General features: G+C 41.2%; 45 protein-coding genes and 1 pseudogene (1 of these 46 running past the window's edge). 41 read left to right on the top strand and 5 right to left on the bottom strand.

Translation table 11 applies throughout. The features are described 5' to 3' along the window. Positions 1 to 204 precede the first annotated feature (204 nt). The 9 genes from HZA08_01145 (at position 205) to HZA08_01185 (ending at position 15,700) form a co-directional block, all read left to right on the top strand. Positions 205 to 1,332: an SPASM domain-containing protein gene (locus HZA08_01145; GenBank protein MBI5192028.1), complete on the top strand. Its 1,128-nt coding sequence runs from the start codon at positions 205 to 207 to the stop codon at positions 1,330 to 1,332. 22 nt (positions 1,333 to 1,354) lie between these two features. Then, positions 1,355 to 3,079: an alkaline phosphatase family protein gene (locus HZA08_01150; GenBank protein MBI5192029.1), complete on the top strand. Its 1,725-nt coding sequence runs from the start codon at positions 1,355 to 1,357 to the stop codon at positions 3,077 to 3,079. Between the two features lie 66 nt (positions 3,080 to 3,145). Continuing rightward, positions 3,146 to 4,873, top strand: a complete 1,728-nt coding sequence (locus HZA08_01155) for an alkaline phosphatase family protein (protein MBI5192030.1) — start codon at positions 3,146 to 3,148, stop codon at positions 4,871 to 4,873. Between the two features lie 105 nt (positions 4,874 to 4,978). Further along, positions 4,979 to 6,331, top strand: coding sequence for a glycosyltransferase family 4 protein (locus HZA08_01160; GenBank protein MBI5192031.1), 1,353 nt, complete (start codon positions 4,979 to 4,981; stop codon positions 6,329 to 6,331). 14 nt (positions 6,332 to 6,345) lie between these two features. Next, positions 6,346 to 7,482 carry an efflux RND transporter periplasmic adaptor subunit gene (locus tag HZA08_01165; GenBank protein MBI5192032.1) on the top strand — a complete coding sequence of 379 codons (1,137 nt, stop codon included), beginning with the start codon at positions 6,346 to 6,348 and terminating at the stop codon, positions 7,480 to 7,482. Then, positions 7,479 to 8,813 carry a TolC family protein gene (locus HZA08_01170; protein ID MBI5192033.1) on the top strand — a complete coding sequence of 445 codons (1,335 nt, stop codon included), beginning with the start codon at positions 7,479 to 7,481 and terminating at the stop codon, positions 8,811 to 8,813. Before HZA08_01165 ends, HZA08_01170 begins: the two co-directional genes overlap by 4 nt. A 123-nt stretch (positions 8,814 to 8,936) precedes the next feature. Then, positions 8,937 to 11,366, top strand: a complete 2,430-nt coding sequence (locus HZA08_01175) for an oligosaccharide flippase family protein (GenBank protein ID MBI5192034.1) — start codon at positions 8,937 to 8,939, stop codon at positions 11,364 to 11,366. A 3-nt stretch (positions 11,367 to 11,369) separates the two neighbouring features. Next, the gene (locus tag HZA08_01180) at positions 11,370 to 12,650 is read left to right on the top strand and encodes a tetratricopeptide repeat protein (GenBank protein ID MBI5192035.1); all 1,281 of its coding nucleotides are present in this window, start codon (positions 11,370 to 11,372) and stop codon (positions 12,648 to 12,650) included. 11 nt (positions 12,651 to 12,661) lie between these two features. Further along, positions 12,662 to 15,700, top strand: coding sequence for a glycosyltransferase family 39 protein (locus HZA08_01185; protein ID MBI5192036.1), 3,039 nt, complete (start codon positions 12,662 to 12,664; stop codon positions 15,698 to 15,700). A gap of 33 nt (positions 15,701 to 15,733) precedes the next feature. Here the strand turns inward: HZA08_01185 and HZA08_01190 are convergent, their stop codons facing one another. Then, positions 15,734 to 17,056, bottom strand: a complete 1,323-nt coding sequence (locus tag HZA08_01190) for an ATP-binding protein (protein ID MBI5192037.1) — start codon at positions 17,054 to 17,056, stop codon at positions 15,734 to 15,736. Positions 17,057 to 17,283: 227 nt separating this feature from the next. Between HZA08_01190 and HZA08_01195 the strand changes: the two genes are divergently transcribed. Further along, positions 17,284 to 18,390, top strand: coding sequence for a beta-galactosidase (locus tag HZA08_01195; protein MBI5192038.1), 1,107 nt, complete (start codon positions 17,284 to 17,286; stop codon positions 18,388 to 18,390). Here HZA08_01195 and HZA08_01200 read toward each other — a convergent pair. Genes HZA08_01200 through HZA08_01210 form a run of 3 tightly spaced genes read right to left on the bottom strand, consistent with a single transcriptional unit; the run spans position 18,374 to position 24,467 of the window. Continuing rightward, positions 18,374 to 20,311 carry a CRTAC1 family protein gene (locus tag HZA08_01200; protein ID MBI5192039.1) on the bottom strand — a complete coding sequence of 646 codons (1,938 nt, stop codon included), beginning with the start codon at positions 20,309 to 20,311 and terminating at the stop codon, positions 18,374 to 18,376. The two genes, HZA08_01195 and HZA08_01200, sit on opposite strands and share 17 nt — an antisense overlap. Before the next feature lie 40 nt (positions 20,312 to 20,351). Then, complete coding sequence (locus HZA08_01205; protein ID MBI5192040.1) at positions 20,352 to 22,259, bottom strand: CRTAC1 family protein; 1,908 nt, start codon at positions 22,257 to 22,259, stop codon at positions 20,352 to 20,354. Between the two features lie 57 nt (positions 22,260 to 22,316). Continuing rightward, positions 22,317 to 24,467 (bottom strand): Ig-like domain-containing protein, encoded by a 2,151-nt coding sequence (locus tag HZA08_01210; protein MBI5192041.1) that lies wholly within the window; start codon positions 24,465 to 24,467, stop codon positions 22,317 to 22,319. A gap of 81 nt (positions 24,468 to 24,548) precedes the next feature. On the opposite strand from HZA08_01210, the gene HZA08_01215 reads away from it, so the two are divergent. Beyond that, positions 24,549 to 24,722: a hypothetical protein gene (locus HZA08_01215; protein MBI5192042.1), complete on the top strand. Its 174-nt coding sequence runs from the start codon at positions 24,549 to 24,551 to the stop codon at positions 24,720 to 24,722. On the opposite strand, the gene HZA08_01220 is transcribed toward HZA08_01215, so the two are convergent. Next, on the bottom strand, positions 24,716 to 25,318 hold the full coding sequence (locus tag HZA08_01220) for a hypothetical protein (GenBank protein MBI5192043.1): 603 nt from the start codon (positions 25,316 to 25,318) through the stop codon (positions 24,716 to 24,718). The genes HZA08_01215 and HZA08_01220 overlap by 7 nt on opposite strands. A gap of 675 nt (positions 25,319 to 25,993) precedes the next feature. Here HZA08_01220 and HZA08_01225 point away from each other — a divergent pair. The 30 genes and pseudogenes from HZA08_01225 to HZA08_01370 all read left to right on the top strand — a co-directional run. Continuing rightward, positions 25,994 to 26,791, top strand: coding sequence for a PEP-CTERM sorting domain-containing protein (locus tag HZA08_01225; GenBank protein ID MBI5192044.1), 798 nt, complete (start codon positions 25,994 to 25,996; stop codon positions 26,789 to 26,791). A gap of 32 nt (positions 26,792 to 26,823) precedes the next feature. Then, complete coding sequence (locus HZA08_01230) at positions 26,824 to 27,612, top strand: glycosyltransferase family 2 protein (GenBank protein ID MBI5192045.1); 789 nt, start codon at positions 26,824 to 26,826, stop codon at positions 27,610 to 27,612. Positions 27,613 to 27,706: 94 nt separating this feature from the next. Next, the gene (locus tag HZA08_01235; protein MBI5192046.1) at positions 27,707 to 28,153 is read left to right on the top strand and encodes a hypothetical protein; all 447 of its coding nucleotides are present in this window, start codon (positions 27,707 to 27,709) and stop codon (positions 28,151 to 28,153) included. 124 nt (positions 28,154 to 28,277) lie between these two features. Then, complete coding sequence (locus HZA08_01240; protein MBI5192047.1) at positions 28,278 to 29,228, top strand: HEAT repeat domain-containing protein; 951 nt, start codon at positions 28,278 to 28,280, stop codon at positions 29,226 to 29,228. A 347-nt stretch (positions 29,229 to 29,575) separates the two neighbouring features. Then, a complete protein-coding gene (locus HZA08_01245; protein MBI5192048.1) occupies positions 29,576 to 33,109 on the top strand; it encodes a PAS domain-containing protein in 3,534 nt (1,177 codons plus the stop codon). 179 nt (positions 33,110 to 33,288) lie between these two features. Further along, entirely contained in the window at positions 33,289 to 35,055 is a 1,767-nt protein-coding gene (gene ilvB / locus HZA08_01250; protein ID MBI5192049.1) for a biosynthetic-type acetolactate synthase large subunit, read from the top strand. Positions 35,056 to 35,169: 114 nt separating this feature from the next. Further along, positions 35,170 to 35,691, top strand: a complete 522-nt coding sequence (gene ilvN / locus HZA08_01255; protein ID MBI5192050.1) for an acetolactate synthase small subunit — start codon at positions 35,170 to 35,172, stop codon at positions 35,689 to 35,691. Positions 35,692 to 35,775: 84 nt separating this feature from the next. After that, a complete protein-coding gene (ilvC, locus tag HZA08_01260; GenBank protein MBI5192051.1) occupies positions 35,776 to 36,789 on the top strand; it encodes a ketol-acid reductoisomerase in 1,014 nt (337 codons plus the stop codon). A gap of 328 nt (positions 36,790 to 37,117) precedes the next feature. Next, entirely contained in the window at positions 37,118 to 37,294 is a 177-nt protein-coding gene (locus HZA08_01265) for a hypothetical protein (protein MBI5192052.1), read from the top strand. Then, positions 37,270 to 37,914, top strand: coding sequence for a phosphatidylserine decarboxylase family protein (locus HZA08_01270; protein ID MBI5192053.1), 645 nt, complete (start codon positions 37,270 to 37,272; stop codon positions 37,912 to 37,914). Before HZA08_01265 ends, HZA08_01270 begins: the two co-directional genes overlap by 25 nt. Further along, positions 37,914 to 38,693 carry a CDP-diacylglycerol--serine O-phosphatidyltransferase gene (gene pssA / locus HZA08_01275; GenBank protein MBI5192054.1) on the top strand — a complete coding sequence of 260 codons (780 nt, stop codon included), beginning with the start codon at positions 37,914 to 37,916 and terminating at the stop codon, positions 38,691 to 38,693. The genes HZA08_01270 and pssA overlap by 1 nt, the downstream gene beginning before the upstream one ends. Beyond that, complete coding sequence (locus HZA08_01280; GenBank protein ID MBI5192055.1) at positions 38,686 to 40,197, top strand: 2-isopropylmalate synthase; 1,512 nt, start codon at positions 38,686 to 38,688, stop codon at positions 40,195 to 40,197. The genes pssA and HZA08_01280 overlap by 8 nt, the downstream gene beginning before the upstream one ends. A gap of 427 nt (positions 40,198 to 40,624) precedes the next feature. Beyond that, a complete protein-coding gene (locus HZA08_01285) occupies positions 40,625 to 41,923 on the top strand; it encodes a 3-isopropylmalate dehydratase large subunit (GenBank protein MBI5192056.1) in 1,299 nt (432 codons plus the stop codon). Positions 41,924 to 42,122: 199 nt separating this feature from the next. After that, positions 42,123 to 42,683, top strand: coding sequence for a 3-isopropylmalate dehydratase (locus HZA08_01290; protein MBI5192057.1), 561 nt, complete (start codon positions 42,123 to 42,125; stop codon positions 42,681 to 42,683). A 187-nt stretch (positions 42,684 to 42,870) separates the two neighbouring features. After that, positions 42,871 to 43,956 carry a 3-isopropylmalate dehydrogenase gene (gene leuB, locus HZA08_01295; GenBank protein ID MBI5192058.1) on the top strand — a complete coding sequence of 362 codons (1,086 nt, stop codon included), beginning with the start codon at positions 42,871 to 42,873 and terminating at the stop codon, positions 43,954 to 43,956. Further along, positions 43,943 to 44,383: an Ig-like domain-containing protein gene (locus HZA08_01300; GenBank protein ID MBI5192059.1), complete on the top strand. Its 441-nt coding sequence runs from the start codon at positions 43,943 to 43,945 to the stop codon at positions 44,381 to 44,383. The genes leuB and HZA08_01300 overlap by 14 nt, the downstream gene beginning before the upstream one ends. Before the next feature lie 185 nt (positions 44,384 to 44,568). After that, on the top strand, positions 44,569 to 45,582 hold the full coding sequence (locus HZA08_01305; protein MBI5192060.1) for an aspartate-semialdehyde dehydrogenase: 1,014 nt from the start codon (positions 44,569 to 44,571) through the stop codon (positions 45,580 to 45,582). 212 nt (positions 45,583 to 45,794) lie between these two features. Next, the gene (locus tag HZA08_01310) at positions 45,795 to 46,955 is read left to right on the top strand and encodes a cysteine desulfurase (protein MBI5192061.1); all 1,161 of its coding nucleotides are present in this window, start codon (positions 45,795 to 45,797) and stop codon (positions 46,953 to 46,955) included. Between the two features lie 194 nt (positions 46,956 to 47,149). After that, complete coding sequence (gene queA, locus HZA08_01315; GenBank protein MBI5192062.1) at positions 47,150 to 48,184, top strand: tRNA preQ1(34) S-adenosylmethionine ribosyltransferase-isomerase QueA; 1,035 nt, start codon at positions 47,150 to 47,152, stop codon at positions 48,182 to 48,184. A gap of 14 nt (positions 48,185 to 48,198) precedes the next feature. Continuing rightward, on the top strand, positions 48,199 to 48,915 hold the full coding sequence (locus HZA08_01320; GenBank protein MBI5192063.1) for an SPOR domain-containing protein: 717 nt from the start codon (positions 48,199 to 48,201) through the stop codon (positions 48,913 to 48,915). A gap of 220 nt (positions 48,916 to 49,135) precedes the next feature. After that, the gene (locus tag HZA08_01325; protein MBI5192064.1) at positions 49,136 to 50,674 is read left to right on the top strand and encodes a YifB family Mg chelatase-like AAA ATPase; all 1,539 of its coding nucleotides are present in this window, start codon (positions 49,136 to 49,138) and stop codon (positions 50,672 to 50,674) included. Between the two features lie 114 nt (positions 50,675 to 50,788). Continuing rightward, positions 50,789 to 51,343: a hypothetical protein gene (locus HZA08_01330; protein ID MBI5192065.1), complete on the top strand. Its 555-nt coding sequence runs from the start codon at positions 50,789 to 50,791 to the stop codon at positions 51,341 to 51,343. A 156-nt stretch (positions 51,344 to 51,499) separates the two neighbouring features. Further along, on the top strand, positions 51,500 to 51,742 hold the full coding sequence (locus tag HZA08_01335; protein MBI5192066.1) for a hypothetical protein: 243 nt from the start codon (positions 51,500 to 51,502) through the stop codon (positions 51,740 to 51,742). A gap of 405 nt (positions 51,743 to 52,147) precedes the next feature. After that, the gene (locus HZA08_01340) at positions 52,148 to 53,116 is read left to right on the top strand and encodes a thiamine pyrophosphate-dependent dehydrogenase E1 component subunit alpha (GenBank protein MBI5192067.1); all 969 of its coding nucleotides are present in this window, start codon (positions 52,148 to 52,150) and stop codon (positions 53,114 to 53,116) included. A 235-nt stretch (positions 53,117 to 53,351) separates the two neighbouring features. After that, positions 53,352 to 54,323 (top strand): annotated as a pseudogene (locus HZA08_01345) (alpha-ketoacid dehydrogenase subunit beta). Between the two features lie 121 nt (positions 54,324 to 54,444). After that, entirely contained in the window at positions 54,445 to 55,785 is a 1,341-nt protein-coding gene (locus HZA08_01350; GenBank protein MBI5192068.1) for a 2-oxo acid dehydrogenase subunit E2, read from the top strand. Then, complete coding sequence (gene lipB, locus HZA08_01355; GenBank protein MBI5192069.1) at positions 55,703 to 56,404, top strand: lipoyl(octanoyl) transferase LipB; 702 nt, start codon at positions 55,703 to 55,705, stop codon at positions 56,402 to 56,404. Before HZA08_01350 ends, lipB begins: the two co-directional genes overlap by 83 nt. 215 nt (positions 56,405 to 56,619) lie before the next feature. Continuing rightward, positions 56,620 to 57,081, top strand: a complete 462-nt coding sequence (locus tag HZA08_01360) for a hypothetical protein (protein MBI5192070.1) — start codon at positions 56,620 to 56,622, stop codon at positions 57,079 to 57,081. A 7-nt stretch (positions 57,082 to 57,088) separates the two neighbouring features. Beyond that, positions 57,089 to 57,382 carry a hypothetical protein gene (locus HZA08_01365; protein ID MBI5192071.1) on the top strand — a complete coding sequence of 98 codons (294 nt, stop codon included), beginning with the start codon at positions 57,089 to 57,091 and terminating at the stop codon, positions 57,380 to 57,382. A 110-nt stretch (positions 57,383 to 57,492) separates the two neighbouring features. Next, on the top strand, positions 57,493 to 57,671 hold the start of the coding sequence (locus tag HZA08_01370; GenBank protein MBI5192072.1) for an ABC transporter substrate-binding protein. The gene runs 808 nt beyond the window's last position; only the first 179 of its 987 coding nucleotides appear in the window; the start codon lies at positions 57,493 to 57,495; its stop codon lies beyond the right edge, outside the window.

Consider the following 57,671-nt stretch of genomic DNA (forward strand, 5'->3'; position numbering starts at 1 on the left):
CATAAATATCCGCAGTAGATTATTGATAGATTATACATGTAACATCCGTATTAATTTTTTTGCACAAGTCTCAAGAGTATAACCTGATAATAATATGTGTAATATGAGTTACAAAATGCGTAATATTAAGAACTAACATCTTCAAAATTGCGTAATTAAGCTAAGCTAAAGGTGGTATGATAATTGCAGTTAAACATTAAAGGCATGCCAATACAACAGGTAAAACAGAGATTATTACAGGTTGCTTTTCTGGCAAAGATGGGGTTTCGCCTTATTATCAGAAGACAGCTTACTGTAAAAAAGCTAATAAACCTATTCCAAAACATGTTTTACGGTGCACTGCGAATCCCGCGCACTACCGGATACCCATCCCTGATACAGGTGGACATTAATAATATCTGTAATCTGAAATGTACAGCCTGCCCGACAGGTTTAAGGGAACAGGCTACGCAAACAGGTCAGATGAACATATCTTCATTTAAAAATATGATTGATGAGGTAAAGGACCATGTTTTTTTGATTATTCTTTATAATTCCGGTGAACCATTTCTTCATCCGGATGCCTTTGAGCTTATTCAATATGCAGTATCCAACGGAGTAGCTGTAATGACAAGTTCAAACGGGCATCTGATAAATTCTGATGAAAAGGCAGAACGGCTTGTTAAGGCCGGACTTGATACTTTGATTATCTCTGTTTCAGGAACGACTCAGGATATTTATTCAAAGTATCATGTTGGAGGAGAGTGTGACACTGTATTTTCAAATATTAAACGGATTGTTAATGCTAAAAATAGGCTTCACAGCGGAACTCCGAGGATAATTTTAAGGTATCTTGTTTTCGACCACAATTTGAAAGATACGAGTAAAGTTAAGGGGTTGGCTAAGGAGCTGGGCGTTGATCAATACCATTTAAGGTTAGCTTGCAAAGAGCTTAAATTTGCTAACGATTCAGAAACCTCAGCCGAAACAGGTTACACTGTTAATCATGATGATAATGGAAATACAAAAAATAAGAATCACTGTTACTGGCTCTGGATGCTTCCGGTTGTAAACTATGATGGGAATGTGATCCCATGCTGTCACATTAATCTTTCCCCGCCTGTACTTGGGAATGTCTTTAATGGGAGCTCCCTATCCGAAGTTTGGTCAGGTAAAAAATATTCAGATTTCAGAAGGAAGATACTGCATGCGAAGAATGATATTAATGCCTGCAGAAATTGTGTATCTTTCCCGGGCTTTCAGGATAAATTTAATGAACAACAGGAATTTGTTATACAACTTTCCAGATCACGAAAAAGGGAAAAGAAGAATATTGAGACCGCCAAATATTGAATATGGAGGTAGTTAATTGAAGATGATGTACAGTGGAAAACCTAAGATATTTATAATAGGGATTGATGGAGGTACTTTTGATCTTATTGAGCCGTGGGTAAATGAAGGACTTCTTCCTAATTTTGCAAGATTGATGAAAGAAGGCTATTGGGGAAATCTTGAATCCACAATGCCCCCGATAACTGCCCCTGCATGGACATCCTTTATGACAGGTAAAAATCCGGGCAAGCATGGACTGTTCCATTTTATAGAACCCGAGCCTGGACGTTATGAGATGCGGTACACAAATGCACTTTCAAGAAGGGCAAAAACATTATGGGCGATTCTCAATGAAGCGGGTTTGAGTACAGGTGTGTTTAATGTACCTATGACATATCCGCCTGAGAAGTTGAATGGTTACTGTATTTCCGGATTGGATGCACCGGAAGAAAGCAGCAGGATATTTTATCCGGAATCATTGTATAAAGAGTTACAAAAAACATTTAACCGCAAAAAACTCGGTTTTCTTGGTGTTCAGTTTTTGGGTGAAACAAGGTCCGACAACAAGCGTGATCAGTTTATCAAACGTTCTATGGAGGTTGAGGACTTTAAGACAGATATGATACTCCACTTAATGGAGACACACCCTACGGATGTTGTTATGATGGTATTTCGTGCAACTGATCATTTTCAGCATCTGTTTTGGCATTTTATGGATCCTGCTCACCCGCGTTTTGACGCTGTTGGAGCAATAAAATATAACAATGCAATACTTAAAATTTATCAGAATGTGGATATGAATATACAACGAATATTATCTTCTCTTTCAGATGATACATCTGTTGTCATGCTGTCAGATCATGGGGCAGGTGCAACGCCGCAGCGTGTTTTTTATGTTAATAGATTCCTGCAGGAAATAGGAATGCTTCATCTCAAGGGCGGCAATAATAGAGATGCCGGTTTAATTAATTATGGTGTTAAAAAAATGGATAAGGTTCTTCGAACTTTTCTACCTTCAGATACAAAGGCAACGCTTGTGAATAATTTCCCTACTCTGAGGAGGAAATGGGAAGAACGTTCTACTCTTTTTTCTTCTATAGACTGGTCAAAGACAAGGGCATATTGTCATGAAGTGTTAACCAACCCTTCGAATATTTGTATAAATGTAAAAGGAAAGATGCCTGAGGGTATTGTAAATCCTGGGAAAGAATACAAAGAAATAATTGAAAATATACGTGAACAACTCTACTCTCTGAAAGAGCCAAGGAGCAATGAACAGGTTATAAAAAAGGTTTATACAAAAGAAGAACTCTACAATGGCCCTTATTTAGAAGAAGCTCCTGATCTTACTCTTGCATGGTGGGAGGAAAATTCCTTTGTAGGGAGACCAAGTTTCGGAGTAACTTGCAAAGGTTCAGTGGATTATGTGGAGGATAAAATATCCACTGGAACTGAGTGGAGCGGCACCCACAAGATGAATGGGGTATTTCTTCTAAAAGGACCTGGATTTAAAAAAGATACAGGCAAATATAACGCAAGTATTATGGACCTGACTCCAACACTTTTATATAGAATGGGTGTTCCGGTACCGAGAGATATGGACGGCAGGGTCTTAAAAGAGGCTTTCACAGATGATTTTATATCGTCCAATCCGGTTAAATACTCAGATAACAGCGGTTCTCAGTTTGAACAACAGGAAGTGACTTATGAAGATGATGAGGCTGAGATGGTGAAAGCCAGGCTCAGAGACCTTGGATATGTGCAGTAAAATTGTGTAGAGACAGGGTACATGGTTTTATTCCCCCTCCCTTGACTGGAGGGGGTTAGGGGGAGGGTGAGCTATGGAGATTTTCGGATGAATAAGTTACTAATCATTGGCCTTGATGGCGGTACATTCGATTTAATAAAGCCCTGGGCAGGGAATGGGAAACTTCCCAATCTTTCGAGATTATTAAATGAAGGCGTACATGCAAGGTTGAACAGCACTATCCCTCCGATGACATTTCCTGCATGGAATACATTTATGACAGGAAAGAATCCCGGGAAACATGGTGTTTATGATTTTACAGAGCGTAAACAGGGGAGCTATGAGGTACAGTTTGTAAATGGAGGGATGAGAAGAAGCAAGACCATCTGGCAGATTATGAATGAAGCAGGTAAGAATGTCGGTATAATGGCAGTACCTGCAACTTATCCGCCGGAAGAGGTCAAACATTTTATGATCAGCGGGTTTGATACTCCTGGTATGACATCCCCTAAAGGCAAAGCCACATCAATGTATCCTCAGGAACTATTTGAGGAGTTAAACAAAGAGGTTGGGGAATATGTTGTTACATCAAATGTTCACGGAGATATTGCAAAGGGTAACCTGGATATTGCAGAACAAAAAATCCTTGCAACAATTGAGAGAAAGGCGGCAAATGCCAAATATCTTTATAAGAAATATCAGCCCAACTGTTTCATGATTGTTTTTGGTGAGACAGATTTAGTGAGCCACAGTTTCTGGCATTTCTATGACCCTCGTTCTCCTCTTCATAATAAAGGTGAAGGTAGAAAATACAAGGATACTATACTTCATATTTATGAGAAGGTGGATGAAAAGATCGGCGAACTCTTATCCATGTCTTCAAAAGATACCGTGGTTATGATTATGTCGGACCATGGATTTGGAGGGAGCGGGAATAAGGCAGTTTATCTTAACAATTGGCTGGCAGAAAATGGATTACTTGCTTTCAGGGATACGTCTTATTCATCAATGAAAAATGACCTGCTTCAGGGGGTTAAACGTGCAGGGATAAAGTTCGTTCCGGCCAAATTAAAGGGGATATTGATGCGCAGTAACTCAGTAAAATTTGTCAACAAGCTCGAATCCTCTTTAAGATTTTCACAAATAGAATGGTCCGGGACAATGGCATTTTCAGAAGAGACCCCTCATTTTCCTTCAATATGGGTAAATGTGAGAGGAAGGGACCCTGAAGGGATAGTAGCGCCGGGTGCAGAATATGAGAAAGTAAGAGATGAGATTATTCAGAAACTTTATAGTTTTAAAGATCCGTATACATGTCAGCCTGTAGTCAATAAGGCATATCGCAGGGAAGAGGTTTATAAAGGGAATTATACTCAAAAGTCCCCGGATATTGTGATTGATTGGGCACTGACTGAAGGCTATACCTATCTCAGTGAACAGAGTAAGCCGAACAAGTTCAATGAATCTATAAGAAAACTAAGCCCATCGGAAGTTCATACTGCGAGGTTCGGGAGCCACCGTCAGCATGGCATCTTTATACTGCACGGAGGTCCGATTAAAAGAAACTTAGAGATTACAAATGCTAATATTGCAGACCTTGCCCCCACTGCCCTCTATTTACTTGACATCCCTGTGCCTGATGATATGGATGGGGTTGTCCTGAAGGATGCCATCAAAAAGGATTATATAACAGATCATCCATTGAAAATTGTAAACAACACCGGCGATTCTAACATTGAAAAAGATCCTGCAGGATATTCACAGGATGAAGAAGATGCAGTCAGGGATCGTCTTGCTGATATGGGTTACATATAAAAATGAGGTCTGCTGAGTGCATGGTGAAGTGGAAAAAGTCATAAAGGCCGTCCGATTAAACCCTCAAATCCTTGTTCACTTGAATATTATTAAAGAGGTGCTCTAATGAAGAATGGTCTCTCAGTTGCTATGGTTGTTGCATCCCCTTTTCCTGCCAATCATGGTACCCCCGGCAGTATAAAAGAGATGGTGGATGCCCTAATGAAACTTGGACATAATATCCATCTTGTCACATATCATCAGGGTGAAAAGGATATTAATATTGATGGAGTGAATATCCACCGGATACCATTTCCAGGATTCAGCAGAAATATAAAGGTAGGGCCTACTTTTGATAAACCATTCCTTGATATTTTACTTGCCCATAAACTTTTACAGGTGGTCAGGAGCGAGAATATAGACCTGGTACATGCACATAATTATGAAGGACTTCTTTCTGCTGTTGTTGCAAGACCGTTTATTAAGAAACCGGTAATTTACCATGCTATTAATACAATGAGCGATGAATTGCCGTCCTACAATTTTATCCGCCCTAAGGTACTGGCTGTGGCACTTGCAAGGATGCTTGATAAAAGTGTTCCGGTCAGGGCAGATCATCTGATTGCTATCTCTTCAGAGTTAAAGGATTTCCTGGTTAACGAAGGTGTGCGTAAAGAGAAGATTAGCAGAATACCGCTCGGTGTTAACGGCGGAATATTCCTTAGGGGTAACAGACAGCAGATCAGAGATATGTACGGCATCGGCAGCAGGCCTCTCGTACTCTATACAGGACTGCTTAACTCATTTCAACGGCTTGATTACCTTGTGATTGCTATGAAACGTGTTGTTTCTCAGATTCCTGACGCTCTCCTGATGATTGTCCCGAATCTTCTTAATGGAAAGGAGTTGCAGGTACTAAACGATTTAATAGACCGGAACGGACTGGGAAAAAATGTTATAATTACTGACCGTGTCTCTTTCACAGAAATACCTGATTATCTTGCAGCAGCAGATGTTACAGCATTGCCGAGGCCTAATACACCCGGTTTTCCTGTAAAATTGCTGAATTATATGGCCGCAGGAAAAGCCATTGTATGTTTTACCGGTTCAGCAAAAGGATTAATAAACAGGGAGAGCGCCATAGTAGTAGATGACCACGATAGTAATGCTTTTGGAGAAGGGATTACTATCCTGCTGAAGGATAATGAACTTCGCGAGTATGTAGCACGGGGGGCGAGAGCACTCTTTTTCCGTGAATTTGACTGGAAAAATGTGGCAAAAAAGATTGACGGATTATATAATTATGTACTCACAAAGAAGGTTCCTGTAGACTTAAAAGATGCTATAAGCTATTATGACAGGAGAGATAATGGGCATAATGGTGAATCCAACATTACCCAAAATAGAAACGGCGACAGGAGAAAGTATCTTAAAAATATTGATTTTCCTGAACGGAGGAGGATAATACTTTTTGATTAATCTGAGGTGTATTAATGCGCAGTAAATGGTGGATTGCCGGAGGGATATTTGTTGCGGCAATACTTTTAATTTTATTTGTTATAATCCCTGTAGGTAAACGTAAGATTACAACTGATCCAAAGATGTCCAGAACGGTGCTTGGAAAGGTCCCTGTTGAGGTCGTTTCTGTTAAAGATTATAATATTGAGGATATAATCGGTGCAAGCGGTGAGATCAGGGAAATATCTACCATACATCTTTCTTCAAAGGTTTCTGCAAGGGTAAGAGGCGTATATGTAGACCTCGGAAGTATGGTAAAGACAGATCAGGTACTCCTTGATTTTGACACTACTCTTATAGAAGCAGGTCTTTTAAGCGCAAGAGATTTCGTAGGTAAGACTAAAATGGATCTTGATAACAAAAAGACCTTTCTTAGCAGAATCAGGGCATTATATGAAAAAGGTATTGTGGCGCTTGCGGAACTGGAGAGTGCAGAAAGTGATTATAAAGATGCTATTTACAATCATAGTGATGCACTATTTAAACTGCAGAAAGCTGAATCAGACCGCAGTAATGCAAAAGTAACTGCACCTGTGGCAGGTGTCATTATGGAACGTGCAATTAATCCTGGTGAAGTACCTGCTGCTAATCAAAGCCTTTTTACCATTGGACGTATTGACAATGTATTATTGGCTGCCAGGGTTTCACAGGACCGTGTAGGTGACATTTATAATGGACAGGAGGCAGAGGTCACATTTGATGCTTATCCTAATTTGATTTTAAAGGGGGTAATTGTAAAGATAGATCCTATGAGTGATTCCAAGACCAGGACATTTTCAGCCTTTGTAAAATTGAATAACCCGGGTCTTAAGTTAAAGCCGGGGCTGAGCGGTTTTGCAAGGATTAAGAAATCCATTAAAGGACTCGCTATACCGAGTATTGCTATTATTGCGCCTGTCGGTTCAGGAGAGGCAACAGTTTTTGTTGTAGATAAAGAATATGTTGTACATCTTAAAAGGGTAAGTCCCGGCGTTAGTTCCAATGGTATGACAGAGATACTCGGCGGTCTGCAAACAGGAGATACAGTTGTAACAGTTGGACAGCTTAATCTCAGAGATGGAGACAAGGTATCGCTGGATACAAAAAAAACACTTTCAATAAGTCGAAAATGAGATTCCTGAAGATAATAATTTTCTTCTTAATCCTCTTTCATTCCTCTTATGCCTTCCCGATTACATGTAATATTGAAGGTTATATAGAATTTGCACTTGAACATAATCCACAACTCAGGATAGAAAAGACAAGGGAGCATTATGCTGAGGGAGATTATGCTATACATGAGGCAGAGCAGAGACTTAGACTGAACTGGAAAGGAGAATTAGGGTATCTCAATGGTAAGCCTCCTTCCCCTTATTCACTGGTATCAGGCAGAACAGAAGATTCAATTAAAGTCAACGGTACGGATGGGTCATATTATAATACCGGTATTAGTTTAAACTTACCTCTTTATCAAAACGGGACATGGCTCGGTAAGGAATCTCCCTTAATCTCCGGCGCAAAATACAGGGTCGAAGAGTCTAAATATAAATACAATGTCATGGAAGAAGATATCCTCTATCGTGTAACAGGGCTTTACTATTCTGCCCTGAAGATTATGGAAGATATAAAAGTACAGGAGCTTCGCGATAAGGAATATGAAAGAGAATATAAGGCTAGGGAGGCAAGATTGCAGTTAGGCTTAATCACTCAAAGTGAGTTGTTTGATCTTGAGAGCAAATGGGTTGCAGCGGACCATGACCTCTTTCGTTCACGTCAGGCATTATCACTTCTGAAAAAAGAGCTTGCTTCTGTCATAGGTATTGATATGAATGAAGAAGTCATAATTGAACCGCCGTCAGATCTTATTCCTGACAGACCATCTCTGGAATCTCTGATAACTATTTCAGCAGAAAATCATCCGGCTATAAAATCTGTCCGGAGCTTTATTAAGCAAATAGAATCCGAGCTTGATCTTGTGAGAAAAGCAAAACAGCCGGTGCTTGATTTAAATATGTCTTACTCTCTTGGAGATGACTTTGGCCCGCCTATACATACCTACTGGACTACCTCGCTCAATGCAAGTGTGCCGCTCTTTGATTCCGGGTTAACAAGGGCAAAAGAGATGTCAGTGCAGTCAAAACTTAATGAAGCTCAGTTATTGTTACTACAACTCAGCAGGGAGACGATTCTTAATATCAACCGTCTGTATGGGAATATACTTGAAGTAGAAGACCGCATTTCCTATCTGGAAAAGGATATTGTTGTCGCAAGGCAGTCTCTTACACTTACTCAGGAAAGGGTTAAGGAACATCTTTCTCCTGAAAGCATAGTTCATGAGGCTGAACTCACTCTGGCAGAGAAAGAGAAACTCCTTGTTCAGGCACGATATGACTGGAGAATTGCCTTCAGTGAGTTAAGGAAAGAGGTTGGAGGTATGACAGCACCGGCCCGGTATAAGGAATAGTAATAATATATGGTTAGGAATTTATTAAACATTCTTGGGTTGATATTAATATACTATCCTTTCAGATGGATTTGTTCCTGCCTTTCATTTAGTAAAGCAATATATTTCGCTGAAGTTATTGCGATGATTCACTCAAAACTCAATGTTACCCCTGTACCGCAGATTAAAAAGGGTATTAATAGTATTATGGAGAACAGATGGTCTTCAAAACAGGTTAATGATGTTATTATTGCAAATCTGACTACAAGGTATATTCATCTTGTAGAGTTATTTCTTGCCGGCAGGGTTTCCGCAGATAATATAGATGTCAGGGTCAGTTCTATATGCGGACTTGAGCATCTTGATTCTGCCATAAAACTTAATAAGGGAGTAATTTTATTGAGTTTTCACTTAGGGTCCTACGGGATACCGCTTGCGGCCTTAGGATATAAAGGATATTCTTTATTTCAACATATAGTAGATTGGCAAGACACTCCATTAATAACACCGGATATACTCAAATATAAAGACAACACATTTTATCAACAGAATGCACCTTCTGATTTTTATCCGGGAAGATACATCGGGACTATTGAGAAGTCAATCCTTGGAATAAAAAAACGGTGTCATTCTTTTTTGCCTGTTAAGATGCTGTATCATAAAGAGAAACATTATGCAAGGAATCTATTGAGGTGTTTAGGAGAAAACAGCATACTTTCAATTATGGGTGATGGATCAAAGGGGTCGCGTTTTACTAATGTAGATTTTCTGGGAAAGAAGATTTCATTTTCAACAGGGCCTGCTTCTCTTGCGGCTATAACCGGCGCTGCAATACTGCCTGTATTTACAATCAGAGAGAATGATAGGAGACACAAGGTAATAATTCACTCACCTATATTTGTGAAAAGGAAGGATTCCGATTCAATAGAAGATGCTGTAGCCGCGTATACAGCACTACTTGAAAATTATGTAATGGAGTATCCAGGTCACTGGTATACATGGGATAGATTAACTGTAACGAGAGATTCAGCCGGCGAGGAGGTAATTCAGCCTGTTGTAAAGAAGAGTTTTTCTGATGAGACTATTTTGAGTCAGAATCCACCTATGAAACAGTCTCAACGTATAGCAAAGAATATTGTAACAGGAGTACTTGGTGAGGCATTAGGTGCAGTTCTACATCTCCTGACCATTGTGTCCATTGCCCGTTATCTTGGGACCTCCGGTTTTGGAGAATATGCATTTGTAATGGCATTTGTCGGTATTTTTGAGATTGCTGCCGACCTCGGCCTGCGCAATATTTTTATCAGAGAGATTGCTGTTGATAAGGAGAATGTATCCCGTCATCTCGGGATTATGAAATTGATGATATGGGCCTTTTCTATTTTATCTTTTTTATTGATTGTCATTATAATAAACATTGTATCTTCGTCACATGAAATTATTATATCCAGTTATATTGCAGGGCTTGCAGCCCTTTCTACATTTCATGCGGTGGGATACGGGGCTGTATGTCGAGCCTTTGAAGACATGGAATACAATGCCGTTGGTTTTACCTTACATAAAACCGTGCTCTTTGGATTGATCTCTCTTGCAATATGGTTTCATACCAATATGTCGCAGATGTTCTTCGCCTATCTAGGGGCAAATATATTTTTATGGATTTATTATTATTTGGTTGTAAGGTTTAAGTATGTAAAACCACGGATGATCTGGGATCCGAGAGGCGCATGGTACATGTTCAGGGAGGCTGTCCCGCTTGGAATTGCCGAAATTATCCGTAAGGTAACATGGCAGGTAGATACTATCATTCTTTCGATGATTAGTACCTCGACAGCGGTGGGCCTATTCAATGCTGCTTACAAGGTAATACAGGCGATTAATCTGATCCCGATTACTCTTGCCCATCCTCTATTTCCAATGTTTGCACGTCTGGGAAAAGAATCTCCCAGGAAGCTATTTGAGGCACATGACAAGGCTATAAAGATGTTATTCTCAATAGGGTTACCTATGGCAGTCATACTCACTGTTTATGCTGATTTGACGATAGCCCTTCTGTTCGGCCCTAAGTTCCATGACGCAGTACCTGCACTTCAGCTTATGAGTTGGGCACTGTTCTTTCTATTCCCGACATCGTTGTATGTTTATCTTTTTACCTCGATTGGAAAACAGAAATTATTTACCGTTGCCTCTTTCTCATGCCTCGGCATTAACATTCTTATAGATTTCCTGCTGATTCCATATATGAGCTTCATCGGGGCCTGTTTCGGTACGCTATTGTCAGAGGCGACACTATGCGGTGTTGGTGTTTATTTTATTCATAAAATGGGTCATAAAGTATCATGGTCCGGTATTGCAGGAAAACCTTTTATTGCAGGATTGTTATTAGTTGTTTTACTGTATTTCACAAGACACCTTCCGTTAATATGGCAGGTCTCAGGTTTTGTATCCGGAATGGGTGTATATGTATACGCGCTGTTTATTATGAATGTATTTTCAAAGAATGAGATAGATATGATTATCGAGGGTGCCTCTTTCGGTCTAAAGAAGGTCAGGACGTCTTCCATAATAAAATAAATAATGAAAAAAGCGGTTTTGATATTTGCAGTAATTTGCTTAATGGGGGCAAGCATACTCTCATGGTTCACCCCCCCGCTGATAAGTCCTGTTAATGGCTTTGATATTTCTCTTAGTCCGGTAGTATCTTTAAATACACATTCCTCCGTAATATCATCCTTTAGTATCCTGTTAATTATAATGGCTATAGGTGTTATCCTGAGTTTATGGTCATCATACTCGTATATAGTTTTTCATATTTCCATGGGGTGTATTTTCACAACACTGTATTTTATACTCAAGGCGGCCTTCCTTGACCATGTTTTTCTTGAGGATGTATTGTATTTACATCAACAGCATCTCAATATGATAAAATTTTCATCTATTCTTCCCGTTAATGTAGGGTTTGAACCCACGCTTGCCCCGCGTCTTTTGATTGATGGTCTTTTTACAAGAATATATGTTTTATTTTATTTCCTTTCTTATGGATGGTATCTGACCTTCATTACAGGGATTATGCTCTTATTTTATTGTTTCCGGAGTGTTAAAAATCCTGATAAAGGTAAAAGGGGTTTAAGGGCAGTTACACGTACAGTAATAATCTGGGGCTTTGCATTTATAGGAATAGTTGCTTATAGTGTAGCTCCTTATATTATCTCAGAGTATTATGTTATCAATGGTGATAAATATATGGAGGCAGGCAATCCTGTTATAGCAGAAAAGGCATATAGGAAGATACTTGATAGAAACGATATTTTTGATACGGACAGTGAATTCCAAAATCGTCTCGGTGTTATTGCCTTCTCCTTAGGCAAAAGAAATAATACTGAGTATCATTTCTACATGGGAAACCTGTATTCAGAACAGAGAAGGTATGATATGGCAGAATTTGAATATAAAAAGGCATTAGAATTGAGCAGCGGTGATATGCATAAACTTTTGATCCGGTCTCTGGAAGAACTATACAATGTAGCCGGTCTGATAGAGTACACCAGGGGAAACAGCAGTTATGGCGTACAAATGTGGGAGAAGGCCCAGCAGTTAAATCCTTCAGGGATTCAGACCTATTATTATTTATCAAAGGCGTACTATGATTCAGGAAATTATCAGAAGGCAATGAGCTATGGAGAAAAGTTTCTTTCACTTTCCGGAAACAATATCCTGAATTCCAATATTAATGCAACAATAGGTGATTGTTATTATAAACTGGGAGATCCTGTCAAGGGACGCACCTATTATGAGAAGGCAAAGGCTCTGGATTTATTCGGGAACTACAGGATATTGAAAAGTCTTGGGGGAACGTAAGTTATTTACGAATGAGACATCTTAGAACAGCATTATTTATAGTTATAATATTCGGAGTTGTTTCCGGTTATTTTGTTTGGAAGACTTTTTTTGCAATTCCTCCCAGGCTTTATCCACAGATATTTAATAAGGCAGTTTGGATTTCATCACCTTCACAACAGCCTGTGGCATATTTCAGAAAGGTATTATTTATACCTGAAAAAATTAAAGAGGGATGGATTAAGATAAGTGCCCCGGATAAATTTATTCTTTATATCAACGGCCGGGTAGTCGGTAAGGAGACTTTTCCTTCTGTTAATGCTGCAGGTATTTACGATATCGGCGGAAGTTTGCAGCACGGCAAAAATGTCATTGCAGTATTCGTATACAGGATGAGTTCCGGCAGTGCGACTGACATTGCAATGGAAGGAAATTACACAGATGTTTCAGGCCATCAGCATGCCTTTTCCTCTGATAAATCATGGCGCGTTTCAAATCAGGAATCTTATGCATCTTCCGGTACAAATATATCTGCCTGGTATGAACAGGATTTTGATGACACTAACTGGAAATATGCTTCAGAGATAAGCCCTGCCCAAGGTTATGATAATGGGTTTCTTACTACCAATCCGGCAGTTTTCACAAGACCATTCCGTGGTAATATTATATGGCACCCCGATGCCCCTTCCTCTACAATATTATTCAAAAAGGACATCATAATCTCAAGAGAGCCTCTCAGGGAGGTGTGGGTCCGCATCTACTCGGGTTTGTCTTATACGCTTACAGTAAACGGATTCCGTCTGGATGGAGTTGCATTTATTACTCCCATGGTAGATATGTTGAAGATTACTCCATTGATACATAATGGTAATAATGTTATTACGCTCGAAGTATCCGGAGAAGGCAATACTCAGGGCATAGCTGTTGATTGTATAGTGGAGATGGCAGATGGGAAGATTATAAGTCTTGCATCTGACCGTTCATGGATGGCAGGCAGTTATGCCTATATTTCAGGTGAAGGGAAAAGGGATATTATCTGGAAACCTGCTATCACAGTAGTTTCAGGAACAGCATCTATCTCAACTGCCCAGATACAGAAGCGGATACTCGGACCGATAAATCTGCCTCAGGGATATTATACATACAGATTTATGAGGATGACAGCGGTTATATTTCTTAACACCGTGTTGTTAATTCTTGCATGGCTTGTACTTTCTGTTATAAGAAAGAAGGTACTCATCATTGATACATCGCTGATTGAGCATTTACAGATAACTTCATATTTATTTCTCCCATCACTGCTCTTTTTCGGAATAATCTATCTCCTTTCTTTTGATATTAAGTATGAGCCTTCAGTTATATTTAATCCATGGGCGTTTTATGTATCCGGCGGCATATTTGTTTTTCTTTTTTTATTATCATTTTTGAGGCTAAAGCATTATGCCTTGAAAGATTCTACAGGTTTTTCTTCTTATTCAGAAATATTACAGAAGAAGTATGCTGTCTTCCTTATACTTCTCATAATACTCTGCCTCACAGGATTTCTTATAAGACTTCAATCACTCGGGTCAAGGTCTTTCAGTCATGATGAAGTAGCTATGGTGCGATTTGCACAGGGGATTCTTGAACATGGTTATTCATCTAAGATGCTGGGAGAACTTGAAAAGCCGCTCACTACCTACGAGGCCGTGCCGTTTCCAATAGCCTTTTCTATAAAGATGTTCGGAGACACTGAAACCGCTGCAAGAGTTCCTGCTGTTATCTTTGGTACAGTAACGATACTCCTTGTGGGTTTGTTTGCAGGGCGTTTATTCGGATATGCTGTAGGGCTGTATGCAGCTATTCTTTATACCTTCTCACCGCTTGCCATAGCGTGGGCACAGGATTGTTATTTTCCCCAGCAGGTACAGATGTTCACCCTCCTCACAGTTTATCTGTTTTACATCTATCTTGAGAGATATGATAAACAACCACGGTATGCCTATTATATTGCAATTTCATTCCTGCTGACATATCTTAGCTGGGAGGTTTCAGGCTTTCTCCTGCCTGCCCTCCTGATTGCAGGAATCCTATACAAAGGTAAGGATTTATCCTGGCTGAAAAACAGGCATATATGGCTTGCTGTGGGTATAGTGGTTGCCGGTGTGTTTCTACAGACAGCCAGAAGGACGTATTATCAAATCCCATATATCGTTGTTGGAATAGGCACCTCTGACGTAACCACCCCTTTACCGGTTTTTTTGTATCCTATGTATGACCCGTTTTTTTATGTAACAAACTTCCTCCTTCAGGAGAACCACGTTATTTTCACTTTATTGCTCGTTTGTGGAATAATATTTCTGAGAAAATATAAAGGACTACGCTACCTCTATGCAATTATTATAATTATACTTCTTGAGCTGGCAAATCTACTGCCTTATTATACTTCACGATACATCTACTTCAGCCAGCCTTTTTTGATAATCATTGCCGCTTGTGTTTCAATTTTAAGTTTTTCATGGATGGCAGAGAAGATTAAAGGACTGCGGCTGCCAATCCTGTCTCCGGTTATATGGGGTACATGCTCTGTATTTCTGGTTGTTGTCTTTATCTCTTCCAACAGCTTATTTCTGAAACTCTACCGTCTTTCTTATGACCCTACTCAGCCGGCTTTTCACACGCGGTCCGGTGTTATTGATTATGACTACAGGGATGTCGGTGCTTTCATAAAAAGTAATTTACAGAAAGGAGATATTGTTATTGCAGTTATGTCACATACCATTGAGTACTATTCAGACATTACACCTGATTATTATATACAGAGTTATACAGACAGGCAGGTCTTTTACGACATCGGAAGATCAGGAAATCCATCCCCTTATTATCTTGACAGGTATGTTGGACGTCCGGTAATAAGGAGTGTATCTGATCTTAAAAATGTTTTTAACAATAATCGTCGTGTATGGATTGCCGCTGTAAACTATCGCACATTTGTTGCTTTTGATGATAAGGAGATGTTAGATTATATTCAATTAAACAGTAAGCCGGTTTACCGGGGTTATAATGCAGCAGTATATCTTTGGGAAAGATAGAAAGGGAAATTAACAACCATAAATACGTCCACCTTACTTCAAATAATCTTTCATGTCTTCCAGACTCAATCCCAGCCATTTGACTTTGTAGCCTGAATATATATTGAGCAAACCTCCGGCCTTTGTCTTTAAGGCATTAAGGTTTATCTTTCCTCTGTCGAGCTTGATGTCGGCCATAGTGATTTCCTTTTTCAAATCGTTGATTGCAAGAAGATCAATTTCATTCTGATTTCCTTTTTCCCAGTACGAACCGATCACATTATAGTTTCCTGTTTCGGCAAAAATCTGATGAAAAAATCTTTCGAGAATACGTCCTGAATAACTCGAATAATCCCTGTTTATGATTTCCTTAATATAAGAATAATTTTCTGTTTCAGCAGCGGATAGGTTTCGGAAAATGAACCGGAACCAGAAGTTAAGGAAGTTGTCTGTTATTTTATATTTTTGAAGACGTGAACCCGGTTTGGCGCCTACCGGCTTATGCCTTGAGATTAGTGCATAGTCATTCTCAAGTCTTGCTAAATAGGCGCCTGCATGTATCTCTAAAACAGATTCAATCTCTGTCCTTGCTGTCTTGCCGATAGATATAAGCTCGAGGATAGAAAAATACGTTCCATATTCTTTCCCGAACTCTTCTATAAGCAGGTTTTTCCCCTCGTTTATAAAGGGAGAATTCGGTGTGAGCATAAAATTAAGTATATCTTTGTAAGATAAAGCATCATTCGATGTCAATATATCCAGATACTTAGGCATTCCGCCGGTAAGTACGTAACAATCAAAAAGCGACCGCATATCAGATGCCCTGTGATCTGATAATACTCTATAGGTATCTTTTATGGTAAATGGTTTAAGGAAAAGTATCCTGTCCGCCCTCCCGAATAAAGGCTCTTTTGATTCTTCAAAAATCTTATGCATTAACGAATAAACAGAGCCTATACAGATGAGATTCATTTTACATTTTGATTTATTCAAATCCCATAGACGCTGAATCTCTGAATATGCTGCTGAATTTACATTGTAGAATTCCTGAAATTCGTCAATAATCAGGATGAACCGCTCTTTTTTTGAAAGGTCAAGAAGAAGGGCAAAGACATCCTTAAAAAATTTAATATCTCCAATGACAGGCAGTGGAAAATGTTTTTTTATCTCCTCAATATATTCCATACAAAGCAGATGCTCTGACTTCCTGGAGACAAACAGGTAAATAAACTTATGCTTACCGGCAAATTCCAGTGCAAGCATTGTTTTACCGACACGCCGACGCCCTGTAATCACAGTCATACGTGCGGTATCTTTTGACTGATTGTAAAGCCTGTTAAGTTCATGGAGTTCCTGTTTGCGATTATAAAACTTCATGGTTCATATTCCCATATAATATATATATCGTTACTCTGGCGTAACTCTGGTTACGGTAATAAATATTACGATATATTGAAAAAAGTTTCAATACTCAAGTTTATTACTATCTTATATTTGTTGCTTTAGATGATAAATAGATGTTAGATTATATTGAACTATAGAGTAACCCTGTTTACCAGGGTTATAATGCAGCAGTATATCTTTGGGAAAGATAGGATGATTACATGACAACAAAAAAAATAGCGGTTTTAATAGTTCTTCTTATTGCAATAATTTTAAGTACAGAATTCATTTCAACAGGAAAGGCACTATCTGTCCAGCCGGCCCCTGCGACTGACCTGAAAATAGCGGGAGATGATATATCCGGGATATGGGCTTTTTTTATGCTTGACATGAAGGCTGAATCCCTTCAATTACTGAATAATGATGATATAGATAATATGTTGCAGGTGAAGCATCCGTATGTTAAAGGGATTGCACCCAGATTTGTCTGGTCTACACTTAACCCCGCCCCTGGTGAATATAATTGGACGCCTGTTGATAAGGTTATTGAAAGGGCAAGTGCGTATAATAAAAAAGTTGTAATAAGGATTATCGGCGGAGGCAGGTCTGAGTGGACGCCTGGTTGGCTCTGGCTAAAAACAAAATATGTAGATCACCTTTGTATAACGAAACAAGCCGAATGTAGGTTACCCATAATTTGGGATACTGAATATCTCTCGGCATGGACTACCTTTGTTAAGGCATTAGGTTCACGGTACGATTCCAATCCGCGTGTGCAACGTGTTGCCATTACCAACGGGTCCGGCGGGGAGCTATATTATCTACGCGGCGACCTTATGACAAATGATCAAATAAACCAGGTGGTTAATTCCGGTTTAGGTGATAATTTCGTTCAGACATGGAATAATATTTTAGATAATTATGCAGTATCATTTCCAACAAAGCCGTTGTTTATGGACTTGGCACCTACGATCAAAGATATTCCAAATATGAAGGGTGACGATAAAGAAGAAGTTATTGCAAATTACGCTATATCAAAGTTCGGTCATAGACTTTATCTTCAACAGGATGGACTACACGAAAATACAGATACTTCAGGGACTTTTATTAGCCATGCAATTATGAAAAACCATGCTGTAAACGGTAATATTATAGGATTTCAAACATTGGCACCGGATGCGCATGGAAATTTAAGGATGGCATTTGAAAAGGCACTATCCTATCCTATCCATTATATTGAGGTTTTTACTAAGGACCTTCAGGACCCTGATCAGCAGGATGCAATCCGATTTCTGTATGAAAGACTTAAAGCTATTCCTCCTCATTGATAGTCATAAATTGATCAGCCTTGATGTTTGTTAATTTCTGTACAATTCCAGAAGGCCATTGTATTGTAAGAGTATCAATTGATGAGGCGGTTCCGGTTCCGAAATGCACCGGGCCGCTTCCCTGAGAACGAAGTTCCCCTCCTCCGCCTCCGTTTACTTCCCTGAATTGATTTTTCCCGTTAATTGTCAAGGTAAGTTTCGCTCCAATTCCAAGACGGTTACTTTTCTTCCCTGCCAATTGAACCTTTAGATAGTGATTAATTTTATTCCTGTTATTCTTATAAAGAATCACAGGTCCATAAGCTAATGGGTATAGCTCACCAACGCCGTTCTTCAGGATAAGGTCAAGGAAACCGTCGTTGTTATAGTCCCCCCATGCAGCCCCGAAGTGCCGGTATGAGGCTTTATTATCATCAGTTCCTGTATTGCCTGCAACATCTGTAAATGTCCCATCACCATTATTTTTAAATAATATATTAGGGGCACCCCCGGAAATATCTCCTCCATCTACAACGTATAAATCCATGAGGCCGTCATTATCGTAATCACCCCATAAGGCTGTTGAATGTGATCCAATTTTATCCATACCGGATATAGTTGTTACATCACTGAAAGTCCCATCTTTATTATTTTTATATAGCGTATCTATGAAACCGGTATCAACGGGTTTAAAATTTGTTTTGATATTAGTTAAGCTGTTGTCACCTGTTATTTTACCGTAGAATATATTCAGGTTACCGTTACTGCTGTAATATACATGCCAGACATCAGACTCATCTTTCCAAATATAAAAACCTATTTCTGATACCGGCAGGATAGTGGGAACACCTGTAAGCCGTTCATCATCTCTTGTTAAAGTAAAAGGCACTGTAGAAGGGGTTGTTTTCCCGCCCCCTAAAAATATTTTGTTGGGTTGATGTGTATTTTTAATTAATAGATCAAAAGTAACATTACTGCTTTGAGTCTCAAATTTAATTTCTCCTGCTAATAATTCTATCTCATCTTTAAAATGTATTTCTGATGGTTTTGAAACTAAATTGTGGTAATTAGTGTGAACACCCCGTGCAATGTATAAGTCCATATAGCCGTCATTATCGTAATCACCCCAGGAAACACCATTCCCTATTTTCTTCAAAAAACCGGATTCTGATGTTGTTTCAGTAAATGTATGTGAAGACGGATTATTTTTAAATAACCGGTCATTGTTGATACCTACAACAATCAGATCCATTGTGCCATCATTATTATAATCCGCCCACGAACAAGTCTGGCCATCAATATTGTCTAACCCGGTTTCTTTTGTTACATCTGTAAATGTTCCATTTCCATTATTTTTATATAATACGCTGGTAGATGCATAGTTTAAAACAAACAGGTCAAGAAATCCGTCGTTGTCATAGTCAACCCAGAATGCACTCCTGCCGCGTCCATCGGCATTTTCAACTCCGGCAGTCAAAGTTACATTTGTAAAATTTCCATGTCCATCGCCTTTCCAGAGTTCATCAGTTTTGCTGCCGGAGCAATTACCGTGACACCCGCCGTTTGTTATGAACATGTCTAAATTCCCATCGTTATCGTAGTCACCAATGGCTATGCCGTGACGGTCCTTGCCTCCCACAGGACTAATGCCTGTATTTTTTGTAATATTTTTAAATTTATCATTCCCCTTATTATCATAAAAGGTTAGCTTTTCCCAATGTTGATGTATAAGTATGTCCGGTTGATTATTATTATTGAAGTCTGCCCAGATTGGGTTAATAAAACTTAGGCCGGTCTTTGCCTTACCCAGCACTGTTAATGATGTGACATCTGAAAAGGTTGTTTGCGAATCCTCATTTTTTGGATCATTTAAACACCCGTAGATTAAAATTGGAAGTATGAGCAGAATAGAAAGATAATACAATGTATTAATATTCTTCATTATGTACTGCGTTGCTTTCAACTTAGCTTGCACTAAATGATTACTCAACAACTCTTAAAGTTTGGTTCGCCGGTATGTTTGTTAAAATTTGAGTTAATCCGGATGGCCACTTAATTATAAGAGAATTTACGGCCGTTGCAGCACCTGTTCCGAAATGCACCGGTACGTTGCCTTGAGAATGTAATTCACCGCCGCTGTTAACTTCCCTGTACTGGATTTGACCGTTAATATTTAATATCAACTTTGCACCAATGGCAGACCGGTTACTTTGAGTCCCGGTTAACTTAACCTTTAGCCAGTGGCTATTATTTCCATTATTCCTGTAAAGGACATCACTGCCTGTTGCGAGGGGATATGACATTCCCACACCATTTTTCATGAACAGGTCTAAAAAACCATCATTATTATAATCACCCCATGCAGCACCGAAATGGCGGCTCTGAATATTGCCCGCATCAATACCATTATAAACAGCGACATTCGTAAATGTACCATTACCATTATTTTTATACAGGAGATTAGGTTTACTTCCTGAAATGTCTCCAGCCTCTACAGTATATAGATCTATGAAACCGTCATTATTAAAATCTCCAAAGGCAGATGTTTGATGATTACCAAACTTCCCAACACCTGCTGAATCAGTAACATCAGTAAAAGTGCCGTTACCGTTATTTTTGTAAAGTGTATCTTTAAATTGAAGTCTTGCAGGGGTAAATGTCGGGACAACTGAGGTAAAACTACCATTACCTGTTATGACGCCATAATATACAGGCCACTTGTTATATCCGCTGTACCTCAGATGCCATGTGCCTGTATTATCTTTCCAGATATAATAACCTGTGTCTACTCCACGGGTGTAAGCAGGCATTCCATCAAGCAAGGGGTCTGATGCAGATATTGTAAATGGCAGAGATGCAGGATTGGTTTTATTCCCTCCGATAAAAATCATGCCTTTTTGCGCGAGGTTACTAATATAAAGGTCAAAGGTTACACTTCCACTATTGGTAGTAAAATCAACGCCGTCTTCCAAGTTTTCCTCATCTAAGAATGTAATTTTAGATGCATTCCAGATTAAGACATCCCTCATCTTTTCTATCCCCCGTGAGACATGAAGGTCAGGCAGGCCGTCATTATTATAATCTCCCCAAGCTGTTCCCATTCCTATCCTCGGGAGAAGACCTGCTTGCGTTGTTATATCAGTGAAGATATGGGAAATGGGGTCATTTCTGAATAACCTGTCCTTTACAACCCCGGTTACAAGAATGTCCATCGCACCGTCATTATTATAATCTGCCCATGAACAGACCTTACCTGTTATTTTCATTAGGCCGGTTGCTGATGCAACGTTTGTAAATGTCCCATTGCCGTTATTCCTGTACATTACACTGTTAGTATTATAATTCAAGACAAACAGGTCTAAGAGTCCGTCATTATTATAGTCAACCCAGTAGGCACTCCTTCCTCGACCGGAGGAGTTTGCAACACCGGCGGCGGTTGTAACGTTTATAAACTTCCCCTGCCCGTTTCCTTTCCATAGTTCATCGCTCTTACCGCCTATGCAGTTACCCATGCAGGCTCCATCTGTAATGTATATATCCAAGTTCCCGTCATTATCATAATCTCCCCATGCCATACCATGCCTGTCTACGCCTGTCACAGGAGTAATGCCTGAAGTTCCAATTATGTTAATAAACTTACCGGAACCATTATTCAGATAAAGAGATAGAGGCCCTACGTGGTGTTGAATAAGAATATCAGGATTATCATCATTATTAAAATCACCCCACATCGGGTTATCGTAACTCGCCCCAACCTTCCCGAGTCCTGCTGAAGCAGTAACATTTGTAAAAGTTGCTGATGCATTAGTTACCTCAAATCCATAATTGATCAAGACAGATATGACGAAAGTAATCGAGCAAATAATAAAACGACACAGTTGTTTCTTCAATACTTAGCCTCCTTTGTTATTAAAATAACCTTAGGTAAAAAAGGAATGGCAGTCACTCTATTTGACTTTATATCCAAGCAGCCATGCACTTGATTGGAATGAAGGAGACACTGTAAGGCTTTCATTGCTGATTACCTCTACAGCTCCTATGTGGATTTCTCCTGACACCTTGTTCCCGATATTAAATGTTTTAGAATAGGTTGAACCATTTGATATTAATTTGGACACGCTTTTCCCATCATCATAGAACAGGTAGGCATTAACAGGTACTGATGCAGGGGTAAATATTTCCATCTCAACTGTGACCTCATTGTTTTTATTCAAGATTGGTAATCCATCGGGTATATTACGGAGTTCTCGGGAGATGCCTGTTTCCCAAAAGACAACCCCTTCCTGATTTTTGATTTTAACCCATTTTATTTTGAATTCCGGGTCCGGAGTTCCTGATGATGTCATAATGATTTCATTAGGCGAAATATGTGATACACTCCAGCTTCCATCATCATTCTCATGGGCCTTAATATTGGATTTAATAGATATGTTGATATGTTTAGTAGTTGTGCCTAACTTTGCTTCGCCTGCCCCAATCCTTTCGACTTCAACGTTTGCTATGGAACCATTGGCATCACCGGCTATATTCTGGAAAGAGATGTCTCCTGACAGGGTTCTTGTCAGTTCAGGCTGAGATGGTATTGTTATTTCAAAAAGGCTGTTGATTTTCAACAGCTTTTCTAAACTTATTGCATCCTTGATCTTATCAAGGGCTATATTTGACATTGTGCTTCCAGTCGTAAATGTCCATGAATAGTTATTTACCAATGCATTACCTGCAACGTCTTGAACCCCTGTAGTGATGGTTGCTGTGTATTGAATTTCGTAGCTAAGCGGGGCTGATGGTTTAAATGTAGCAGTGCCGTTATTATAAGTAACATTTCCTGCTATCGTGCTGCCATCCGTTTTTTTCAAAGTAAATGTTTCTGTTGTTATGGTAAGTGGGTTCATAGCTTCAGAGAAGGTTGCAGAGACAGATGTATCAGCACTTATACCGGTAGAATTACCGGCAGGAGCAAACGAATCAAGAATTACTGCCGGTGGTGTGGTATCCGGGGTTATGCCTGTAGTAAAGCTCCATGATTTGTTGGATGCCATATAATTGCCGGCCAGGTCCTTTACCCCTGTTGTGATTGTTGCATTGTAGGGAGAAGAGTCATCGAGAGAGACTGATGGGTTAAAAGTAGCAGTCATTCCATTGTAAGAGACATCTCCTGTAACATCGCTCCCGCCTGATTTAGCCAGAGTGAATGTTGTTGTATTTACAGTGGATGTATTAATTGATTCGGAGAATGTTGCTGATATAGAAATGTTAGAAGGAATATCAGTTGTATTATTCTCAGGATATGTAGAGCTTACAGAAGGTGGTGTAGTATCCTCATCTAAAGCAGAACCGGTAGTGAAAGTCCATGTATAATCATTTGTCATCCCATTTCCTGCTGAATCTTTTACTGCGGATGTAATATTTGCAGTGTAGTCAGTTAAATAACTTAATGGGGCTAATGGTTTAAAAGTAGCAGTATTTCCATTATAAGAAACCTCTCCTGTAACACTGCTGCCGTCTGTTTTAGTTAAAGTAAATGTTGCTGTTGTTATTGTAGATGGATTGATAGGTTCCGAGAATGTTGCTGTTAAAGAAGCATTGGAAGCAACACCTGTAGTATTTCTTTCAGGAGCTGTAGAATTTATAGAAGGAGGTGTAGAATCAGGCGCCGCATCTGTAGTAAAGCTCCATGAGAAACTATTGGTCATGTTATTGCCTGATATGTCTTTTATGCCTGTAGTAATTGTTACTGTGTAAGTATTGGAGTGCAAAAGTGAGGCTGTTGGTGTAATGGTAACAGAGGTTCCATTATATGTAACTATAATGGGTATATTAGTACCATTTGATGTCATTATAAAATTTGCTGTAATTAATGTGGATGGGTTAATCTGCTCACTGAATACAGCAGAGATAATTGTATTAATACCTACATCAGTTGAATTATTTGCAGGGGTTGTGGAAGTTACAGCCGGTGGAGTAGTATCAGAAGGTGAGGCACCTGCTGTGGAATTTTGTGCACCTCCATTAATAGAACCACAGCCTCCGAACAGAGTCCCCAGAAATAATAATATGATTAAAACCTGTGCATAGGATAAAAGTGACCTCTTTTTCATTCTCAGTCCCCCGCTTATTACCGTTGATTCATGTTGTATTTTAAGGGTTAACCATTCCAATTCTTTTAGTAATAAAATAGTATGCAAATCTTATGCCCGAATGTTGCCGGATATTATATGGCAAATGCTAATTATTTTGATATTTTTTGCAGGGGCGAAGAGGGTTTTTTACTGGAATATTTATCAGAGGCGGTGTTTATGGCATCCGCCTCTGATAAATTATTAAAGAATTTTATGGCAGATACGTTCTATTGAGCTACGCGAATTGGCTGAACCTGTATTATGTCAATGCTTTCTACATCTGTGGTTACATCAGGTATTCCACTTGCATTATTCCGGTGTCTTGCTGTGTATTTTCCCCACACATCAAGCTCTCTAACCATTCCGGAGGCTGCATCCGGTGTAACCATTATGACTACAAATCCTTCAATATGTGTATTAAGAGTTACACCCGATGGAAATAGTGACCTGATATCCTGACAATCCACTTCCATGGCCTGGTCCGAATCCAGAAACTCCTGTTTAATATTTGATATTGGTCCTTTTGTTGTTGATCGTTCAGGAAATGCAACCACGGCCTTTTTAAAGAAATCTACCCGTTTTGCTTGTGGATTATGGATGTTTACTGCGGTCTTATACATCCCCTTTACCACATCCGTTCCTTCGATTGTTGCTGTAGATGGATTTGGAGTTGACCCGCATACGAACTTGGTAGCATAAGAAAGATATGGTGGGTTGATTACTACTGCGGCTGACGGGTCTACCGCACTGCTTGGAGTAACAACTCCTAGTAATCCTATGAGTGTACCTGCCAGAGTAAGACTTAAAGCTAATTTACCTTTTTTATTCATGTGTCTCTCCTTTCCTATTTAACTGTATAATTTCCATCTTGGAAATAAATAAGGCAATAATTAATGATGAAGCACCTCTGTCCGTTTCACCCCCTTTCTAATAACATTTCCTATATCCTAATAAAAGATAATGCATTTTTAATGCCAATATAATATAATCAAAAAGCCCTTATTCATTCGGCTGGTAAGTGTTTGAACTTGATTGAGGTTATAACACCTCAAAAAATGTATCGTGAATGTAACTGTTAAAATAAATTACACCTCTCAATTTATTGCATATCTAATTGATATATAAGAATAATAATATATAAGTTAAATTGAAAAAGGCTCTTTTATAATAATTAAGTGACAGAAAAATTAACACTAATAGTATCGTTTATAACTAATTGAAAATGCAGTAGAATTAGTTATTAATTGAGAGAAATATATGTTTAAGGGGGGTGTTTATATGTATTTAAGTGACAGCTTTTTTTACAGTTCAATTATGAGCATGTTGGTCAAAGAAAAAATATTCTTTATAAATCAATAGATTATGTTTATAATAATATCTGGTATAAAAAATGCATCAAAAATATTTATAAATTCAGCTATAGAGTTTCAGCATAAGACTCTGCTGAACGGGTAAAATATAAATAATGTTTAACAATGAAGAATTTTCAACAAGGGGGATTGAACATGCGAGGTATTTGGAAAAAGACTATAGTTATTGCGGGGGTTATATTTGGACTTTCATCGGGAATATCGTATGCTGTTCCAACTGTCCCTCATGAGTTGCTCACAAACGGTGATTTTGCCAGCGGGGCTTTAAGTCCTTGGACTAAAGCATCTGTGGCAGTTGGTACAACTGATCCGAATGTAAAAACATTATTAGATAGTGAAATCACATTGATGGATAGTGTTGATAATGCCCCTAATTCTATTGTTGATGCAGGGGGGCATCATGTCCATGGTCCGGTTTATGTAAGAAGCGGGAGTAGTGATAATTATTTTGTAAGAGGCGGGATACCCAGTAATGAAACCGGTACTCCTCAATTGACAGGCTATAGAGTTATTCAATCAAATGACTTCACTATCCCTACCCACACAATAAATACAGATGTATCTTTCTATTGGCGGCTTATGACATGGGATTCAAGTGCTAATGATACTACTTGGGCAGTTATAAGAAAATCAGATGATAGTTACGTTGCCCAACCTTGTGGTCAAAAAGGGGGGCTTGATAGAGGAGGACTCCAGGACACTGGATGGAAGAATTGTAGTAAGACGTATGATACTACAATATTGACCCCAGGTGAAACATATTTCCTTAGGATGACGCTTTTTACCAACAATGATACTTCTTATCCTTCATGGGGTTATGCTGATAGTGTGTCAGTAAAAGCTAATGTTGTACCGGAACCTGCAACGATATTATTACTTGGCGGGGCGTTAGTTGGAATGGGATTACTTAAAGGAAGAAGGAAGAATAGTTAGTTCTTACTTATAAACATTAGAGGAGAAAATGCATGCCGAGCATTAGTCTTGTATTTCCAGCTTATAATGAAGAAGAGAATATAGTTCAGGCAGTGAAGCAGGCACAGAAGGTTCTCAGCAGGATTGCATCGCCTTGGGAAGTTATAGTTGTTAATGATGGTAGTAAGGACAAAACAGGAGAGATTATTAATAAACTCTCTAAAAACGACAGCCATGTAAAACCGATTCATCATCCGACTAATTTCGGTTATGGGGCAGCGTTAAAGTCTGGAATCACTGCGGCCAGATATGATTATGTATTTTTTTGTGATTCTGACCTGCAGTTTGATCTGAAGGAGCTGCCTACTTTTTTAAAACTTATCAGTGATTGCGACATTGTTATAGGCTACCGTGCAAAACGTCAGGACCCATTTCATAGAAAATTTAATGCATGGGGCTGGAAGATGTTAATCAGGCTTGTGCTTGGGTTGAAGGTTAAAGATCTTGACTGTGCCTTCAAGCTATTCAGGAGAGAAGTTTTTGACACGATCAAGATTGATGCGGTAGGTGCTATGGTAAATACAGATATACTTGTACAGTCTCAGAGGTATGGGTTTGAAATGAAACAACATCCTGTGACACATTATCCCCGTTTAAATGGAAAACAGACAGGTGCCAATATCAAGGTGGTAATGAAGGCATTCCGTGAATTATGTTCTTTGTATAAAAAATTAAAAGATATCAAACCTGTTGAAGTGCTTGAGTATAAGTTAACAAGAATGGAGGGTGCAAGATTTAGCAGCGCAAATAGAAGAAAAATCGACAGGAAAGTTGCTGGTTAGCATTTCTCCTTCAAATTCAGTAGAATGGACACAGGTGATCAGTTATCACCAGATAAATCATTAAAACAGCGAAAAAAATATAGGGGGGCGTAATATGAAAAAGAAAAAGATTTTATTGTTTAGTATATTTGTTTTATTAGTTTCATTGTGGTCTGTTGATAGTCATGCAGTTACAAGACGTGTAGGCAGCCTTGAATTTACCTGCAATGGACCTTGTGCGCCGGTTGGAATGGTTATCTTGAATCACTTAGATACACTAAGGCCATCTATAAACTTCCCTTTATCATCAGGTTCTACAGGAGTCGGTGAATTTACAACTCCTTGGGGAATAGTTATTCAAGGAAGTGTTATTATTGGCGACACACTAATTAATATAACTAACACAGATAATCTGCTGCCTCTTAGTATAAATGTAAAATTGTATGATAAAGATGGGGTTATTGGTACTGGTTGCAGTAAAACTCTTAATATCGGTGCAAATAAAACGATCTTACTCGCTACAAGGACTTGGATGTCAACATGTCCGTTAGTTATTCCTTAGTTTAGTAATAATATTATGCGGCAAATGACCTAAACTATGCGGTATGGTTTCCATGAGATGTATTTAGTAAGGAAAATACAGTGGATTAAATGTGTGTTTAATCTATAAAATAACAAGCAGATGTTTGCTAAGGTTTTACATATTAATTATTGTTGCAGGTATATCTTTTGCTCATTCGGCAGAAGGGGCAACAAGCAATAGTAATGTTTTTCTAAAAACTAACAATAACTTATACACTGTTAAGGCAACAGATGTATCACTTTTAAAACTCCTCCAGGAAATTACAACACAAACCGGGATAAAGGTATATGGGGATACAAGCCTTTCATCTGAAATTATTACAGTAGATATTAGTGATGCTGCAATTGATGACCTTTTAAAGAAGATATTAGATAAATACAATTTTGCCTTTGTATTCTCATCAAAAGACATAGTTAATGGCAATTCAAACCCAGTCAGACTAAAAGAGGCATGGATATTCTCAAATGATAAAAAAGGGGGTGGAGGCGCCCCTTTCAGAGAGATTGCTTCCAGACAAGAGACATATACTTACCAGCCTCCAAAAGAAGTTTCAGATAGACCTAATGACACGGTTTTTAACCAGAATCTAAAGTTAAGAGAAATTCAGAATGTTAATAATCAGGACCCTGCGAGTATTCCGGCTCTATTAAATTTACTTAAAGATCCCAATCAGTCTGTCCGGCTTGCAGCTATGGACACACTCAGCAATTTTGGGCCTCTGATCCCGGTGGATCAATTGGTAAATATAGCATTTAATCATGAAGACCCTCAGATGAGGATTGCAGTATTGGGAATGGGTATAGACATACCGAATGAGGCTATTGTAGAACATGTTCTTCATGACCCATCTCCGCAGGTAAGGCTTGAGGCCCTTCAGATACTTGGCGGTAGTGAGAACATTGAAGAGGTGGCAAGGCATGCACTGAATGACCCTGACCCGTCTGTCCAGGATGCAGCAAGAGAGATATTAAGAGGTATTTCCGAAGAAAATTCCGCACCTCCCCAAGAGGAAGAGGATTTGAATATCACAGATGGTATGGATGAAGAGCATTAATCAAATCCCCACTACCCACCTTTTCTAAATGGGGAGCGTCTCCCGTGTTACTCATTCCTCATAAACCATCAACCATCAACCGTCTTAAACCGTAACCGTTCACAGTTATCAGTTTACGGTTCACGGTTTTTCAACGAGTTATGTAACGCTTGGAGCATTTTTGAAATTGACTTCAATTCTTGAATGAGTTCTTTCGCATCACTATTAGAAAATACCTCTTACTTTTATATTTTTCTTAACCCTTAACTGTAAACTGTCAACTGTGAACGGTTACCTTAAACCTTTCTTGCTTTTTAAACCCTATCCATTTAAAATCATGCTTTAAAATAATCTGGGTCTATCAGTATATGAAATTTCCCTCCACACTTTTACAAAAGTCTGTTATTGCTATCCTGATAATACTGCTTCCTGTAGTCGTCAGCTTTGTCTTTGACTATTACAAGAACAAAGAGAATCTTAAGGAAGGTATACTGCGGGAGATGACGGTAATAGCAGAAGGTGTTGAAGGGCAGGTGTATAACTTCCTTGAGATGTCGAGGAGAAGGGCTTATGACTTCTCTACTGACGGATACATAAGAGACTCGTTACTTAAAATAAAGAAGGGCGACAAGGATGCACGATTTGCATTGAACCGTCACCTTCTTTTATATAAGAAACCTGTTGATGAAACTTTAAGCCGGATAAATATTATTTCAACTGATGGAAAGATTGTTGCGGCAACTGATTTTTCCTCTATGGGGCTTGATGTATCAAATGAGGAATACTTCATAAAAGGAAGAGAAGGTTTAAATATTTCTGAGAATTTTCATGTCTCCAATGGCCTTCCTGAACTTGCAGTAACTGCACCTATTAAGAGCAATATTAATAATGGGACCATTGGCATCCTGGTTAATTTTATTACTTTATCAGAACTTAATGATGTCCTTTCCGGAGAGTTAAGCAGAAAATTCGGTGCCATATCATCAACACTTGGAAGACACAAGACAATGGAAATCTATCTTGCAAACAAAGATAGGTACATGATAACAGAGTCAAGGTTTATAAAAGACGCAGTATTAAAACAAAAGGTTAATTCTCTTCCTATTGAATTATGTTTGAATTCAAATAAGGAGTTTACAGGCTTCTATAAAGACTACCGCGGGATAGAGGTTGCCGGTGCATCCATGTGCGTGCCTAAGTTGAAGTGGGTTTTATTAATTGAGACTGATACAAGCGAGACCTTTGCACCACTTTCAATTATGCGTAAAAGTGCCATTACCAGCGGAGGGGTTGTTGTTAGCATAATACTCATGGTTCTGTTATATATCTTTAAAAAATTTGTAATTCCTCTTCGAAAGGTATACACAGCAGCGGAAGACATTGCACAAGGGAACTACGATATTCGGATTCCTGTGGTTACAAGTGATGAAATAGGTATTGTTTCTTCTTCCATCAACAGGATGGCAAGGGATATAAAAGAGCGGACTAAATTACTTGAAGAAAATGAGGGGCAGATCAGGGTAATCATAGATAATTCCACTGCGGTTATATATCTTAAGGACAGGGAGGGTAGGTACATACTTATAAATAAAAGATATGAAGAGCTGTTTCATATAACAAAGGAATATATTAAAGGAAAAACAGATTTTGACATATTCCCTGAAGATATTGCATCTGCATTTAAAGCGAATGATGTCGAGGTCTTGAATGTCAAACAGCCGCTTCAGTTTGAAGAGATAGCCCCACACGATGATGGGCTTCATTACTACTTATCTATTAAAGTGCCAATATTTGATTCTTATGGATTCCCTTATGGAACTTGCGGTATCTCTACAGATATAACTGAACGTAAGCTTATGGAAAATGAGATCAATCTTCTCAAAAACATTTCTATTTCAATCGGAAAATCAGAAGACTTCGATTCTGCCCTCAGGGAGGTACTCGCAAGGGTATGCGAGTTTACAGGGTGGGTCTTTGGTGAGGTTTGGTTCCCAAATCAAGAAGGGACCTTATTGGAATACGGTTCCATCTGTTACGGAAAAGACAACAGGTTGAAAAGTTTCTGTGATGCAAGTAAACAGTATACTTTTTCAAAGGGGACAGGACTGCCGGGACGTGTCTGGTTAACGAACAAACCGGAATGGATCAGGGATGTAACCATAAATAACACTGGGTTTCTAAGACCGGACCTCGCTTTAAAGGCCGGTATTAAAGCAAGCCTCGGCGTTCCGATTATAGCCGGTGAAGATGTCCTCGCTGTCATTGTATTCTTTGTGTCCAATGTACGGGAAGAGGACAGACAGCTTATCAGTATAATCTGGGCTGTTGCATCTCAGCTTGGTCCTATTTTCCAGCGTAAGCATACAGAGGATTTACGTTCAGAATTACAGCAGAGGTATGAAGGGCTTGTGAACAGCCTTGATGTTGGGGTTTACAGACATACGCTTGACGGCCGGTTCACAGAGGTAAATCAGGGGGCAATCAGACTGGCAGAGGCGGAATCTGAAGATGAGCTTTTAATCCATAATGCAGAAGAATTAGTCTACAATAAAAAAACTTATGCAGAGCTTATAGAAAAATTATCACAGAAAGGTTTTATTAAAAATCTTGAAGTTGAGTGTATAACATTAAAAGGCAGGAGATTCTGGGCATCTATCTCAGCAGTCTTAAAAAAGGATGAAAATGGGATAACCTTTATTGATGGACTTATAGAAGACATTACACTAAATAAGAGCCTTGAAGAACAGCTTATACAGGCCCAAAAGACTGAGGCTATTGGACGGCTCGCCGGTGGTATTGCACATGACTTTAATAATATACTTACCGCAATAATAGGTTATGGCACCATCCTGCGAATGAAGCGTGGAGATGATGAACTGTTGAACAAGAATATCAGCAATATACTTACTCTCTGTGAAAGGGCAGCTAACCTGACTCAGGGACTCCTCACCTTCAGCAGAAGACAATATATGAATGTAGGTATTTATAATCTGAATGAGATTGTTAAGAGCTCAGAAAAGATGTTATCAAGAATTATTGGTGAGGATATTACTATAAACTCAATACTGCATGAAAAAGAACTTATGGTGAAGGCTGATTTTGCACAGATAGAGCAGGTACTCTTAAACCTTGCCACAAATTCTATAGATGCCATGCCTGCAGGCGGGACATTAACTATCAGGACAAGTCTCACAGCCCTTGATGACAAATATATAGAGAAACACGGATATGGTGAGTCAGGAGATTATGCATCAATATTGTTTTCTGACACTGGAACCGGCGTAAGCGAAGATGTTATGCAGAAGATGTTTGACCCTTTTTATACAACAAAAGAGGTAGGTAAGGGGACAGGGCTTGGGTTATCCATAGTATCCGGCATAGTTAAACAGCATAATGGTTTTATTGATGTAAATAGTGTGCCGGGTACAGGAACGACATTCAGTATATATATTCCCATTACAAAGTTGTTAACTGAGAAAAAAGGATTTTCTGAGGTAATGATTCAAAAAGGGAAAAAGATGCTAATACTCCTCGCAGAGGATGAGGAGGAGGTAAGAAAGGTAACTGCAAATGCACTGAGGGAATTCGGTTATACAGTGATTGAGGCAGTTGACGGAGAAGATGCATTAATTAAGTTTATGGAAAACAAAGATTCTATTCATCTGTTATTTTTTGATATTGTTATGCCGCACAAGGGTGGTCTGGATGCTTATGAAGAGATAATTAAGTCAAGGCCTGAATTAAAGGCTATATTTACAAGCGGGTATACATTAGAGATGGATAATATGAACAAAATCCATGAATATGGTTGTGACTTTATCCCTAAACCTATCTCGCCAACACTCCTTTATAAGAAGGTCAGTGATGCATTGAATTCAATAACATCGCAGATTAAGGAATAACCTTAGCCTCATATTTCCCCTCCCCTTGCGGGAGGGGATTAAGGGGAGGGTTAGGGTGGGGATGGGGTTATTTTCGGAACATAATTAACTCATTCCATCTGTTGACGCTCATTGAGCAATTGTGTTAGTATGTAGCAATTTTAAAGGGGCCATAATAGGGGCCAAAATTGGGGAACAACATGAAAATGAGCGGGGCAGAGATACTTATAGAGTCGTTAAAAAAGGAAGGCGTTGATACTGTATTTGGAATGCCCGGCGGAGTTGTCCTGCAGATATTTGATGTCCTTTATAACGAAAAGAATCTCAAATTTATATTAACACGCCATGAACAGGGCGCGGCCCATGCGGCTGATGGTTATGCACGCGCAAAGGGGAAACCAGGGGTCGCCCTTGTTACATCAGGGCCCGGTGCAACGAATACAGTTACCGGTATTGCCAATGCCCACATGGATTCTATTCCGCTTATAGTTATTACAGGTCAGGTTGCAACAAGGATGATCGGTAATGATGCATTCCAGGAGGCGGATATTGTCGGAATAACAAGGCCGTGCACAAAATATAATTTTCTTGTAAAGAGTGTTGATGAGCTTGCAAAGACGATTAAAGAGGCATTTTATATTGCAAGTACAGGCCGGCCCGGTCCTGTACTTATTGATTTACCAAAAGATATTTCAGGTGCAAGGACTGATTTCGAGTATCCTGAAAAGGTCTCAATGCGGAGTTATAATCCGACTTATTACGGTAATAAATGGCAGATTAAGCAGGCAGCTCAGGCAATCCTGAGGGCAAAACGGCCGGTAATATATGCCGGCGGCGGCGTTATCCTCTCAAATGCATCTGGAGAGCTGAAAGAACTTGCAGAGTTAAACAGGATACCTGTTACCCTCACGCTAATGGGGCTTGGCGGGTTTCCGGGTACGCATCCTCTGTTTCTTGGAATGCTTGGGATGCATGGTACTTATGCGGCAAACATGAGTGTGCATGATGCAGACCTTGTTATTGCCATAGGGTCACGGTTTGATGACCGTGTTACCGGCAAGGTAAGCGAGTTTGCGCCAAAGGCTAAGTTTATTCATATAGACATTGACCCCACAAACATAAGAAAGAATATCCATGTTGATATTCCTATTGTTGGTGATGTGAGAAATGTCCTTGTGGAATTAAATAAGGAGCTTAAGACACTGGAAGAAAACCGGAACCAGTTAATAAGGGAAAGAGATCCGTGGTATTCACAGATAAAAGAATGGGAGAAGGGGCACCCGCTTTCATATAAAAAGAGTAATAAGGTGATAAAACCACAGTACGTTATAGAAAAGATATATGAGCTTTCAGGCGGTGATGCAATTGTGGCATCAGATGTGGGACAACATCAGATGTGGGTAGCCCAGTTTTTCAAATATGACAGACCGAGGACATCCATTACTTCAGGCGGGTTGGGGACAATGGGATTCGGTCTTCCTGCTGCTATTGGCGCACAGTTTGCGTGTCCGGATAAACTTGTATTCAATGTTGCAGGGGACGGCAGTTTCCAGATGAATGTTCAGGAACTCGCAACTATTGCTGTAAACAAATTACCAATAAAGATAGTTATCATAAATAATGGTTCTCTTGGAATGGTGAGGCAGTGGCAGGAGTTATTCTTTAATCAGCATTATTCAGGCAGCATTATAAAAGATATGCCGGACTATGTAAAACTTGCTGAGGCATACAGTATTAAAGGCTTGAGGGCAACTAATCCATCGGAAGTAGAAGGGATAATTAAAGAGGCGATTAACACAGATGGGCCTGTGCTGATGGATTTCATAGTAGACCCCGGAGAAAACGTATTTCCAATGGTACCGGCGGGCGCAGCGAACTCAGAGATGATCTTCGGAGAATCTGCAAAGAGTGTAAAAGACAAGACAGCGGCTAAGAAAGAGAAGAAAAACTCGGTGCTGCCGGCATGACAAACAGTAAGCAGGTAGCAGGAAGCAGTAAAAAAAAGAATTCCCTCCCCTTCAAGGGGAGGGTTAGGGTGGGGATGGGGTTTATTCTTCGATGAATCAGGAGACACAATTCTTATGCAGCATATAATAAGCATTTTAGTAGAAAATAAATTCGGTGTGCTTTCAAGGGTGGCTGGGCTGTTCAGCGGCAGGGGGTTTAATATCGAGAGTATATCAGTCGGCACGACACTTGATTCTTCTACATCTCAGATTACAGTTGTGACTATGGGTGATGATCGGATCATAGAGCAGATAATCAAGCACCTGAATAAGCTGATTGATGTTATAAAGGTCATTGACCTTTCTGAGAAGGATTATATTGTAAGGGAGGCAGCACTGATCAAGATACACACAAGCAGGCCGGAGGACAGGAGCGAGGCATTAAGGATTACAGAAATATTCAGGGCAAGGGTCGTTGATTCTACACCATCAACATATACTGTTGAGATTACGGGTGATGAGAATAAGATAGAGGCAATCATAAACCTGCTCCGCCCACTCGGCATAAAAGAGATCGTCAGGACAGGAAAGATAGCAATAGCAAGGGAAGACATGAAACAGACCGCCATGCAGGAGTTGAAGAAGGTAAGAGCGTAATAGGGATGAGCATAGAGCAGAAGTAAGAAGCAAGAAATTAGAAGTAAGAAGATTGTACTGATAATAAACACTAAGGGGGAATGAATGAATATTTTTTATGACAAGGATATTGAATTAAAGCATATTACGGATAAGAAGGTTGCTATTATCGGATATGGGAGTCAGGGGCATGCACATTCAAATAACCTGAGGGATTCCGGTGTTGATGTTGTAATCGGTTTACGGAGGGGCAGTTCGTGGAAAAAGGCTGAGTCTGCCGGTTTCGAGGTTCTCTCAGTTGCAGAGGCGGTCAGGCTTGCTGATGTTGTGATGATACTTGTGCCTGATGAGTTACAGGGTGACCTTTACAGGGAGGAGATAGGCCCTAATCTGAAGAAAGGTGCATACCTTTGTTTTGCTCACGGATTTAATATCCACTTCGGGCAGATTGTCCCGGATGCCTCAATAAATGTATTTATGGCGGCGCCGAAAGGACCGGGTCATCTGGTAAGGCATGAGTATACAAAGGGGAGCGGTGTACCTGCACTGATTGCTGTTCATCAGGACCCGTCAAAGAAGACAAAAGATGTTGCACTTGCTTATGCATCCGCCATTGGCGGCGGCAGGGCAGGGATTATTGAAACAAACTTCAGGGAAGAGACAGAGACGGATTTATTCGGTGAACAGGCTGTTCTTTGCGGCGGTGCGACTGCACTGATTATGGCAGGATACGAGACACTCACTGAGGCAGGGTATTCGCCTGAGATGGCATATTTCGAGTGCCTGCATGAGCTGAAACTTATAGTTGACCTGATTTATCAGGGCGGTATATCCAACATGAGGTATTCAATAAGCAACACCGCACAGTACGGGGATTTAACCCGCGGGCCTAGGGTCGTAAATGCTGAGACCAAGAAAGAGATGAAACGGATACTTGAAGAAATACAGAGCGGACACTTTGCAAAGGAATGGATGCTGGAAAACAAGGCCAACAAGCCTGTGTTCAATGCCCTTACAAAGCGAGGACAGGGGCATCCTATTGAAAAAGTAGGTGCAAACCTACGTTCCATGATGTCATGGCTATCAAAGGATAAACTGGTGGATAAGGATAAGAACTAACGGATAACGCAAAAAGCCCCCCCTCCCCTTAATCCCCTCCCGCAAGGGGAGGGGAGACATAAGAGAGATTCCTTACCCTGGGGGGAGCGGGTACATAGAATATGCTCAAGGGAGAGGGTACTAAGTTTATCCCCCCTCCCTTGACGGGAGGGGGTTAGGGGGAGGGTGAGCTATGGTGATTTTCGGATGAACTCCCATGAGCGGGGCGATCACAAAGGGCAATGAAAACCCCACCCTCACCCTAACCCTCTCCCTGAGGGAGAGGGGGCTACGTTGATTCCCTCCCCTTCAAGGGGAGGGGTAGGGTGGGGATGGGGTTGATTTTCGGATGAACTCACATGAACCAGGGTTCACGAATGGCAATGAAAATCAACGGGACAAGAATGTCCCGCCTATCCTCATAGATATGGATAGGCGGGGTTTTCTTACCCCGCCGGAAGGATTTTCGAGTGAGTTCAATCAGGAGGATGAAAACAATAAATGGATCGTAACAGTGCCCCGTTAGCAGCAGAAGGGGTGCCTTTTGTAATTATTTCCGGGGTTATATCCATTTTGCTCTTTCTTCCGGGATGGTTGATACCCGGCATTATTTCTTCTCTGCTTTTTCTTTTTATAGTATGGTTTTTCCGTAATCCTCAGCGGAGTATTCCGACCGGGAAAAATTTGGTTGTCTCTCCTGCGGACGGTAAGATCATTGTAATAAAGAAAGGCGAAGTTGACCGTGTTCTGAAAAAGAAGATGGTGAAGATAAGCATATTCATGAATGTCTTTAATGTCCATGTGAACAGGATACCGTGCAAAGGAAAGATAGTTGATATACTCTACAATCCCGGGAAATTTGTATCTGCCAATTTAGATAAGGCATCCCTTGAGAATGAGCAGAATGCCGTTGTAATGGAGACTGAGAAAGGGGAGAAGGTACTTTTTATACAGATAGCAGGATTGATTGCAAGGAGGATCGTCTGCCGTCTCAAAACCGGTCAACGTGTTGAAAGGGGAGAGCGGTTCGGATTAATAAGGTTCGGGTCAAGGGTGGATGTGTATCTGCCTGAGACTGCTGATATTAAGGTATCAATAGGACAAAAGGTGAAAGGAGGCGAGAGTATTCTCGCGGCACTGAAATAATGGAAAATACTAATCCCCAAAATCCCCAAAATCAAAAGATAGGTGTGTTTATCATACCAAGCCTGCTTACTTTGGCAAACCTGTTTTGCGGTTTCTATGCAATTATAGGGATTCAGAAGTCCGACTACACGCTTGCTGCATGGGCCATTCTCTTAGGGATGTTGTTTGACAGCTTTGACGGCAAGATAGCGAGACTTACAAATTCAACCAGCCGTTTCGGTATTGAGCTTGATTCCCTTGCTGACCTTGTTTCATTCGGCGTTGCGCCCGGTCTGTTGATTTATTCATGGGCATTAAACGGTTACGGCAAGATAGGATGGCTTGCAGTGTTCCTGTTTGTAGCATGCGGGGCTATCAGGCTTGCAAGGTTCAATACACAGGCAACAAGTTCTGCAAGCAATTATTTTACGGGATTACCAATTCCAGCGGCAGCCGGTCTCATAGCTACCACAGTTATTTTTGATAGCCATATACTTGAGATGGGTAACGAGGTAAGGCCGATTGTAGTGCTTCTTATGACTTACATCCTTGCATACCTTATGGTGAGCACAATAGGGTACCGGAGTTTCAAAAATGTTCACCTTGGAGAAAAGAAGTCTGTGTCTGCCCTTGTTGCAGCAGTTCTTGTAATTATTATTATAATTGCAGAACCGCAGATAATGCTGTTTGTAATCTTTGCTTTATATGCATCATTAGGGCCTTCAGAGAGGGTTCTTCTGCCGTTGATAAAGGCTATTCGTCATAAGGTGCATCATAAGGGGGAAGGGAAAGTTGCGTAGAATTAAGATATTTGATACCACACTGAGAGACGGGGAACAGTGTCCCGGCGCCAGTATGAATAAGGAGGAAAAGCTTACAGTTGCAAGACAACTGGCCAGGCTTAATGTAGATATAATTGAGGCAGGTTTTCCAATTGCATCAGAAGATGATTTTGATGCGGTAAGACTCATTGCAGGGGATGTAAAAGGGCCTGTGATTGCAGGGCTTGCAAGGGCGAGAAAAGAAGATATAGAGCGTGCGGCCGAGGCGGTAAAGATTGCTGAACGTTCAAGGATACATACATTTATTGCAACATCTGAGATACATATACAACAGAAACTTAGGATGAGCCGTGAGGAGGTTATCGAAGCCGCTGTTGCTGCGGTCAGACTTGCGAGACAGTTTACAGATGATGTGGAATTTTCTGCAGAGGACGCCTCAAGGAGTGATATAGATTTTCTGTGCAGGGTGGTGGAAGCGGCCATTAATGCAGGTGCATCCACTATAAATATACCGGATACTGTCGGCTATGCACTCCCTGATGAGTTTGGTGAATTAATCGGCAGTATAATGAACAGAGTTCCCAATGTTGATAAGGCGGTGATAAGTGTTCATTGCCATAATGATCTGGGGCTTGCAGTTGCAAATTCCTTATCCGCTGTCCTTGCAGGGGCAGGTCAGGTGGAGTGTACTATAAATGGTATTGGAGAGAGGGCCGGCAATGCCTCTATGGAAGAGGTTGTTATGGCCTTAAAGACGAGGGGACAATATTTTAGTGCGGACACCGGTATTACTACGCAGGAGATTTATAAATCAAGCAGACTTGTGAGCACAATAACCGGCATGGTTGTTCAGCCGAATAAGGCGATCGTCGGGGCTAATGCCTTTGCCCATGAGTCCGGAATCCATCAGGACGGGCTGTTGAAAGATAAAAGGACCTATGAGATAATGACGCCTGAATCTGTTGGAATATCTGAGCACAAATTAGTGCTTGGAAAACATTCAGGCAGGCACGCATTCAAGAATAAACTCGTGGAGATGGGATACAACATCTCAGAGGATGAGATAAACAAGGCGTTTGAACGATTCAAGAAGCTTGCTGACCAGAAGAAAGAGGTCTTTGAGGAAGATTTGGACGCAATTGTAACTGAGGAGGTTTACCGGATACCTGAGAGATTTGTATTGAAAAATTTACATGTGGAAAGCGGCAGTAATGTAACCCCTGCGGCAATGGTTGAACTTGAGATAGACGGCAGGAGTGTTACGAACAAATCGTCCGGAGACGGGCCGGTAGACGCCACCTACAGGACTATAAAAGAGATGGTAAAGACAAACAGCATCCTGTTGTCTTATGAAGTCAAAGCTATAACAGGCGGGACAGACGCACTCGGCGAAGTTACAGTAAGACTTGAAGAAAATGGAAGAACAGTAGTCGGCCAGGGTGCAGACACAGATATTATAATAGCCAGTGCAAAGGCATATCTGAATGGACTGAACAGGATGGAGAGCAGGAAAAAGCAGTGAATCGTGATTAGTGAATGGTGAATAGTAAAGGCCCCCTCACCCGGAGCCTCTCCCTGAGGGGGAGGGGGCTACGTTGATTCCCTCCCCTTCAAGGGGAGGGGTAGGGTGGGGATGGGGTTGATTTTCGGATGAACTGTCATGAAACGGAGGTTTCACAAAGGAGGATGAAAACCACCCCCCCAATCCCCCCCTTGTTAAGGGGGGGAAAGTTCCTTTGGTGCTCAATGGCCAACGGCAATCCCCCCCTTTGTTCAAGGGGGGGCATGGGGGGGTCATTTTCGGATGAACCCACATGAACCAGGGTTCACAAAGGGACATGAAAATCAGCGGGACAAGAAAGTCCCGCCTATCCTCGTAGAGATGGATAGGCGGGGTTTTCTTACCCCGCCGGAAGGGATTTTCGGATGAATGCAAATGAGGTTAAACTATGCCAATGACTTTAACAGAAAAAATATTAGCGAGACATGCACACAGAGACAGTGTAAAACCCGGAGATAATGTATGGGTTGATGTAGATGTCCTTATGACCCATGATGTCTGCGGCCCGGGCACGATAGAGATTTTTAGACGTGAATTCGGGGCAGGGGCAAAGGTTTGGGATCGTGAACGGGTTGTAATTATCCCTGACCACTACATTTTTACGGAAGATGTTTATGCAAGAAGAAATATAGATATCCTGCGTGAGTTTGCAATAGAACAGGGGATTAAAAACTTCTATGACGTGGGTTCTCCTAATTATAAGGGAGTTTGTCATGTAGCCCTATCAGAGGAAGGGCATACAAGACCCGGTGAAGTCCTGTTCGGTACTGACTCTCACACATGCACGGCAGGTGCATTCGGTGAATTTGCAACAGGCATAGGAAATACTGATGCCGCCTTTATCCTTGGAACCGGTAAGCTCTGGGTTAAGGTGCCTCCGACAATGAGATTTGTGTTTGAAGGAGAGATACCGCCGTATCTGATGGCAAAGGATTTGATACTCCATATTATCGGCGATATTGGTGTGGATGGAGCAACTTATAAGGCAATGGAATTTGCAGGAGAGGGGATTTCAGGACTCTCAGTAGAAGAACGTATGACGATCTGCAATATGGCCATCGAGGCAGGTGGAAAGAACGGGATAATTGCACCTGATGACAAGGCTGTTGCCTTTGTGAAGCAGAGGACAAAAATACCTTTTCAGCCGCTTTATGGAGATGCTAATGCAGTTTATGAATCTGTAAAGGTTTATAAGATGAAAGACCTTGAACCTGTTGTTGCAAAACCCCATTCACCTGATAACAAGGCCCTTGTTAGAGAGGTAAAAGGTACCAGGGTTGACAGGTGTTATATCGGTTCCTGTACCGGAGGGAAGTTAGAGGACTTCATGGCTGCTGCAAGGATATTTAAGAGGAACAATGCAAAAGTGGAGACATATATAGTACCATCAACCACAGAGGTCGAAAGGCGTTTAAAAGAGGAAAAGATTGATGGAGAAACCCTCTATTCTATCTTCCAGAGGGCGGGAGTAAAGATTTCTGATAATGCATCCTGTGCCGCATGTCTCGGCGGACCGCCGGACACCTTTGGACGGCTCAGCGGGGATGAGGTATGTATCTCTACAACCAACAGAAATTTCCCCGGCAGAATGGGTTCAAAAGGTTCTCAGGTATACCTTGCATCACCACTGACAGTAGCAGCATCAGCAGTCAGGGGTGTGATAACAGACCCGCGGGAGTTTGTGTGAAAATAACCTCTTAGATTTCCCTCCCCCTTGAGGGGGGAGGGGCAGGGTGGGGGTGAGCTATGGAGATAATCAGATGAACTCCCATGAAACAGGGTTTTACAAAGGGGCATGAAAATCAGCGGGACAAGAATGTCCCGCCTATCCTCAATTTACACATGGATAGGCGGGGTTTTCTTACCCCGCCGGAGGAATTTTTCGAATGAAAGATATTATCAGGGGTAAAGCCTACGTTCTATGCAATGACATTGATACTGACCAGATTATTCCGGCACAGCATCTTGTGTACAGCCTGAGTGACCATGAAGAGAGGAAGATGTACGGACGGTTTGCATTATCAAGCGTCCCGGATTCTCTGGCCGGTCTGCCTGATGGACATATCAGGTTTGTTAAAGATGATACCTTTAAATCAGAGTTTAATATAATTATAGCCGGTAAGAATTTCGGATGCGGCTCATCGCGTGAACATGCACCGATTGCTTTGAACATAGCAGGGGTCGAGGCAGTTGTTGCTGAATCTTATGCAAGGATTCATTACAGAAACGTTGTTGACGGCGGTTTCTTTATCCCCTTTGAAATAAATCAGCATATTTATAAGGAAGCAAAAACAGGGGATGACATTGAAATTGATGTAAAGAAAGGCATCCTTAAAAACCTTTCACAGGACAAGGAATATAAACTTCAGCCATTGGGTGATGTAGAAGCAATACTGCGGGCCGGTAGTATATTTGAGTATGCCAGGCAAGAGGGGATGCTGAAGTAAGAAGATTGATGCTATAGGCAAGAATTAAGAAGTAAGAAGCAAGAAGATAGAGACACAAGTTAGAGAAAAAAAGATACCCACCCTCACCCGGACCCTCTCCCTGAGGGAGAGGGTGCTTAGATTATTCCCTCCCCTTCAAGGGGAGGGTTAGGGTGGGGATGGGGTTATTTTCAGGAGATAATTCACAATGACTACTACTTACAAGATAGCGGTTTTTCCGGGTGATGGGATTGGGAGGGAGATTGTTCCTCAGGCGGTCAGGGTTCTAAAGGCCATCAGTAATAAGTATAATATTAATCTTGAATTGCAGGAGGCATTGGTCGGGGGCAGTGCGATTGATGCGTACGGGATACCTCTGCCGGAGGAGTCGCTGAATATTGCACTTCACAGCGATGCAGTATTGCTTGGTGCTGTAGGGGGGCCAAAATGGGAGGGGTTAGATTATTCCATCAGGCCTGAAAGGGCATTGCTTGGACTAAGGGAGAAGCTCGGATTATTTGCGAATCTGAGACCGGCAAGGCTCTTCTCATCTCTTGCTGATGCTTCTACACTAAAGAGGTCAGTAATAGACGGTATTGATATAGTAGTTATAAGAGAATTAACCGGCGGGATATACTTTGGTAAGCCGAGGGGTATAGAAAAGATTGATGGAGAGGAAAGGGGTATAAATACAGAGGTATATACAACCCATGAAATTGAACGTATTGCAAGGCTTGGCTTCCAGGTTGCAAAAAGCAGGCGCGGTAAATTATGCTCTGTTGATAAGGCAAATGTACTGGAGTCTTCAGAGCTTTGGAGAAGGGTGGTAATCGGCATACACAAGGAATATGAAGAGGTGGAGTTGTCTCATATATATGTAGATAATTGTGCCATGCAGTTGATAAGGAATCCACGGCAATTCGATGTCATATTAACCAGCAATATGTTCGGCGATATCCTGAGTGATGAGGCGGCTATGCTTACAGGGTCAATCGGTATGCTTCCATCTGCAAGTATCGGCGGTGAGACAGGGATGTACGAACCTATTCATGGGAGCGCCCCGGATATTGCCGGTCAGGACAAGGCAAATCCAATTGCCACAATACTCTCAGTGGGGATGATGTTGAAATATTCATTCGGCCTGGACATTGCTTATGAGGAGATTGAGTCTGCTGTTAACAGGGTTCTGGAAAAAGGCTATCGTACTGCAGACATATATTCTGAGGGGGCGCAGGATACCCGGCTTGTCGGCACAATTGAGATGACAGATATTATTCTAAATGAACTTACGTAATCCTCTGGAATCCTTGTACAATAAAAAACAACTTTTTATTTCAGTTGTAAGTATTCTTATACTACTTGTATCTGTTGTTACAGGCTGTGCAACTGTTGAGGTGAATGAGAGCAATGATGGTCCATATATAGTATCTACTTATCCTTCCTCAGGTGATTTTAATATATCAAGACTTACAGACATTAGTATAAGATTCAGTGAGTCAATGGACACAGAAACCCAGGCTGAATTCAGGATGTTATTAAGCGGTTCAAAGGTGGATGGTGAGACGAGGTGGATGGATTCAAATACCATGCTTGCATTCAGGCCGTACAAGCCTCTTGAGGCAAACAGCCTGTATCAGTGCATTTTAGGGATAGGGAAGTCTAAGGAAGGTAAGGGGCTAAGAGGGGCGCCGTATATATGGATGTTCAGCACCGGGAACTGACAAGTGCAGTGTGCGGAATGAGCAAAACCCCACCCTCACCTTAATCCTCTCCCTGAGGGAGAGGAAATTTCCCACCCATTTAAGGGGGAAGTTAGTGTGCCATGCTTAAATTCCCTCCCCTTCAAGGGGAGGGTTAGGGTGGGGATGGGGTTATATAGTAAGAACAAGTTAGCCGGAGGTTATTAATGCTAAAAAAAGATAAATATACTGTGGCGGTTGTCGGGGCTACCGGTGCGGTGGGGAAGGAGATGATTCAGGTTCTGGAGGAGAGGCGGTTTCCGGTTGGGAAACTCAGGCTGTTTGCCTCTATGAGATCTGCAGGGGATTCCCTTTCATATAGGGACGAAGACCATAGGGTGGAACTGCTTCAGGATAATTCATTTGAGGGTGTGGATATTGCATTATTTTCTGCAGGGGAAAAGATTAGTCTTGAGTTTGCACCAAAGGCAGTGGAGAGCGGGGCAATTGTTATTGATAATAGTTCTGCCTTCCGTATGACACCTGAAGTGCCTTTAGTTGTTCCTGAGGTTAATCCTGATGCAGTTAAACAACATAAAGGCATAATAGCGAACCCCAACTGTTCAACCATTCAAATGGTGGTTGCCTTAAAACCTTTGCATGAAAAGGCAACAATAAAAAGGGTTGTTGTCACCACATTTCAATCTGTATCAGGAAAAGGGAAAGAGGCGATGGATGAACTATTTGAACAGACAAAGGCGATCGTGAGTTTTCAGGATCCTGTAATTGAAGTCTTCCCCTATCAGATTGCATTCAACTGTCTTCCGCACATAGATGTATTTCTTGACAACGGCTATACAAAGGAAGAGATGAAGATGGTCAATGAGACAAAGAAGATATTGGAAGATGACAGCATAAGGGTTACAGCAACAACGGTCCGTGTGCCGGTATACATTTGTCATTCAGAGGCCGTAAATGTTGAGACAGAAGAAAAGATAACTGCAAATGAGGCAAGGGCATTATTGTCCGAAACACCAGGAATAATTGTCTTCGATGACCCACAGAAAAATATTTACCCGGTACCTCTTGAAGTATCAGGAAAAGACGAGGTATACGTCGGCAGAATACGAGAAGATGAATCAATAGAGAACGGATTAAACCTCTGGGTCGTTGCGGACAACCTGAGAAAAGGCGCCGCCACAAATGCGGTTCAGATTGCCGAATTGTTGATAAAACCATGATGAGTTACAGCTTACAAATGATGATAAATATAAAGCCCCCTCACCCGGTGCCCCCCCCGCCTGCCTCCCCCCGCAAAGGAGGGGGGAGGAATTTGGTAGGAATTTAATTGCAGCTCTCCCGCCAGGGGAGAGGGAGGCTAACGTTTATTCCCCCTCCCTTGACGGGAGGGGGTTAGGGGGAGGGTGAGCTACGAAGATTTTCAGGAGAACTAATGAACAGAATATACCTTGACCATGCAGCGACTACTCCAATAAGGCCGGAAGTTATTGAGGCTATGCAGCCTTATTTCAGCAATTTCTTTGGGAATCCATCGAGCCTCCATTATTTCGGGAAGGAGACTGCAAATGCTATTAAAGACGCAAGAGAGAAGATTGCGGCAATAATAGGGGCGCGTTGGGATGAGATTGTCTTTGTAAGCGGCGGGACAGAATCGGACAATCTTGCCATATTCGGTACCGCCTTTGCGAACAGGGATAAGGGAAGGCATATAATAACATCATGTATTGAACATCATGCTGTTCTTGAACCATGTCGCTTCCTTGAGAGGGAGGGATGGAAGGTCACGTATCTTCCGGTAGACAGATATGGGATGGTAAATCCTGAAGATGTAAAAGATGCAATTACTGATGAGACATTTTTAATCTCAATTATGCATGCTAATAATGAAATAGGCACTATTCAGCCTATGAAGGAGATAGGGGCAATTGCAAAGGAGAGGGGTGTCATATTTCATTCAGATGCTGTTCAGACGTTTTCCCATATTCATGTAAATGTTGACGAACTTAATGTAGACCTGCTTTCTTTCTCCGGTCATAAATTCTATGGTCCTAAAGGTATCGGTGGTCTTTATGTAAGAAAAGGTACTGCAATATCTCCTCATATACATGGGGGGTATCAGGAGTTTAAACTCAGGGCCGGTACAGAAAATGTTGCAGGGATTGTAGGTGTTGCAAAGGCAGTACAGCTTGCATCTCTTGAGATGGTTGCACAGACCGCTTATGTAATGTCCCTGAGGGACAGGCTTGTTGAGTCCATTCTTGAGATAGATGGTATTAAACTTAACGGGCATCCAGGGAACAGGCTCCCCAATAATATAAATATTACTGTTGATTTTGTTGACGGAGAGGCAATGCTGATAAACCTTGATTTCAAAGGTATTGCAGTATCCACAGGCTCTTCATGCAGGTCTGCGATTAAAGGGCCGTCACATGTGTTAACCGCTATCGGCAGGACGTATGAAGAGGCGAGGAGCGCCGTTAGAATCACACTCGGTAAGGATAACACTGAAAAAGAGATTGTCTACTTTATTGAGGTTTTTAAAGATATTTTAACTAACCTGAGAAAGATGTCGCCGGTGTATCAAAAGCAGTGAATAGTGAACAGTGAACAGTGAATAGTTAACTACTCAACAGAACAACCAGTGAGAAGCAAGAATAGCATGTAATACCTCCAACTTACACATCCCTTAAGGTCATCCCTATCCAGCCAGGGGAGAGGGTGTTAAGTTTATTCCCCCTCCCTTGACGGGAGGGGGTTAGGGGGAGGGTGAGCTATGGATATTTTCACATGACATATACATTATCAGATTTTGATTATACATTTGATCCTTCACTCATAGCACAGTATCCACTGCCTGAACGGGATAGCTCAAGGCTATTGGTTTTAGATAGAAAGCACAATAGGATTGAACACAGGAGGTTCTACGAAATAGGTGAGTATCTGAGAGAAGGTGATATGCTCATTGTGAATAATACCCGTGTAATCCCTTGCAGGCTTATCGGTAAGAAAGAGCATACCGGCGGGATGACCGAACTTCTGCTGATAAAAAGGATTGAAGAAGATGTTTGGGAAGTAATGTTAAAGGGAAGAGCAAAGAAAGGTAATAAGATCATTTTCTCTTCCTCATTAAATTGTGATGTGCAGGACCGTAGAGATGCCCGTAAAGATGAATATACAATCGTTAAGTTTAATTATTACGGTGACTGGGATACAATACTTTCAGAAACCGCTAACATACCCATTCCCCCTTATATAAGGAGGAAACCGGTTGAAGGAGATAAGGAATGGTATCAGACGGTTTTCGCCTTATATAAAGGTTCTATTGCAGCGCCGACTGCCGGGCTGCATTTTACAGAAAAATTGCTGTTTGATTTAAAATCAAAAGGTATTATAATAGCCGCTGTTACGCTGCATGTCGGTGTAGGGACATTTAAACCTGTTAATGTTGAAAGTATTGATGATCATAAAATGCATCCTGAATATTTTGATGTCAGTAAAGAGCTTGCTGATACCATAAGAAGGGTTAAAGCAAACGGTGGAAGGATAATTGCCGTCGGCACTACATCAGTCCGTGCATTGGAACATGCGGCAATAAGCGGAGAGGTAATGGCCGGAAAAGGTGAAACCGGCATATTTATTCATCCCGGATTTAAATTTAATGTTATAGATGCAATGGTAACCAACTTTCACCTTCCTAAATCAACCCTTTTAATGCTTGTAATGGCATTAGCAGGGAGGGAAGGTATATTAACTGCATATTCAGAGGCAGTCTCATTGCGTTACCGTTTTTATAGTTATGGTGACGCAATGTTGATTTTATAAGAAGAAAGGCAATATTGAGAAATTTCAGAAATAGTGGAACAAGGTTCGGGAAAAGGGACAGCGGTTTTAATCCAAGATATTTGTTTTTTTTAATAATTGCTGCGGCAATAATTGTGACTATTGCGGTGACTGTTTCAAAAGTAAAGACAAAGACCCTTGCTTCTGATATTACCCCGGGAAAGATACTTCTAAAAGAGATTGGACAGACAAGGAAGGCTCCACACACTGAAGATAACAGCGGAGTTAAGCCATTAGATGGTCAGGCAGATGGTCAGGTTAATAATGATAAGAAAGAGGGAGAAACGACGCCGGATTCTTTTACCTTCTATAAATCCCTGAACGGCAGGGAAGGTAAGATTATTCCTTTGAGCGGCGCTGTTGAAAAGGCTGAAAAAGAGAAAAAGGGTGAAGATGCAGAGGTAAAGACTATTCAGCCGGAAAAGATTTTGCAGGTAGAAGAGAAGATAGATAAAAATATTGAGAAGATTGTAAAAAAAGAAAATATTTTTTCAGTTCAAATAGCTGCATTCAGCAGTGAGTCAACAGCAAGCGATATTATCAACAGGCTGAAACAATTCGGTCATTCCCCTTATCTTGTAAGAGAAGAGGATAAGAATGGAAAGAAATTAATAAAGGTTCGAGTCGGAAGATTCGCTTCAATGACAGAAGCCCAGTCAGTAGCAAATGCATTGAAGAAAGATGGATATGATACGTATGTAATAAAGAATTAAGTAGACCCCGCCTTATCTTCAAAATATCAATAAAACCAAAAAAATATTGTAAAGAAACACCCACTAAAAAATAAAATAAATTAAAGTCTTTATTTGTGGCATTCGTCTTATTCGTGAGAAAACCAGCGGGACAAGAAAGTCCCGCCTATCCTAAGTAGAAATGGATAGGCGGGGTTTTCTTACCCCGCCGTAGGTAACCCATTATATTCGGAGGTGATTTATGCTTGCACGGGTCTTCAGTAGTCTGTTATTCGGCATGGATGCATCAGTAGTGGAAGTAGAAGTTGATATGGTATTCGGTCTCCCGTTGTTTACTATTGTCGGTCTTCCTGATACTGCTGTCAGGGAGAGTAAAGAGCGGGTCAGGGCAGCATTACGCAATGCGGGTTTTAAATTTCCTACCAAGAAAATAACCGTAAACCTTGCACCTGCCAACATAAAAAAGGAAGGCGCCCTCTATGACCTGCCTGTAGCTGTTGCAATCTTGTGTGCTGAAGAGATTATTGATGTAAACAAGGTTAAAGATTTTATGCTGATAGGTGAGCTTTCATTAGATGGCCGCATAAAACCGGTGAGGGGTGCATTATCAATTGCGATATTGGCAAAGGATAAAGGATTTAAGGGTTTGTTGATCCCGGAGAGTAATGCAGCAGAGGCCGGCCTGATCAAGGATATAAATATTTACGGTGTCGAATCCCTGTCACAGGTTATCAGTTTTTTTAATAACAGCATTAATCTGAATTCCAGCAGAACAGATGTTGAGAAATTCTTTTCAGAGCCGGATATTAATGCAGAAGATTTATCTGATGTAAAGGGGCAGGATTATGCAAAAAGGGCATTGGAGGTTGCTGCAGCAGGCGGTCATAATATTCTTATGATCGGCCCTCCAGGTTCCGGTAAGACCATGCTTGCAAAAAGGTTCACCACTATCCTTCCTCAAATGAGATTTGACGAGGTCATTGAGACGACAAAATTATACAGCCTTACCGGCAGTCTGAATAGTAAAATGCCCTTACTTGCTGTAAGGCCTTTCAGGGTTCCTCATCACACGATCTCTTATGCAGGGATGGTCGGCGGAGGTCACATCCCAAGACCTGGTGAGATAAGTCTTGCACACAATGGCGTCTTATTTATTGATGAACTCCCAGAGTTCAGGAGAGATGTTTTGGAGGTATTAAGACAGCCTGTTGAAAATGGATATATTACAGTAACAAGGTCTGCAGGTTCAGTGACGTATCCATCCAGATTTATTTTAGTATGTGCAATGAATCCATGCCCCTGCGGCCATTTTATGGATTATGGAAAGGAATGTAAATGTACTGCCCTTCAGATCCGGAGATACCGCAGTAAAGTTTCCGGTCCTCTCTTGGACAGGATTGACATGCACATCAGCCTCCCCCCTGTTTCTCTAAGAGAAATAATGTCATCAAGGTCAGGTGAGCCGTCAGTTAATGTAAGAAACAGGGTAGATAAGGTACGGGATGTACAGTTAAAAAGGTATTATAATGAGAAGGGTGTTTCCTCTAATGCGGAAATGAAAGGGCATCATGTTGATAAATTTTGCAGGATTAACAAGGCAGGGATGGAGATACTTGAGACTGCAATAAGCAGGCTCGGGTTGAGTGCAAGGGCTTATGATAAGGTCTTAAAGGTCTCAAGGACAATAGCAGACCTTGATTCAAGGGAAGAGATAATGCCTCAGGATATTTCAGAGGCTATCGGTTACAGGGCATTAGACAGAGGATTGGATGGTATATAAATTGCATTATTTTCCACTGGGTTATTTAATATCCTTGACAAATTGACTCAAGGTTATTAACATTGTATACGTTTTTTAAATCTTAACAACAGGAACAAAAAAGAGGAGGAACAGATGAGAAAGAAACAGATTAAAAGACTATTACTGGCAGGCATAATGACAGCTTGTGTTGCAGGTGTTACCATGAGCGGTAATTCTTTTGCAGCAGAAGGGACAAATGCCGCAGAAGAAAATCAGGCAATCATGATACTCGAATCAGTAAGGCAGAATTACCTTGCAAGTGTTAGGTTAGAGTCGCTCAAATCAAAGAACACATTACCATCAAAGAGCCACGCAGACAGCCCTGCTCAGGCATGGTTAAAGAGGGTAAAACCGAGTGAAGTTAATATGGTAACCAATAGATATACACAATCGGAACAGAGCGCAGTCCGGATGGAAGGTAAATTGTATTTTACCTCCGGCGATGCATACATTACTAATCTAAAGCAGAATCCATCAATCCGTTTTGCAAAAGACCCGATTTCAGGGCGGACAGTAGACAAGGCAGAGGCAGCGATATATATTGATGCATCCGGAAGGGCATTATATTTCAAGACAGATGATTCATTTAAAAACTTTATAGCCCTTGCTGATACTGGAACAGTGTTCGGGTATTCACAACCAAGGTAGAACTAACGAAAACAACCCCCATCCCCACCCTAACCCTCCCCTTGAAGGGCAGGGAAATTTCCTCTCCCTCAGGGAGAGGATTAAAGCTTGCCCCCGAAGTAGTTATCGGGGGGGTGAGGGTGGGGTTTTCTTTGCCCTTATATTAGAGGAGTGAAAATGGGTAACAATGTCTCCGACAAATTATCTATAATTGAAATCCTCGAAGAAGCCATCAAAAAAGAGCATGCATCCTGTGAGTTTTACAACAATGCTGCTTCTTCCGCTCTAAAACCTTCATCAAAAAAGATGTTCCATAAACTCGCAGAGATGGAGATGGGACATGCCAATGAACTTAAAAGGCACCTGTTAGATGTTGAGGCTCAGTTGCTCATTGACAAGGCTTTAACATCGAATTTCTGATAAACCCTCATGAGCGAGGCGCTCACAAAGGACAATGAAAACCCCACCCTCACCCTAACCCTCTCCCTGAGGGAGAGGGGGCTATGTTGATTCCCTCCCCTTCAAGGGGAGGGGTAGGGTGGGGATGGGGTTGATTTTTGGATGAACCGCCATGAGCCTTCGGCTCACAAAGGTACATGAAAATGAGGCCCCCTCACCCGGAGCCCCCCTCCTGCCTCCCCCCGCAAAGGAGGGGGGAGAAATTTGGTAGGAATTTAATTGCAGCTCTCCCGCCAGGGGAGAGGGATGCTAAGTTTTTCCCCCTCCCTTGACGGGAGGGGGTTAGGGGGAGGGTGAGCTATGGAGATTTTCGGATGAACTTTCAATTACTCAGCAAATCAACAATTCTAAGAGGAGGTGAGGAAGATGGATATTGAAAAGAGAGACCTTCTTCAGTTGTACTACTATCTTAAATTGACCCGGAGCGTTGAAAACCGTGTTACAGCATTATACCGGCAGGGAAAGATCCTTGGCGGGGTATGGACCAGCAATGGTATGGAGGCCATATCTGTCGGATACTCATACGCCCTTGGGATTAATGATGTCATTGCACCATATTTCCGGGACATGGGGGCATACCTTGTAAGGGGCATAACCCCTAAAAGGATTTTTGCACAGTACTTAGGTAAGAAGACCGGCGTAACAGGCGGCAAAGAGGGAAATGTGCATGTCGGTGATATTAACCTGAATGTTCTGGGTTATCCGAGTCATCTTGCTGATAACTATCCTGTTGCAGTCGGGGTTGCCCTTTCATTTAAGGTTAGAAATGAAAAACGTGTTGTTGCCGCATGTACAGGAGATGGGGGCACAAGCAGGGGTGATTTCCATGAGGCATTGAATATGGCATCTGTATGGAAGGTGCCTGTAGTATTTTTCTGCAATAACAATCAGTATGCCTATTCAACCCCATTGAAATTGCAGATGGCTATTGAAAATGTCGCTGACCGTGCATTGGCTTATGGAATCCCATCGGAGGTTGTGGATGGCAATGATGTTATTGCAGTGTATAATGCCGCAAAGAATGCTTATGATAGGGCACGGTCAGGTGAAGGGCCTTCCTTTATTGAATGTAAGACCATGCGTATGCACGGACATTCAGAACACGATGCAGCAAAATACGTCCCGCTGGAGCTTTTGGAAGAGTGGAAGAAAAAAGACCCTGTAATTAAAATGGAACATTATTTAACAACTAACAAAATAGCAACACAAGAGGAGCTTTTGGTCTTGGACGAACGCATAAAAAATGAGATTCAGGCCGCAGAAGAGTTTGCTGAAAACAGCCCGCTTCCTGAAGGAAGGGATGCATTGGAAGGGGTGTATGCAACGGCATTGTAGAGATGAGCGTAGGGGAGAAGTAAGAAGTTAGAAGTAAGAAGTTAGAAGCAAGAAGTAAGAAGTTAGAAGTAAGAAGGCTGAAGACTGGAGGTAGGAGTCCGGAACAAGATTTTTTAACTCAGACAGGACCATCTGTCATCCCCGAGTTCCTCTATCGGGGATATAGCTTATATAAAAACAGATTCCCGCTTAATGACTGCGGGAATGACAATAGAGGTACGAAAATTGGAGGGTTATGGAGATTACATATCTTGAGGCAATACGGCAGGCTTTGGATGAAGAGTTAGCACGGGATAAGGATGTGTTTCTGCTTGGTGAGGATATTGGAAACTATGGTGGGGCATTCCGTGTTACAGAGGGGTTTTATGAGAAGTATGGGAGGTGGAGGATTATTGATACGCCGCTTTCTGAATAAGGCTTTACCGGCGCTGCGATAGGTGCGGCATTGATGGGGATGAGACCGGTTGTTGAGATGCAGTTTGCAGATTTTATCTCCTGTGCCTTTGACCAGATTGTAAATGTGGCGGCAAAAAATTATTACAGGTGGGGAGGTAAAACACCAATGGTTATCAGGGCGCCTTTTGGAGGAAATGTACACGGCGGTGCATTCCACTCACAGTGTCCGGAAGGGTGGTTCTTCAATGTACCGGGATTAAAGATCGTGGCCCCATCCAACCCTTATGATGCAAAGGGGCTTTTGAAATCTGCAATCAGGGATGATGACCCTGTTATATATTTTGAACACAAGTTTCTTTATCGCAGGATAAAAGGGGATGTCCCTGATAATGATTATGTAGTCCCCCTTGGAAAGGTAAATGTTGTAAGGGAAGGTGAGGATATTTCTATAATAACTTATGGTGCAATGACGCACATTGCCTTAGAGGCATCAAAGACCCTTGGAGATGACGGGATAAGTGCAGAGATAGTGGATTTAAGGACACTTTTACCGCTTGATAAAGAAGGAATTTATAAATCTGTTAAAAAGACCAACAAGGTCATTGTCCTGTATGAAACAGCAAAGACAGGCGGTATCGGCGCTGAGGTCTCAGCATTAATTGCAGAGGATATGTTTGAATACCTTGACAGCCCCGTAGTCCGCATCGCTGCACCCGATACACCGGTACCATTCAGTCCCCCATTAGAAGAATTCTATCTGCCTAAGGCAGAAGATGTGGTGAAGGCCGCGAGGAGACTGGCAGCTTATTAAGCATAGGCTGAAGGCTGAAGGTAGAAGCAAGAGGCAAGAAGTTAGAAGTTAGATTGCTATATGATCTAAAATTCCCTCCCCTTCAAGGGGAGGGTTAGGGTGGGGATGGGGTTGTTTTTCAATGCATGAAATAATAATGCCACAGATGGGTGAAAGCGTTGTTGAAGGGACGATATTAAAGTGGCTTGTTGATGAAGGTCAGCGAGTAGAGAAAGACCATCCCCTTGTTGAAATCAGTACAGATAAGATTGACACTGAAATACCGTCACCTTTCTCAGGGATATTAAAAACCATAGTTCACAAGCAAGATGAGACCGTTCCTGTAGGGAAAGTTATTGCGTTTATTGAGGAATTTAAGGATGATGAAAAAATACCCCCTCCCCTTAATCCCCTCCCGCGAGGGGAGGGGAAATTAATGGTGCAAACGGGGGGAGAGGGTGCTAAGCTTATCTCACCTCCCTTGAGGGGAGTTCCTTCGTTTGTCCCCTCCCCCTTGACGGGGGAGGGCCAGGGTGGGGGTGAGCAAGAGCAAAGAAATATATTTACCCCTCTCGTAAAACGCCTCTCCAGAGAATACGGTATTGACCTGGATGAGATTAATAAGATTACCGGTACAGGTGCAGGGGGCAGGATTACGAAAGATGATATTCTGGACTATGTTGAGAGAACCCAAAAGATGCCGCTTATTGCTATTGCAAAACCATCTCCTGTTGAGGCAATAAAACCTGAAACAAGAGAAGAGATTATTCCTTTGAGCAATAAGCGAAGGATCATTGCAGAGAGGATGGTTAAAAGTAAAACAGAGATACCTCATGTCACAACAACATTCGAAGCAGACCTGACAGGTATCACCCGATTCAGGTCTTTGAATAAAGACATCATATTAAAAGAACATGGTGTTCACCTCACCTTTCTTCCTTTTATTATTAATGCTGTTACTTCAACGATCAGGAAGTATCCCATACTTAATGCTATGTGGAATGGAAATGAGATTATAATTAAAAAATATATAAATATCGGGATAGCTGTTTCATTGGAGGACGGCCTTATAGTCCCTGTTATTAAAGATGCTGATAAAAAGGGACTGGTAGAGCTTGCAAGAGAGAGCCAGGAACTCGCAAAGCGTGCACGAGAGAAGAACCTCGGATTGGAAGACCTGCAGGATGGGACGTTTACTATCACTAACTATGGCATTGGAGGGAGTCTGTTTGGGACTCCAATAATTCTGCCGTCACAAACAGCAATACTAGGAATCGGTGCAATTATGAAGAGGGCTGTTGTTATAGGTGATGCCATAGCAATCAGGGACATGGTTTATCTAAGCCTCTCATTTGACCACCGCGTTATTGACGGTGCACAGGCTGACCGGTTCATGGCAGATGTTAAAGAAGATCTGGAAGGATGGAGAGGTAAGATTGAAAAGGTGTCTGCTGATGCGTCCGGGTTTGGTGGAGTATGGTAAGGCATGGGATATCCAGAGAGAACTATTCTTTGCAAGGTCCAACAATGAGATTGAAGATACCTTAGTCCTGCTGCAGCATCCCCCGACTTACACGTTCGGCCGTTCAAGTGAGCGTCCAAGTGAGATAGCACAACCGTTGCTCAAAGAGTCTCCTCAGAAAGGAGACGTTAATAGCGCATCTATCTATTTTGTAGACAGGGGAGGAGGTGCTGCCTACCACGGGCCAGGCCAGATATTGGGGTATCCTATTCTATATTTAAAGTCTTACACCCCTGATTTTCATACATACCTGAGGATGCTTGAAGATGTAATTATAAAAACCCTTAAAGACTTTCAGATTGAATCACAAAGGATAAATGGATATACAGGTGTGTGGGTGGATAACAAAAAAATAGGTTGTATCGGCGTCAGGATTATAAAGGGGTTCACTATGCATGGGTTTTCAATAAACGTAAACAATGACCTGAGTCCTTATGAAAAGATAATTCCATGCAATATTAAAGATGTAAAGATGATGTCTATTCAAGAAATTATTGAGAGAGTGCCGGATATATCAACTGTTGAGGAAAGAATAATAAGGAATTTTTCTGAAGTATTTCATGTAATGTTTGAGATATAATATACAAAAAGGAGGATAGTGCCATGAAAAAGAAGCTAATAGTATTATCCCTGTTACTTTCAGGGATTACAGGTAGTTTTTTCATACCGCAAAAAGGCTATTCACAGACGGCCCCGGAGGCATCTTCAGTTTCTTAAGAAACAATTTCAAGGGATGCAGATGTTAATACAGAACTGCCGGCATCGGCAATCTTTTCTACAGGAGAGATTGAGGCTGTGCGTCAGCAATGGCTTGACCAGCGGGAGTTGATAGATTCAATGGTTGATAATAGTCCGGCAAGTCCTGCAGGTCTTCCATTAAAGAAAGGCAGGGAGGTCAACCTGATTGACCCTGCTATAATGGAAATACCAAGTACGATTACTATAAGCCGAAATAACAAAAATACCATTGCCAATGGTGCAGGAGGAAGTGTTCTTGCTGAACCTGCTGCTGCAAGCGAAGGGGCAGAAGTTTTTTATACAGGAAATAATTATGCATCATATTCTACAAATGGCGGCGCTATATGGGTTAATGTTCCTATACCGGCAGGTCCTGCCGATGCCTCGCTCCCATGCTGTGATAATGATGTAATCCATGACAAAGGGCAGCAAGAAGTTAGAAGCAAGAAGTTAGAAGTAAAGATTGGCTGCCACTTCCCTATTTTTAGCTTTCCCCCCTCCATTGACGGGAGGGGTTAGGGGGAGGGTGAGCTATGGGTATTTCCGAGTGAAACATAAGATTATACATATCTCAATCTTATTCTCAATCTCAATCCTTACCTTATTTTCCACCTCCTGCAATTATCAGTCAAAAGAAAAGAATGTTGATTCAATCAAAAATCTTCATAAACAAACAGAAGGCACTTATCCTTTAAATAAAGAAGAGATTAAACAGGATACAAATGTTGACTATGAGAAACCTGCCCCGCCTCTCACCCCTGAGGAAAGACAAAGATTAATTGACAGTACAGAAAAAGAAGACAAGGACGATAAGAAATAGTAACTGGTACTGTAATTGCAGTAATTTAATAATGACTTTACTAATTGACATGCTGTATTATGGGCATATATAATCTGTTCAACTTATTTCAGAATTAATTGGGGTTATCAGTGAATAATAAGCTCCGGATTATACTCATCTTTTCTGTTTTTTATTTTGCTGTAAGTGTCGGTACCGCATTCTGTTCTGAGATTGCTGTTATCAAAAGTCAGGATTTGCCTATTTATCAGCAGGCATTGGATGGCTTTAAGAAGATATATAGGGGAAAGGTAAGTGAGTATGACCTGAA

The organism is Nitrospirota bacterium (genome assembly GCA_016212215.1).
Lineage (GTDB): Bacteria > Nitrospirota > 9FT-COMBO-42-15 > HDB-SIOI813 > HDB-SIOI813 > JACRGV01.

Coding starts and splice junctions, on each gene's coding strand:
- HZA08_01145 (MBI5192028.1), top strand. CDS start 205: ATGCCAATACAACAGGTAAAACAGAGATTATTACAGGTTGCTTTTCTG.
- HZA08_01150 (MBI5192029.1), top strand. CDS start 1,355: ATGATGTACAGTGGAAAACCTAAGATATTTATAATAGGGATTGATGGA.
- HZA08_01160 (MBI5192031.1), top strand. CDS start 4,979: ATGAAGAATGGTCTCTCAGTTGCTATGGTTGTTGCATCCCCTTTTCCT.
- HZA08_01165 (MBI5192032.1), top strand. CDS start 6,346: ATGCGCAGTAAATGGTGGATTGCCGGAGGGATATTTGTTGCGGCAATA.
- HZA08_01170 (MBI5192033.1), top strand. CDS start 7,479: ATGAGATTCCTGAAGATAATAATTTTCTTCTTAATCCTCTTTCATTCC.
- HZA08_01175 (MBI5192034.1), top strand. CDS start 8,937: ATGATTCACTCAAAACTCAATGTTACCCCTGTACCGCAGATTAAAAAG.
- HZA08_01180 (MBI5192035.1), top strand. CDS start 11,370: ATGAAAAAAGCGGTTTTGATATTTGCAGTAATTTGCTTAATGGGGGCA.
- HZA08_01185 (MBI5192036.1), top strand. CDS start 12,662: ATGAGACATCTTAGAACAGCATTATTTATAGTTATAATATTCGGAGTT.
- HZA08_01190 (MBI5192037.1), bottom strand. CDS start 17,056: ATGAAGTTTTATAATCGCAAACAGGAACTCCATGAACTTAACAGGCTT.
- HZA08_01195 (MBI5192038.1), top strand. CDS start 17,284: ATGACAACAAAAAAAATAGCGGTTTTAATAGTTCTTCTTATTGCAATA.
- HZA08_01200 (MBI5192039.1), bottom strand. CDS start 20,311: ATGAAGAATATTAATACATTGTATTATCTTTCTATTCTGCTCATACTT.
- HZA08_01210 (MBI5192041.1), bottom strand. CDS start 24,467: ATGAAAAAGAGGTCACTTTTATCCTATGCACAGGTTTTAATCATATTA.
- HZA08_01215 (MBI5192042.1), top strand. CDS start 24,549: ATGCAAATCTTATGCCCGAATGTTGCCGGATATTATATGGCAAATGCT.
- HZA08_01220 (MBI5192043.1), bottom strand. CDS start 25,318: ATGAATAAAAAAGGTAAATTAGCTTTAAGTCTTACTCTGGCAGGTACA.
- HZA08_01225 (MBI5192044.1), top strand. CDS start 25,994: ATGCGAGGTATTTGGAAAAAGACTATAGTTATTGCGGGGGTTATATTT.
- HZA08_01230 (MBI5192045.1), top strand. CDS start 26,824: ATGCCGAGCATTAGTCTTGTATTTCCAGCTTATAATGAAGAAGAGAAT.
- HZA08_01235 (MBI5192046.1), top strand. CDS start 27,707: ATGAAAAAGAAAAAGATTTTATTGTTTAGTATATTTGTTTTATTAGTT.
- HZA08_01245 (MBI5192048.1), top strand. CDS start 29,576: ATGAAATTTCCCTCCACACTTTTACAAAAGTCTGTTATTGCTATCCTG.
- ilvB (MBI5192049.1), top strand. CDS start 33,289: ATGAAAATGAGCGGGGCAGAGATACTTATAGAGTCGTTAAAAAAGGAA.
- ilvN (MBI5192050.1), top strand. CDS start 35,170: ATGCAGCATATAATAAGCATTTTAGTAGAAAATAAATTCGGTGTGCTT.
- ilvC (MBI5192051.1), top strand. CDS start 35,776: ATGAATATTTTTTATGACAAGGATATTGAATTAAAGCATATTACGGAT.
- HZA08_01265 (MBI5192052.1), top strand. CDS start 37,118: ATGAACTCACATGAACCAGGGTTCACGAATGGCAATGAAAATCAACGG.
- HZA08_01270 (MBI5192053.1), top strand. CDS start 37,270: ATGGATCGTAACAGTGCCCCGTTAGCAGCAGAAGGGGTGCCTTTTGTA.
- pssA (MBI5192054.1), top strand. CDS start 37,914: ATGGAAAATACTAATCCCCAAAATCCCCAAAATCAAAAGATAGGTGTG.
- HZA08_01285 (MBI5192056.1), top strand. CDS start 40,625: ATGCCAATGACTTTAACAGAAAAAATATTAGCGAGACATGCACACAGA.
- HZA08_01290 (MBI5192057.1), top strand. CDS start 42,123: ATGAAAGATATTATCAGGGGTAAAGCCTACGTTCTATGCAATGACATT.
- leuB (MBI5192058.1), top strand. CDS start 42,871: ATGACTACTACTTACAAGATAGCGGTTTTTCCGGGTGATGGGATTGGG.
- HZA08_01300 (MBI5192059.1), top strand. CDS start 43,943: ATGAACTTACGTAATCCTCTGGAATCCTTGTACAATAAAAAACAACTT.
- HZA08_01305 (MBI5192060.1), top strand. CDS start 44,569: ATGCTAAAAAAAGATAAATATACTGTGGCGGTTGTCGGGGCTACCGGT.
- HZA08_01310 (MBI5192061.1), top strand. CDS start 45,795: ATGAACAGAATATACCTTGACCATGCAGCGACTACTCCAATAAGGCCG.
- queA (MBI5192062.1), top strand. CDS start 47,150: ATGACATATACATTATCAGATTTTGATTATACATTTGATCCTTCACTC.
- HZA08_01325 (MBI5192064.1), top strand. CDS start 49,136: ATGCTTGCACGGGTCTTCAGTAGTCTGTTATTCGGCATGGATGCATCA.
- HZA08_01330 (MBI5192065.1), top strand. CDS start 50,789: ATGAGAAAGAAACAGATTAAAAGACTATTACTGGCAGGCATAATGACA.
- HZA08_01335 (MBI5192066.1), top strand. CDS start 51,500: ATGGGTAACAATGTCTCCGACAAATTATCTATAATTGAAATCCTCGAA.
- HZA08_01340 (MBI5192067.1), top strand. CDS start 52,148: ATGGATATTGAAAAGAGAGACCTTCTTCAGTTGTACTACTATCTTAAA.
- HZA08_01350 (MBI5192068.1), top strand. CDS start 54,445: ATGCATGAAATAATAATGCCACAGATGGGTGAAAGCGTTGTTGAAGGG.
- lipB (MBI5192069.1), top strand. CDS start 55,703: ATGTTAAAGAAGATCTGGAAGGATGGAGAGGTAAGATTGAAAAGGTGT.